Source organism: Bacillus sp. cl96 (assembly GCF_900100505.1).
Classification (GTDB): Bacteria; Bacillota; Bacilli; order Bacillales; family Bacillaceae_G; genus Bacillus_A; species Bacillus_A cereus.
Window position 1 is genome coordinate 1 of record NZ_FNDM01000018.1, and the last position, 57,671, is coordinate 57,671.

Here is a 57,671-nt window from a genome sequence, read left to right on the forward strand (position 1 = left end):
ATATCAACGATTTTTTCATTATATCGATCATTACCCGCAATATATCAACGATTTTTTCATTATATCGATCATTACCCGCAATATATCAACGATTTGACAAAGGATATCAATTTGCCGACAAATCACGACAATATCAGCGCCCCTCTCCCCTACTTTTATCAATATATTACAATCTCATCTATGTTAAAATATAGGAAACACCCTTTAGCTTTTCCAAATTCATCATTTACTACTTAAATGACGGGAGTGGTTCAGTTGAAAGACTACTTAATTAGAGCATTTTTTGCGTTAATAACAGTTGGGATTCTCTTACTTATAGCTAATATTTTCAATATACGTGTCGAGGTTAAGGACTATGCTTTCCTCGTTGTCGTAGCAATTGGTGGCGGCTGGGGTGGCTGGTACCTGTATAAAAAACAAAGCAATCAAAATGATAAAGGCATTCCAAAGTAATATGGAATGCCTCTTTTATTGCCTTCTGTAATAAATAATGAAATTCAGACCACTAATACAACCAATCGCAATAAACATACAAAACGATTGTGGATCTCCACCTAGATTATACTCATCAACGATAAATCCGGACATAAACAACGTTATCGCTGAAACACCGATACACAATACCGAGATAAACCAAAGCGAAAATTCATTAATCAACTCTTTCTTCTGTCTCAAAACAATTAGCATAACAAGAATAGACGCTGCTAAAATACTTTTAAAAACCGGACGTAAATATACGAACTCCTCCATCTAGCTCTCCTTTCCCCAAAACATTACATCTAAACATTAACATATTTAACCAAATTAAAAACACATGCCATCTTAAATTAAAACGACATGTGTTTCCGTATTTGCTATGATAGTTGCTTCCACTTCGTTCCCAAAACAGGACGCTCATAATTTTGGATTGCATGAATTAGTTTATCTGCTGTCTCAGCTGAAACGATCAATTCTTTATTTGATGAATTCATAAATCCTTCTTCTGCTGCACGTTCAACCATTTGCAAAATTGGTCCGTAAAAACCTTTTATGTTTAATAAACCAACCGGCTTATTATGTATACCAATTTGTGACCAACATACAACTTCAAATAGTTCTTCAAACGTTCCGTATCCGCCTGGAAGCGCGATAAAAGCATCCGCAAGCTCTGCCATTTTCGCTTTACGTTCATGCATCGTCTCTACTTCAATTAATTCTGTTAATCCTGTATGCACAATTTCTCCTCGAAATAGACCGCGCGGCATAACACCTGTTACACGTCCACCTAAACGAAGAACTTCGTTTGCTACTTCTCCCATTAATCCAACGCATGAACCACCGTATACAAGCTCATACTCGTTCTCAACAAACATTTTACCTAACTGAATTGCCTGCTCTTTGAATTCTGGTCTCTCTCCTAAATTAGAACCTGCAAACACACAAATCTTTCTCATTCCTACACCCCGAAACTATATATTGTTATGATACAATTGACATTGTACAACATATTGAGGAGATGAGGAAGAAATGGATATCGTTGCATTTCAAAGATGGGTTGAGGAATTTTACGAAAAACGAAGCTGGTCACAGTATAATGCCTTTATTCGCTTAAATTTCTTAACCGAGGAAGTTGGGGAAGTTTCACGAGTCGTTCGTGCTATTGAAATTGGCCGCGATCGCCCTGATGAAGATGCGAAAACAGAAGAAGAGCTAAAACAAGAACTAAAAGAAGAACTTGGCGATGTACTATCTAACCTTATTATTCTTTCGCAAAAATATGATTTAGACTTACAAGACATTATGGACGCACACGTCGCAAAGCTTTCAAAAAGGTTCGAAGTATCTAAATGAGAATATTATCAATTATGGTATAATATTCTTGTCACAATACTAAGGGGGATTTTATGTTATCAAAAAAATTGCACGACGCATTAAATGAACAAATGAACTTTGAATTTTACTCTGCCCATGCTTATATGGCAATGGCTGCTTACTGTACAGCTGAGAGCTATGATGGATTCGCTAACTTTTTCCTTGTACAAGCTGAAGAAGAACGTTTCCACGCAATGAAGCTTTACAACTATATTAATGACCGCGGAGAGCGCGCTATTATTACTGGATTTGATAATCCGAATAACGAATACGAATCTGTATTAAACGCTTTTGAAGTCGCACTTGAGCACGAGCGTGAAGTAACGAAACGTATTTACAACTTATCTGATATCGCTTGGGACGAGCGTGAACATGCAACAATTACATTCTTAAAATGGTTCGTTGACGAACAAGTTGAAGAAGAAGCTTCATTCGATAGCATCATCCAAAAACTAAAACGTATTACAAGCGATTCAAACGCACTGTTTATGCTAGATGCTGAATTAGAGAAACGTACATTTACGCCTCCAGCTGAGTAATATTTCAATCACCTTAATACATGTATTAAGGTGATTTTTTTGTTTGCTCTCTATCTTAAAATCACCTTAAATTTCCTCATATTTGACATAGTGCCAGATATAAAATGGTATTATTTTCAATATAAAAACGAATATACGAGGAGAGGAAAAATGAATCAACGTGTAGAAGCTGTTGATGCAATTCGTGGTTTCGCTTTGTTTGGCATTTTACTAGTCAATATGACATTAATTCAAGTTGGGTTCTTCACCAGTGAAAAACCAACTTATCTATTTGGCGATCTTGATAAAGGTGCTAATTGGTTTATTCAATTTTTCGGCACACATAACTTTATATCCCTATTTTCTTTTCTATTTGGGCTTAGCATTATTTTGTTACAAAAAAGTATTATCGCAAAAGGAAAAAAATTCTTCCCCACATACATAAGACGTATTATCATTCTTTTACTACTCGGCTACATTCACGGCACTTTTGTTTGGGAGGGAGATATTTTATTTGCATACGGAATAATCGGGATTTTTTTAATGATATTCATTAATCGAAAACCGAAAACTTTGCTTATTTGGGCGATTATTCTACTCGCACTTATTACACTTATGTCTTATCAAACTGATCCATCTACAAATATAAATGATTTCGCACCTTATACTGAAAAAGAACATAAAGTCCATCAAACTGGAAGCTATATGGATCACGTCAACTTTAGATTGACTGAAAATCCTTTTGATTACATGGGAATTGAAGGTGCATTCGGATTATTTTTCATATCAGTTTTCGCAATAATTTTTATGTCTCCACTGTTCCTACTCGGAATGTATGTAGGGAAAAAAGGCTGGCTATTTGAGGTCAGTAAACATATACCTGCTGTCAAAAAAATATGGTTTGCCACCGGTCTCTTCTCTTTTACAATTAAAATCTTAGCTATGTTCATAAAGCACCCGGTTTTAATTATGTTACAAGATGGCCTTACACCAGTAACTATGACCTTCTTTTACGGAAGCACAATCATCTTATTATTCCATTACAAAAAAGCAACCCGTCTACTAACATACATGGCGAACATGGGGAAAATGTCCGTTAGTAATTACTTAGCGCAATCTATTATCGCAACAACCATTTTTTACGCATATGGATTTGGCTTATACGGGAAAATCGGCTATTTCTTCGGTATTCTTTTAACCATCGGAATTTATACAATTCAATTATTCGTTAGCACCTATTGGCTCCAGAAATACCGAATGGGGCCAGTGGAATATGTGTGGAGACTGGGAACTTATTTAGAGAAACCACGTTTTAAAAGAGACTTGGATAAAGCAAGTTAAACAAAAAAAGCAATGAGCCTACGCTCATTGCTTTTCTTAATTTATTAAAGCATAACCCCAACGATAATCGCTGATAATATACTTACTAATGTTGCACCGTATACAAGTTTTAAACCGAATGATGATACAACGTTTGCTTGTTTGCCATCGATACTCTTCGTTGCACCTGCGATAATTCCGATAGATGAGAAGTTCGCAAATGATACAAGGAAGATAGATAAAATACCTACTGTACGAGCTGATAAATCACCAGCTACTTTACCAAGATCAAGCATTGCAACGAATTCGTTCGTTACTAATTTTGTTGCCATAATTTGTCCTGCTTGTAACATCTCTGATGTTGGAATACCCATTACGAATGCTAATGGTGAGAAGATGTATCCTAAAATGCTTTGGAATGTGATTCCGAAAATTGAATCGAATACACCATTAATTGCTGTAATTAATGCCACGAAACCGATTAACATCGCCGCTACTGTTACAGCGATTGAGAAACCAAGCATAATATATTCGCCTAACATTTCAAAGAATGTTTGTTTCTTGTCTTCTTGTAATTCTAAAATATCGTCTTCTTCTTTTACTTCATATGGATTAATGATATGAACGATAATGAATCCACTGAATAAGTTTAATACAAGTGCTGTTACTACATATTTTGGATCAATCATTTTCATATAAGAACCGACAATTGACATCGATACTGTAGACATTGAAGATGCACAAAGTGTGTATAAACGATTTTTCGGTAATTTGCTTAGTTGATCTTTTACTGTAATGAATACTTCCCCTTGACCAACGATTGCAGCTGCTACCGCATTATATGATTCTAGTTTTCCTAAACCGTTAACTTTACTTAATAGGAAACCGACTGCACGAATGATAATCGGTAAAACTTTAATATGTTGCAGAATCCCGATTAATACTGCTAAGAAAATAATCGGTAATAATACTGTTAAGAAGAATGGTGCTTGTCCATCGTTTGCTAGACCACCAAATACGAAATTAACCCCAGCTTCCGCAAATTTTAAAATAGCGCCAAATCCATCTGCGATCCCTTTTACTAATACAAATCCGACCTTTGTATTTAGTAAGAAATACGCAAGTACCAATTGAATGACAAGCATAAGTGCAATTGGTTTATATTTAATTTTCTTACGATCTGAACTAATAAGGAAACCTAGTACAAACACTACAAGTAAACCGACTAGAAACATTACGAACTTCATATGTGAATCCTCCACTTCTCCCACAAGTTATTGGTCGTATAACGTATAACGAATGACGTCTGACCATTGTTGTTAAAAAAATTTAAAACCCCTAAAACTATTCAACTGTCATCTAAAATCAGTAAGCGTTTACATAAATTGCAATTTATAAAAGGTAGCTTCTTCTCTCCTACCATACTTGAAAGTCTGAAATTGATACCACCTACAAATCAAATTGTAAGCGTTATCTAGACGAAATGCAATATAAATTTTAAAAGATTTTTATATGTTAATATATTCCTAATTAATTGGTTTTTTCATGTAAATTTACCATAAAAAAATAGCCCTAGCTATGAGCTAGAGCCATCCTTTTTTTATAACATAACACCAACGATAATCGCTGATAGAATACTTACTAACGTCGCACCGTACACAAGGCGTAGACCGAATGATGATACAACATTTGATTGATTTTCATCGATACCTTTTGTTGCACCTGCAATAATTCCGATAGATGAGAAGTTCGCAAATGATACAAGGAATACAGAAAGAATACCAACTGTACGAGCCGATAAATCACCAGCTACTTTTCCAAGATCAAGCATCGCAACAAACTCGTTTGATACTAATTTTGTTGCCATAATTTGTCCCGCTGTTACCATTTCTGCTTGCGGGATACCCATTACGAATGCTAATGGTGAGAAAATATATCCTAAAATAGCTTGGAATGTAATACCGAACATTGAGTCAAACAAGCTATTGATTGCTGTAATTAATGCTACGAAACCAAGTAACATAGCTGCTACTGTAATCGCAATCGTGAAACCAAGCATAATGTACTCGCTCAGCATTTCAAAAAATGATTGTTTTTTCTTATTTTCTAATTTCAGTGTATCTTCTTCTTCTGTAATATCGTACGGGTTAATAATATGAATGATAATGAAACCACTAAATAAATTTAATACAAGTGCTGTTACTACATATTTCGGTTCGATCATTTTCATATAAGAACCAACGATTGACATCGACACTGTCGACATAGAAGATGCACATAATGTATATAAACGATGTTTTGGGATTTTACTTAATTGATCTTTTACTGTAATAAATACTTCTGCTTGTCCAACAATGGCAGCTGCTACTGCGTTATATGATTCTAGTTTTCCTAGACCATTTACTTTACTTAACAACGTACCAATAGCACGAATAAATATCGGTAAAATTTTAAAGTGTTGCAGAATTCCGATTAAAACCGCAAAGAATACGATTGGTAATAACGCTGTTAAGAAGAATGAAACCTCTCCTTTATTAACAAGACCACCAAATACGAAAACGATTCCAGCTTCCGCATATCCAAGAAGTGCGCCAAATCCATCTGAAATTCCTTTTACTAAAATATAACCAACTTGCGTATTTAATAAGAAATAAGATAATGCTAGCTGAATAATAAGCATAATTGCGATTGGTTTATACTTAATCTTCTTTCGATCGGCACTTATAAGAAAACCGAGTACAAATACAACGAGTAATCCTACAAGGAACATAACAAACTTCATTAATAAAATCCTCCATTTAACTCTTCATTAACGTTGAACGTCTGACCATTCAAAACAAGAAATAATCCGAACTTTCCATTTCTCCTCCAAAATCTTCAATCGGATAGGAAAGATCATAAAACCTCTTATTTCAAAGGCATTTTCCATTCTAACACAAATCACAAATCATATCCGCACTTTTCTTTAAAAAATTACATTTTATTATAAAATGTCTATGAATGTTCGTCTTTTACTATCTGCAAATAGTTGAATAAAACAAAAAAAGAGCATCAAGTTTCACTTGATGCCCTTTTCATTATACCGCTTTTTCTTTATCAGCTACCGCTGACTCATCCCAACACTCTGTATTGTTCAAACCTGGAATAGACTCCGCATAAAAGACTGGATCTTTCCCTTGTTTCTTTTGCTTAATATAATCTGATAACGCTGCGAAAGCATACTTAGAAAGGAATACAATTGCTACTAAGTTAATAACAGCCATAATTCCCATAAATAAATCTGCTAAATCCCAAACGATTTGAATTGTCGCTACAGATCCTAGCATAACCATACCAAGTACAGCAATGCGGTATGCATTTAATAGCACTTTACTTCCATTTAAGAATTCAATATTTGTTTCACCATAGTAGTAGTTACCTACTAATGAACTGAACGCAAACAAGAAGATTGCCACTGCTACAAATATAGAAGCCCATGGACCGATATGTTGACTTAACGCCTGCTGCGTTAATTGAATTCCGTTTAAATCAGCTGCATTATGCACATCTGATAAAAGAATAATAAATGCTGTACAACTACAAATTAATAATGTATCAGTAAATACCCCTAAAGTTTGAATGAAACCTTGTTTAACTGGGTGCGTTACGTTTGCAGTCGCTGCTGCGTTCGGCGCACTACCCATACCTGCTTCATTTGAGAATAACCCACGTTTTACCCCTAATAAAATCGCAGCTCCTAATCCTCCGCCTACTACTTCTTTAATTCCGAAAGCATGTAAGAAAATTTCTTTAAATACATATGGAATTGCCGTAATGTTTGTTACAACAACGAATAATGCCACTGCTACATAAATAATTGCCATTACTGGAACAATCATTTCAACCGCGCGAGCAATTCGTTTTACTCCACCGAAAATAATAACTGCAAGTAAACCAGCCATAACAAGACCTACTAATCTACTATCTGTTTTGAACGCCCCATCAAAGGCAGCCGCTACAGTATTAGACTGTACAGCGTTAAAAATCAATCCGAAACTTACTGTTATTAGAACAGAGAACACAACACCTAACCAGCGTTTCTTTAAACCCTTTTCCATATAATACGCTGGGCCCCCACGGAATGCATTCCCATCTTTTACTTTATAAATTTGCGCTAATGTGCTCTCTACAAATGCAGAAGCACCCCCAATTACCGCGATTAACCACATCCAAAATACTGCTCCTGGACCACCTGCTGAGATCGCAATAGCTACACCAGCTAAGTTACCAGTACCTACACGAGAAGCTGTACTCATACAAAACGCTTGGAATGATGATACGCCGCTCTTCTCTTTTTGCGCTTTCCTCGTTTTCGAGCTTGCCCCATCCCCAAGCAAACGAATCATTTCACCGAAGTAACGAACTTGGACAAATTTCACACGAAATGAAAAATAGAGCCCTAACCCAATTAACATCGCAATAATGATATATGACCAAAGGATATTATTTATATCCCCAATTACCTTAGCTAAAAAATCCATAATTGCATTGCCCCCTCTTCCTAACAATAAGAAAATTATATTCTAAAAACTTTTAGTAATCAAGAACTTTATGTTAGGTTTTATAACATCAGTACGTTAATTCTTTTAACATACGTGTTTTTTTACATGAAAATATAGCCATTACATGCATTTATCCAATACTTAATAACTTATCCTATTCGACCAGCCATACTTTTAAAACAGTACGTTCCCCACAAATAACGAGAGAAACAAACAAAAAAGTTATATTAATAATTACCTCTCACCCTTTTCATCATTTACTACAACAAAAAAGGCGGGCATCGAATTTACCTCGATGCTCGCCTTTTCAATTACACTGCTTTTTCTTTATCTGTTACCACTGGCTTATCCCAGCACTCTGTATTCGTTAAACCAGGAATAGAATCTGCACTGAAGACTGGATCTTTCCCTTGTTTCTTTTGCCTTACATAGTCTGTTAATGCCGCGTACGCAAATCGGCCAAGAAGTGTAATCGCAATTAAGTTCGTGATTACCATTAGACCCATAAATAAGTCTGCCATATTCCATACAACTTGAAGCGTCGCAACAGAACCGAATAATACCATTCCAACTACCGCAATACGGTAAATTGTTAACCACGTTTTGCTTTGCTTAATAAATTCAATATTTGTTTCACCATAATAGTAGTTTCCTAAAAGAGAACTAAATGCAAATAAGAAAATAATAATCGCTAAGAAGCTACTTGCCCATGGGCCGATTTGTGAGCTTAATGCATTTTGCGTTAATTCAATACCTTCTAAATTTGTTGCTTTATATGCACCAGAACATAGTACGATAAATGCTGTTGATGTACATACTAAGAATGTATCTACTAAAACGCCGATCGTTTGAATAAAACCTTGTTTTGCTGGATGCGTTACATCAGCTGTTGCTGCCGCGTTCGGCGCACTACCCATACCTGCTTCGTTCGCAAATAATCCGCGCTGAATACCATATTTCATCGCAGCACCGATACCGCCACCTACAGCTGAATCTAAACCGAATGCACCTTTAAAGATTTCCGTAAACACATCTGGTATTAAATAGAAGTTTTTAATGACAACAAAAATAGCTACCGCAATATAAACAAGCGCCATTGGCGGAACAATCATTTCCGACATACGTGCAATACTTTTTACACCACCAAAAATAATAACCGCAACTAATGCAGCTAATACAATACCAACAATATAACGCTCTAAACCAAATGCATTTTCAAACGCTAATGTTACTGTATTCGCTTGTACTGAGTTAAAAATTAAACCGTAACTAACTGTAATAAGGATAGAAAACCAAATTCCCATCCAACGTTTATTTAAACCTTTTTCCATATAATAAGCAGGACCACCACGGAAGCCACTGCCATCTTTTACTTTATAAATTTGGGCAAGCGTACTTTCTACGAAACTTGAAGAAGCCCCGATAATCGCAATAACCCACATCCAAAATACAGCTCCAGGTCCTCCCATAGATATAGCTAATGCTACACCAGCTAAGTTACCGATACCAATACGAGCTGCTGAACTCATACAAAACGCTTGGAAAGAAGATACACTACCTTTTTTACGCGTCTTTCCAGTTAATCCATCACTCATTAGTCGAACCATTTCCCCTAAATGAGTAATTTGTACGAATTTCAATTTAATAGAAAAATAAAGACCTAAACCAATTAACATTGCAATAAGAATATATGACCAAAGAATTGTATTTGTTGATGAAATAAATTGCTCTAAAATATTCATACAATTAACCCCTCCTTTTCTCCATAAAACGAATTATATTTAAAAAACATTCAAAAATCAACATTTTTCGACAATTTGCAATTTCCAAATATTAGCCAGGTTCACAGTAACAATGTCCTTATGACTGACTACCCTCCCTCTAACTGTGCATACTAAAACAAAAAATAAATTCACAAACAACCCTATTGACAAAAATACCAACCTGTAACTATAATGATTACAACAGGTTGTAACAAACCTAATTACAACAAATTCATTTACTTTCAGATATACACTTTAACAAAACACTTTGGAGGGATTTATTATGAAAATCGGAATTATCGGAGCAACTGGTAAAGCAGGAAGTCGTATTTTAAAAGAAGCATTGGATCGCGGACATGAAGTAACTGCAATCGTAAGAAACGCTGCAAAAATTACAGAAGAAAACGTAAAAGTTTTAGAAAAAGACGTATTTTCTCTTACATCTAACGACTTGCAAGCATTCGATGTAGTTGTAAATGCATTCGGTGCTCCAGCAGGACAAGAACACCTTCACGTAGATGCAGGAAACGTACTAATTGAAGCGATGAAAGGTGCACCTAACACAAAATTACTTGTAGTTGGTGGCGCTGGAAGCTTATTTGTAGACGAAGAGAAAACAACACGTGTATTTGAGACACCAGGTTTCCCAGGCGAATACCTTGCAACAGCTCAAAACCAAGGTAAAAACTTAGAAATCTTACAACAAACAAATGATATCACTTGGACATTCATCAGCCCTTCTGCACTATTCGCATTAGGAAAACGCACTGGTTCTTATAAAGTTGGTAAAGACAACCTGCTTGTGAACACAAAAGGTGATAGCTACGTAAGTTATGAAGACTTCGCAGTTGCAGCACTTGATGAAATCGAAAATCCAAAACATGTAAACGAACGCTTCACAGTAGTTTCTGAAGCTGAATAATAAAAAAAGCTCGTAAAACATAATGTTTTACGAGCTTTTTCTTATTATTGCACTTGCTCTAATCCATTTTGAGTAATCTTAAAGGATATTTCTTGCCCCTTCATCGCATCCTCTTTTTTAACTAACTCATTCTTTTTGTACCAATTCAAACGACTCGGTTCCGCATGGTATACTTTCAGCACATCTCCATACTCAAATGCCGTTCCATTTACTTGCCCAGCAAAATTCTTTGAAGTCTCTTGTCCTTCTGCCGTTACATGCTTTTTCTTATTTCCATTTTGATCATAAATCGTAAGGCCTATATACTGCTCATTTACAAAGCGATAATGAATCTCCTCATTTGTAAATGTTGCATGTAATTTCTTTTCAGCGTGGTTTAACGTAACAATTGAACGTGTAACATCGGACACACCTTGATAGACTAGACTATCCCCATATGTCACTTCTACAGGAACTTCCGTCACCTTCTTATTTCCAAATCGATCTTTCGTTTCTACTTTCACTTTTTGCTGACCAATTTTTGTCGTATCTATTTCCCCTACAAAACCTACTACTTCTCCACCTTGTACTTCAACAAAGTTCTTCGCGTCTAGCGTTTCTCTATTTGTTCCGATTACTACTTGCTGCGGATTTGCTTTTACTGTTTGCTCACCGTCTAATCTTTCAAATCCATTTTCAGTTATTTTGAAGACTAATTCCTTTATCTCTTTACTTTTTCCTTCGCCCACATATACATCTTTTTGATACCAATGTAAACGAGAAGATTCCGCATGATATACTTTCACTACATCTCCATACTCAAATGCAATTCCATTTACTTCCTTAGCAAATTCTTGCGTATTCTCTAAACCTTTTACTGCTATATTTTTCTTCACTCTTCCTTCTTTATCGTACAATGTGAATTCAAAATACTTTTCATCTTTAAAGTAATCATGAATTAGATTCTTTGTATCTGTCGCACTCAGTTTTTTCGTATCATGATGCAAAGTTACAATTGATTTCAAGTCACCATCTCTATAGCTCAGCCCATATACAAGTAGGCTATCTCCATATGTTACTGTTAGAGGAACTTCTGTCACTTTCTTATTTCCAAATCGATCTTTCGTTTCTACTTTTACTTTTTGTTCACCGATTTTTGTTGTATTTGGTTTTTCTACAAATCCAACTACTTCTCCATCTTTTACTTCAACAAAGTTTTTTGCATTTATTTTCTCTACATCTGTTCCGATTACTACCTTCTGTGGTACTGCCTTTACCTCTTGTAAAGTTTCCATTCTTTCAAAGCCTTTTTCAGTTACCTTGAAGAATAATTCTTTTTCTACTTTCGCCTTACCTTGGCCAGCAAGGCTATTATTTTGATACCATTTCAAGCGGTCCGGTTCTGCATGGAATACTTTTACTACATCACCATATTCAAACTGCATTCCACTCACTTGCTCCGCAAATTTCTTTGAAGTTTCTTGTCCTTCCGCTGTTACACGCTTTTTTGTGTTCCCATTTTGATCATATAGCGTAATCCCCATATACTCTTCATTTACATAACGATAATGAACAGGATTACCTGTAAACGTTGCGTGCAGTTCCTTTTTATCATGTTGCAATGTTACAACCGAACGTATTGCATTATCATTAGCATGAAATACTAAACTATCTCCATAAATTACTTCAAGCGGCACTTCTGTTATCTTCTTATTTCCAAAAGCATCCTTCGTCTCTATTTTTACTTTTTGTTCTCCAATTTTTGATGTATTTGGTTTTTCTACAAAACCAACCACTTCTCCATCTTTTACTTGTACGAATTCTTTCGGATCTAGTTTGTCTACATCCATTCCGACTACTACTTTTTGCAGTTTCGCCGTCACTTCTTGTAAACTATCTTTTAATTCGAACCCTTGCTCAGTTATTTGGAATAATTTCTCTTTTTTATTTTTAACTTTTCCTTGATCTACAAGTTCGTTATTTTTAAACCACTTCAAACGGCTTGGTTCTGCGTGGAATACTTTTATTACATCACCATATTCAAAATCCAATTCATTTAGTTCCATCGCAAATCTTTTTCCCGTTTCTTGTCCTTCTGCTGATACACGTTTCTTTTCAATCCCATTTCGATCATATAGCGTTAAGCCCATATATTCTTCTTTTTCAAAACGGTAATGTATTTCATTATTAGTAAAGTTTACATTTAATTTCTTCTTATTGTGGTGAAGTGTCACTGTCGACATTACATCATCTGAAAGTCCTTGAAAAACTATACTGTCATCATAAAATCCGTTAACTTGGACAGGAATTGAATTTTTATTTCCTTTCTCATCCCCAATTTCTACTAACACTTCCTGTTTCCCATTCTCTAATTTAGGCCATACAATCTTTCCTGTTACTTTTACATTCTCACCTAAATTTCGAACAAGCTTACTTGCTTCATTCTCGTCAGAATCTGTACCAACTAAAAGATTTTGTACTTCATTAGCAGGTTCACCATACGGAACCTTATACAGTTCAACTTGCTTCTCACGAATATCATTACTATCTGTAGCTTTCCAGATTTCCTTTTCTAATTTAGGTAACTTTGATTTTTCTATTTTCTCTCTAATATCATCATTTGGTGTTAATCCCCACTCCTCAAAGAAAGGAATTAAATTTTGCCCTGCCACTTTTGATGTCATATAAATAAATAGCTGCTTTTTCTCTTCATCAGAATGAGGCATTTCACTCTGAGGTAACAAACGATAAGCTTGATGTAACCTAGGATAAAAATGTTCTCCATACACTACATTTAATTGCCAAAACATTGTAAGAGGATTAATGTCATCAATGAATCTTTCTGCTTTAGGCTTCTCTAAATACTCAAATGAGTTTTTATAGTGCTCATCCATTTCTAATTGATTCCCTAACGCCTTTTGAACAGCTAATGAGTAAATATTTACTGTTACTTCCCTTACTTTAGACCACTTCCACGGTTCTTGCTGATGTAAATGACCAACTTCATGCCACGGTCCCCATCCATCCTTCTCAAGTACCTCTATATCTAAAACTCTATTCATTGCAGTTGGAATATATCCTGTATGATAATGTTTCGCAAACATAAAGTCCCCTTTAGCAGGCTTCCGTTTTTCAACAAACTGAACATAATGAGTTGGAGATTTTGCAACCCCAACACTGTCCTCAGATAATCCTGCCACTGCGTTTTCTAAACGGATAATCTTATCATGCAATTTCATTAAATCTGTTGGATCCGTATTCTTCATATATTTCTGCACAGAATCGTAAGTAGTAGTAATTAAGCTTCTCTCACCTTTTAATTCAACTGCATAAGGATCCTTATATTTTTTTAACATTTCATCCCAATCTTTTTTCGTATGCTTACCTAAAATAAATAAAGGAAAGTGACTACCACCATTTGTAACGGAAGCTGTTACTTCTCCTTCGTTATTCATATTATAAAAATATAAAATACCGCCTCTTGAAGATGAAATAACATTTTTTCCTGGTTTTAAATCAAACTCCTCTGGGTCCTTTTCATCATAAGATCTCGTTCCAATAAAAGCTTGGATAGACTGCGTTCCTTTTATGTCAATTGTAATCTCTTCATTTGGCTCTGCATAAATTCCAGTCGGTTCATTAGCGGAAAGTTTCCAAGTAACTCTTAAACGATTATTTTCTTCTTCTACGCTACCTTTCCCCGGCAACTGGAATACTCTCTGCTCAAATTTATTCTCTTCCAACTGCCCGCCCTTATTCTCTTCCAAAGGCGCCGCATATCCTTTTGATGCTTCGAAAGCTACTGGTGATAATAATGTAGATATACATATACCAGCTACTAATACCCTACTCTTTTTTTGCTTTGACATAATCTGTGTCCCCTGTCCTTTTTTTAGGCAAACCACTCTATATATTCATCTAATCAAAAATCCTATTATTTTTATGAAAATATTTAATGAATAGACTAACACCTCGCGCACCTGTATCTATTACTACTGCATTTCCCCCCATGTATTCGCTTTCTTACATTGTAAAATTTTTATGTAATATGCCCTCCTCACTTCTCTCTATTTGTGATGAGTTCTCTTGCTACATAAAAAAGAGAATAGTAAAAGATATTTTTCAGTATTGTCATCTATACATCTAAAAATGTGAACAACAATAGAGTTTTACATTTTCTTCATATATGACCATCTATAGGTAGTTTTTCCAACTGAATTGTACACGCTTTACACTTTGTTTGATAGCCTCTCTAATTAGAATAATGTTACAATTTCGTGAATAAAATCCATTTATTGTAACGTTTAGATTTCTCCATATTTTATTATTTTTAAATACTTCTTCAAACGTTAAAATAGTGTTTCACTCGATTAATTATTATCTTGATATACCTTTAAAGAATTCATATGAAAAAGCATTGGCATACGCCAATGCTTTCTCATTATCTCTTTTGATTCGGTTTATGCGGTTCATTTGGAGTATATGGCTTATTTGGAGCCTCAGCCTTTTTCCAACTTACCGCTAACTCTGGACTTGTTTTTTCTTCACTACGCTCAAGTAATACTACTGCATTTTGAATAGTCGGTGTACCTTTATGCGCAATCCCTTGTAATTTCGTTAAATTTCCTGATACTTTAAAGCTAAATCCACCAGCTGGTGTTTGTTTCGGAATTAAAATGCGGAACTTTTCTCCTACATTAAATTCTGTTTTTGTTTCGCCTTTTTCATTTGCAAATTTCACGCCCGCTGGTGCACCTGTTGCTTGCACTTTATACGTTCCGCTTTTTGCATTTGTTTCTACTGTATATAAGCCTGTTTCAAAGAAATCATTTTTTAAGACTGCTTCTTGTTCTTCTGTAGGAGTTACACTCATCGTAATTTCTTGTAGTTCTTCACTAGCACTTGCTTTTGCAACGATATCTTTTGTTACTTTCTCTACATTTTTATTTCGGAAATCTAAATCATTAACATCAATTTGTTTTAACGCATTCCATACTGCAAGCTGCGTTGCGTAATGCGCCTCTCTCCAATCAGATACTCCTAATTCTTGTGGGCTCTTTTGTGGATATCCATTCAATAGTACACGGTACACATTAATATCCACTTTACCCATTTCTGGTAAATCTTGACCGCTCGGAGATTTTAAATCTACATTTAAGCAAAATGCAATTTTTCCATCTGCCGTTTTAATAAGTTCTGTTCGAATTGGTTTCTTCTTTGACTTACTATAACTCCAATTCATTTCATACTTTGTATGATCCATAACTTCTGCGAATGCTTTTTGAAGTGGGAATAATACAAATAAGACACTTAAAAACATAGCTAAAAGTTTGAACGATTGCTTTATATTCATGTTTACAGCCCCTTAATAACAAACTTAATACTAAGTAGTATTTATTTAGAAACTATTTTTATGCAAAAAAAAAGAGTGCTTTTAAGCACTCTTTTTTCTTACCTTAATCTTAGAAATCGAAGTTATCAGGATCTGGACCAACGCGATGATTTTGATTTAACGCATCGATTTTTTCCATATCTTCTTTCGTTAATTCAAAGTTAAATACATCTGCGTTTGCAATAATGCGGTGTTCTTTCGTTGATTTTGGAATTGTGATTACTCCATTTTGAAGATCCCAACGTAAAATAACTTGCGCTGTTGTTTTACCGTGTTTCTCAGCAATCTCTTGTAATGTTTCGTTATCTAATAATTGACCTTGCATTAGTGGTGACCATGCTTCCATTTGAATACCTTGTTCTTTACAGAAAGCTTGTAGTTCTTTTTGTGTTAAACGAGGGTGGTATTCTACTTGGTTAATCATTGGTTTAATTTCTGCATCTTTCATTACATCTTGTAAGTGATGGATTTGGAAGTTACTTACACCAATTGCACGTACGCGCTTTTCTTTATAAAGTGTTTCTAGCGCTCTCCATGTATCTTTATATTTTCCTTCTGAAGGCCAGTGAACAAGATATAAATCTAAATAATCTAGTCCTAATTTTTTTAGACTCTCTTCGTATGCAGCGATTGTTGTTTCATACCCTTGATCTGCGTTCCATACTTTTGAAGTAATAAATAATTCTTCTCTTGCAATACCAGTCGCTTCAATACCTGCACGAATTCCTTCACCTACAGCTTTTTCATTTCCGTAAATTGCAGCTGTATCGATGCTGCGGTATCCTGCTTTAATTGCTGATTTTACAGCTTCTACAAGTTCTGGTCCTTCTTCTACTTTAAATACACCTAAACCGAACCAAGGCATTTCTACACCGTTATTTAATACTGCTTTACTTTGTAAGTTTTTCATTTTATTTTCTCTCCTTTTATTTTACTTGATCTCTTTTTTCTAATGTCATGCTCCACGCTGTTAAAATAACAGCGGCTACTACCATAAGGCCACCTACCCAAGCAGTATGGATTAATCCTAATGAATTCGTTACAAGGCCACCTATATAAGAACCTAAAGCGATCCCTCCGTTAAATGCGGCAATATTAATTGCTGAAGCAACATCAACCGCACTCGGAACAAAGCGCTCTGCCAATATAACTACATATACTTGTAGCCCCGGAACATTCATAAATGCGAATAGTCCCATGAAAATAATTGTGATTAATCCAGCTACTTTAAATGGCGCTGTAAATGTTAAAACAAATAATATAATCGCTTGAATCAAGAACATGTAAAATAGCGCTCGAATCGGATTATGATTCGATAATTTTCCGCCGACCATATTCCCTATCGCAATTGCGATTCCATATACTAATAAAATGATAGTAACAGTACTTGCTTCAAATCCTGTTACTTCTTGTAATAACGGAGATAAATACGTAAATGTTACGAATGTACCGCCGTATCCAAGTGCAGTAATAATGAAAACAAGTAATAGTCTTCCATTTTTAATTAATTTAAATTGATCACGAAACGATACAGGTACACCATTTTTTAAATTAGATGGGACGAGTATACTGTTTGCGATGAAAGCAATAATTCCAATTACAACAATCGCCATAAATGACGCTCTCCAGCCAAATTGTTGACCGATAAATGTTCCAATTGGCACACCAGTAATAGTCGCAACTGTTAATCCAGTAAACATAATCGCAATTGCGCTAGCACGTTTATTCTCTGGTACGATTGCAGCTGCAATTGTAGATCCAATTGACATAAACACACCATGTGCAAACGCAGATACAATTCTTGCAATAATTAATACAGTGAAGCTTGTTGCTACCGCCGCAATGCCATTACCAATAATGAAAATAACCATAATCCACATTAATAATGTCTTTCGCGACATACTAGCCGTTAACGCTGTTAAAACAGGAGCTCCTACCGCTGCTCCTAACGCATATAAGGAAACCGTTAAACCGGCTGTTGTAACCGAAACATTTAAATCTTTTGAAATAGATGGTAGTAAACCGACACTAATAAACTCGGTCGTACCAATCCCAAACGCACTAATTGCTAGCGCTAATAAAGCAAACATACTTCTTCGGCTCGTCTGAGCTTCCGAAGATGGTACTGTATATGAACTCAATTGAATTCCTCCTTATTACAAGAAATCCAATCATAATAGTATGATAAAAAGGCCCTTTTATCTTCTAAAAAATATATTTCATACTTACAAATGCTATTATGAATGGTTTCATTCCTTTTTTGAAGAACGCACTTTAAAGTACGATAGGCACTAAAAAGTAACATAGTCACTTTTTGGTACCGTACTACTCATTTGCCTCTTACATGTGCTATTATGAAACATATTTAACATAATAAAAAGTACGTACTTTAAAGTGCTATAGGTACTAAAAAGTAACATTTGTATGATTTAACTTATTTTACTTACAAAGGGAGGATTTCATATGAAGAAATACAATATTCCTGTAGAGGCGACTTTAGAAGTTATCGGCGGAAAATGGAAGGTTGTTATCCTTTGTCACTTAACGAAAGGTACAAAGAGAACGAGTGAACTAAAACGTTCCATGCCTGGTATTACACAAAAAATGTTAACACAGCAATTACGTGAATTAGAAGACGACGGGGTCATTCAAAGAAAAGTATACAACCAAGTCCCACCGAAAGTAGAATATTCTCTTACCGACTACGGTTGGTCTTTAGAATCCATTCTTGATTCTCTTTGTTCTTGGGGCGAATGCCATCTTGAAAAAGAAGGTAACACATCGATGCTAATTGCAGAAGGTGAATAATAGGAAAAAGGAAAAAACGAACATGAATTGGTTCATTTTTTCCTTTTTTTCTTTATATATATGTACATTTCTAACTGGAACAAAATATTTTATACGCTTTCATACCTTGTCAGCACTACGTTATACACTCAATATCAAATAATTAGGAATCATTTTTATGTTAACATAGGTGTATATAGTATATAATATAGGATATATATTATATACACTTTCCGGTAACGGAGCTTTTCCATTATGCGGACAAGCCATGTATCGGACAGTTCATAAATAATAAGTAAGACGTTATGGTTTTAGATTTATGTCAGCTTACTTGCTGTCATAAATTTAAAGGCATTTTATTGTGTTTTGTGAAACTTTGTATAAAGTTTCGTAACCGTTTACTATCTTACTTATAAAAAATAAGAGTATTGCTATCGTAAAGGAGAATTGGAGATGCCAGAAACTATGACTCAAACAAAGCCAGAACAAGAAACTGTACAAATTTCTGCTAGCCAAGGACAACTTGATGTACTTGATCAGTTGTTAAAACCTGAGGTACAAGAATCATTAACAACACTAGTAGAACAGCTTCCAAAATTAACTGAGCTTGTTAACATTTTAACTAAGTCTTATGACTTCGCTCAAACTGTTGCTACTGATGAAGTATTAAAAAGCGACACTGTTGGTGCAATCACAGAGCTTGTAGAACCTGTAAAAGATACAGTGAAAAGCATGGCTGCTACTGCAATCGAAGCGAAAGATCGTGCTGACGAAAGCAACGAAGTTATCGGCCTGTTCGGTCTATTAAAATTATTAAAAGATCCACAAGCACAAAAAATGTTCCGCTTTGTGAACGCATATCTTCAAATTAGTGCAGAACGTAACAATAAATAAGTTAACTTATAACAACAATTAGTAAAGACGGGGGATATCATACTATGTCAAAACAAATTGTCATCTTAGGCGCTGGTTATGGCGGTCTTCTTGCCGCTTTAAACGTACGTAAATATTACAGTAAATCAGAAGCACAAGTTACAGTGATTAACCAATACCCAACGCACCAAATCATCACTGAACTACACCGCCTTGCAGCTGGTAACGTGTCTGAGCAAGCAGTTGCAATGCCACTTACAAAGCTTTTCAAAGGTAAAGATATCGATCTTAAAATCGCAACAGTTGAGTCATTCTCAGTTGATAGCAAAGAAATCAAACTAGCTGGCGGCACTACTTTATCTTACGATGCACTTGTAGTTGCTTTAGGAAGTAAAACTGCTTACTTCGGTATTCCAGGACTAGAAGAAAACAGCATGGTATTAAAATCTGCTGCTGATGCGAATAAAATCTACAAACACGTTGAAGACCGTATTCGTGAATACGCGAAAACGAAAAACGAAGCTGATGCTACAATCGTAATAGGTGGTGGCGGATTAACTGGCGTTGAGCTAGTTGGTGAGCTTGCTGACATTATGCCTAAACTTGCAAAAAGCCACGGCGTAAATCCAAAAGAAGTGAAACTTCTTCTTGTTGAAGCAGGTCCAAAAATCCTTCCAGTATTACCAGACCACTTAATCGAACGTGCAACTACTAGCCTAGAAGCGCGCGGCGTTACATTCTTAACTGGTCTTCCTGTAACAAACGTTGCTGGCAACGAAATCGACTTAAAAGACGGTCAAAAACTTGTTGCTAACACATTCGTTTGGACGGGCGGCGTACAAGGTAACCCATTAATCGGTGAATCAGGTCTTGAAGTTAACCGTGGACGTGCAACAGTTGATGCATACCTACAATCTACTTCTCACAAAGACGTATTCGTTGCTGGAGACAGCGCTGTTGTCTTCGCTCCAGACGGACGTCCATACCCACCAACTGCACAAATCGCTTGGCAAATGGGTGAGTTAATTGGATACAACTTATACGCAGCACTAGAAGGCAAAGCATTCGAAGAGTTCGCACCTGTAAACTCTGGAACACTTGCTAGTCTAGGACGTAAAGATGCGGTTGCTACAATTGGAGCAAGCAATACTCCACTTAAAGGCTTACCAGCATCATTAATGAAAGAAGCAAGTAACGTTCGTTACTTATCACACATTAAAGGTCTATTCAGCTTAGCTTACTAATCTGAATATAAGCCCGAATCATGCCCTGCATGGTTCGGGCTATTTTTATCCGTAATTTTCTCTAACTTATTTATTCGGCAGAAGAATCGTATAACCCTTTTAATTATCTAAATTTACTGATTATTTTATGTCCAAATTGTGTATACGAAAAGATGGAAGTATTCTTCCTACTCCCATCCTTTCACACAAACTATTCGCCTAACTTCACAAGGCTGTAATTCTTCTTCCCTTTACGGATAATAATAAATCGTCCATCAAATGAATTTTCTACAGTAACATCCGTACCCACATCTGTTACTTTCTCACCATTCATAGAAATCGCTCCGTTATTAATATCTTCACGCGCTTGTCGTCTAGATGGTTCAATTCCTAAATCAACTAGCCACTCTACGATGTTTTTCGTCTCTTTTGAAGACTGGAATGTTGGCATCTCTTTAAAACCTTGTTCAATTTCATCAGCTGTTAACGATTTAATATCTCCGCTAAATAACGCTGCTGTAATTTTCACAGCTTGCAGGAATGCTTCTTCTCCATGAACGAATTTCGTCATTTCTTCTGCTAGTACTTTTTGTGCTTCACGTTTATGAGGCTCTGTTTCCACCTTAACCGCTAATTCATCAATACGCTCTTTCGTTAAGAACGTAAAGTATTTCAAGTATTTAACGACGTCACGGTCATCTGTATTTACCCAGAACTGGTAAAATTCAAACGGTGTCGTTTTTTCAGGATCAAGCCAAACCGCACCACCCGCTGATTTACCAAACTTCGTACCGTCCGATTTTAATAATAACGGAATCGTTAATCCGAATACTTTCGCCTCATGACCTTCTAACTTACGAATTAAATCTAAACCACTCGTAATATTTCCCCATTGGTCACTACCACCAATTTGCAGTTGAACATCCTCTTTCGTGTATAAATGATGGAAGTCCATCGCTTGCAAAATTTGGTACGTGAATTCCGTGAAAGAAATACCTGTATCCAAACGGCTTGCTACAATATCCTTCGCTAACATGCTATTGATGCTAAAGTTTTTCCCGTAATCACGTAAAAACTCAATAATATTTATTTCATGTGTCCAATCATAGTTATTTACCATCTTCACTTCGCTATTTCCACCAAAATCAAATAGCTTTTTCATTTGTGCTGTTAACGCATCTACATTATGCTGAACCACTTCTAACGTTTGAAGTTGACGCTCTGATTGTCGTCCACTCGGATCACCAATTGTTCCTGTTGCCCCGCCAATTAAAATAACAGGATGATGGCCGGCTAATTGGAATCTCTTCATCATCATAAACGGAATCAAATGTCCGATATGCATACTATCACCGGTTGGATCAACTCCGCAGTATAGTGAAATCTTTTTCTCTTCTACTAGCTTACGTAAGCCTTCTTCGTCAGTCTGTTGATTAACGGCGCCGCGCCATTCTAACTCATCAATGATATTCATCTTTTGTCATCCCCTTTATTTTTTTAAAACAAAAAATCCCTATGTCTATGACATAGGGACGATTATTCACCGTGTTACCACCCAGTTTGTATAAATAGCATAGCTACTCATACCACTCTTAGCAATAATATCGATTGCCAGTCCGCTTAGCATTACCTAAGATACTCCAGAGTGTAATTCACAAGTTTGTTTGTGCTAGGTTCCAGCAACCCCTAGCTCTCTCGTTAACAGTGACAAACTGCTACTGGGCTCTTTCAACGTATGTTATTTGTTAAATTATTAGCCATTATATTGAATTGAAAACAAATTGTCAACAATACCCAAATATTATTTTAAAATAATTCATATCTTCATACGTATTTCTTTATTCCTTATCTTCTCCAATAATCCTTACTTCTCGCTCCAACTTCACGCCAAATTTCTCTTCAACTGTCTTTTGTACGAAGTGAATTAAATCGATGTAATCTTGTGCTGTTCCGTTATCAACATTCACCATAAACCCAGCGTGTTTTAAAGAAACTTCTACTCCACCAATTCGCTTACCTTGTAGTCCTGAGTCTTGAATTAACTTACCAGCAAAGTTATTTGGTGGGCGCTTAAATACGCTACCACATGAAGGATATTCTAGAGGCTGTTTTGACTCACGTTTAAACGTTAAATCATCCATTTTTGCTTTAATTTCTTCATGTACACCTTCTTCAAGTTCAAATCTCGCTTCAAGAATAATGTAATGGTTGTTCGCAAATACACTCTTACGATATCCAAATTCAAATGCTTCTTTCGTCAAAGTACGTAGCTCTCCATCACCTGTCATTACGACAGCTTCTGTTAATACAAACGAAATTTCACCGCCGTATGCACCAGCATTCATATATAATGCTCCGCCAACTGAACCTGGAATACCACAAGCAAACTCAAGACCCGTTAAGTTATGGTCTAAGGCAATACGTGATACGTCAATAATTGCTGCACCACACTGTGCTACAATCGTCGTTCCTGTTACAGTAACACCTGTAATATGAATTAAACTTACTGTAATCCCGCGAATTCCACCATCTTTAATAATGACATTCGATCCATTTCCTAAAAACGTAACTGGAATATTATATTCGTTCGCATATTTAATAACTTCTTGAATTTCATCATAATTTGTAGGCGCAACAAAAACATCTGCTTTTCCGCCAACTTTAATATGCGTATGATTCTTTAACATTTCATCTTGTTTAACATGTCCTTCAGGCAATACCGTACTTAAATATTTATAAACCTCTTGCATATTCATTTTACGATTCCTCTATTTCTATATTCATTTTATCCCGTTATACGGGCCCATAATATCCCCACGTACATGAAAGAACCTAAAGTGGTGGATACAGTGTACCCAAAATCAATTCGAGACACCTATAAACCTCTTAATTTATAAGAGGTGCCACTCATATTAAAATATATATTGCATAATAAAGCAACCCAAATGGACTACTAAACTTGACATGTCATCAGAAAGACAACAATTTGTAAAATATGTGACTTTTTCAAAACACTATCCCTCAGTATCTTACTATACCACACAAAAAGAAAGTGGTATTTTTTTGTACTTTTTACTTTATTTACATCAATAAAAAAAGAGCACATCCGACAGAATGTGCTCTTTCTATACTCTTTATATTACTTTTCGTTCTCTTCTTTTTCTTTATCAAACCATAACAGCTCATCGTTATCAACTTCACCATTATAATTGATTAAAATTTCTTCTCCTGCTTTTATATCCTTATAAGCATAGAAGTTAAACGTATGGTTCTCGAAGACAATATCATACGTTGCATTCGGTGTATATGAATGATTAAATAACATACCGTATCCTAAAAGGATTGCCGTATGATTGATTCCATACTCAAATGCGTAGTCAGCAAGTAATGTTTTCTCAATATGTTCATGCTGTTCATTCGGATAAGAGATAACTGGTGCTGCGTGTATCAACTCACCTTTTTTAATATCACGAGTTGCAAATACACCTCTATTAAATTCTCCATCACTAAGTTCAGAAGTCTTAACTTCGATCATATGCGTCACCTATTTAATTCTTTCTTTGAAGTATTTTAATTCCGCTATTAGCTGAATTTTATCTCCTTAAGCTTGGCAGAAAACGCGCAGAAAAGCAATTAAATTCCTATCAAGTATTCGTTTCAATGAAAAAAGAGCACATCATTCGTGCTCTTTCCAAGCAATATTACTTTTCTAAAATATCTTCTAACAACTTCACTTGCTCGCTAACAGTTTGTAACGTCTTCACTGACGTATCATTTCGATGTTTTTCTTCTTCCACACTCGCTAGCACTTCTTCTGTAGCTGTAGAAGTTTGCTGAATTACGTTAGAAGCATGCGTAACATCCTTTACGATATTCGTCGTTTTAACTTGGAAACTTTCTTGATGAACAACAACCTCTCGCATTACTTCATTAATCGCATCAATAAACTTCCCTAAATCAGTTACATTTGTTAAAACGCTTGCTAACATCTCGTTACATTCTTCTTGTACTCTTTCTGACTTTTCTACTTGCACTTCTACCTTACTTGCTTGATTACTAAACTCCTTCAAAATCCCTTGAATTCTTCCCGCAGAACGATTTGATTCTTCAGCAAGCTTTAACACTTCACTCGCTACAATAGCAAAACCTTTTCCATGCTCGCCTGCCCTCGCAGCTTCAATATTTGCATTTAAAGCTAGCAAACTCGTCTGACTTGAAATATTCGTTATTACATCTACAATTTCATTAATTTGTTTCGATTGCATCATTAAATCTCTAAATATAATTCCAGACTGTGAAACAACATCATTTAAACTTCTCATGTTAGTTTCAAAATTTCTTAGAGTATGTACACTACCTTTTGAAATTTCTAAGCTTTCATCCACACGAGCCGATGCAGTTCTTACTTGAGAGATGATTTGTTCAATATTTCCTTCCATATCATTCAATACTTCTACCGAACGATACATCATCTCTGATTGTGATTGCGTACCAACTGCCACCTCTTCAAAGGCAAAATTAATTTCACTCATCGATTCCATCGACGTGTTCATATTTTGTCTTAAATGATTGAAATTACTATCTAGTTTCACAACTGTTTCTTCAATAAGTCTTTGCGTCTCTTCTAACTCCTGAGCTTTTCTCATTACTTCTTGCTTCTCATCACTTAAACGAAGGAGCAGATTAGAACCGATTTTCGTGACGCCCCACATAGCGATTGTTACAATCGCTAACAAACTTGCGAAATTAGCAGCTTCAGACGAGGCTGTATAAGCAAAAAATTGCTCCGGCCAATAGCTACAAAGGATAAATGTGATCACAACAGCTACCCCGCCAAGAATTAAAATGAGGCGCTCACTTAAGTAAATAAGTGAAACAGCTAATGTAAAATAGACCATTTGAAATACAGCCGGGCTTTCATTAAAGGCTTGTACCATAATGTAAGACATTGTAAGCAACATAAATGTCATGATATATTTATACGCTGATTCCATACTTTTTATAAAAGTAAAAAGCGTTCCAAATGCAACGACAGAAATACCACAAATCCAAAACGCTATTGCTCTCTCTGTAAAAATATATCCATAATACCCAATTGCGATTATCCCAAGAAAGAAACTACAAATCGTTATAAACAGTAATAAATGATTTTTCTGTGATTCTTTCTCAAGGTTAGAAAAACAAGTCCTCTTTAACCACTCCATATGAAGCCCCACCTTCTACTTATACATATCAATTACTTCAGTTTAAATACCGCACTTACTGGGTTATGATCGCTATTTTCAAACTTTAAATCTTTCCCTTGTACATTTACAATCTCTACATTCGGTGAAACGATAAAGCCATCAATAATAGTGACGAAATTTTCACCTTCTACATATTTCTTTACATCATCTCTCACAGTCATAACAGACGGATCTACAGCCCACTTAAAGCCACCGTCTGTAAAGTCCTTCGGTAACTCTACTAACCACTCAGGGCGCTCTTTCACGAACTTCGGATCACTTAATTGAGCGTTTGAAACTAATTGATTCCAATCTCCGCCCATTATTACGTAATCACCATTTTCATAATGCTTGTTCATATATTCTTTTAAGTACTCTACTTGCTGTTTTCTAATTTTCCCGCCTTCATCATAAGCAGACAAATGTAAATTTACGAGTCTAACATGTTTCCCATTATTAACAGGAATTTTATATTCCACAATTGCTCGATCTAAATCAAACAAACGCTTTGGCCAAGGCTCCATTCCAGGAAGCTGGAACCTCTTCGCTTCTTGAACAGTGTATTTAGAAAACGTACTTAATCCAGCCTCCGCATATCCCATTGGATTTGTTATTGGCACTGGAACCCATTTCGTATCGTAGTTCTTGCCAAATGATGAAACATAATCAGGTAATCCTTTTTTCAAAAATTCATGTTCATTTACATCAAATGAACGAAGTGACTTTATATCAACTTCTTGTAATAGTGCAAAATCACTATTCTCATTTTGTAAAAACGAAAGCATATTCTTTAAATTAGTTTCCGTTTGCTCTTTACTACTTGAACCAGATCCCTTTCCACCATCCATAAAGAAATCTTGATCCTTATCTAACCCAGCATATCCAATATTAAATGTTGTAACTTTAAAATCATTTCCAGTCGCTAATACGCGCTCCTTATTATTCTCCACCTTCAAGCTTATAACATCAGCAGGCTGTTCTTTAGTAAGTGTCATATACGCTAGAAATCCTCCTACAATGCCCGCTACTACTAAAACACATGTAAATACGATTTTTAAAAATTTCTTCAAATAAATGACTCCTTTTCACGCGAATTTATTTTTCTTTATTTTCAGTCAAATAAAACAAAACGACACACATAAGAAACATTTTATCATAATTAAAACCGTATATCACTATATTTAGTTGATAAGTAATCGATCCCATTTTAATTACTTGAAAAACCTTCAGACATCAAAAAAGAAACGTTACACCCACCTCCTCACTGGAATTTAAACGGTATATTTAGTACACTATATGTAATAATCCTAGGCGATGGAGTTCGCCATAAACGCTGCTTAGCTAATGACTCCTACCAGTATACATACTGGTAGGAGTCTATTTTTTTGAGCAATCTATTTAAAGAGGTGAGAAAATTGATTTATATTATCGTCGGCATTGCCGGTATATTAGGAGCTCTTTCTCGTTATTATTTAGGTCTTAATATCACCACATTTTGGCATCATTCATTTCCATTAGCAACATTACTCATTAACTTAATCGGTTGCTTCTTCTTAGCGTGGCTAACTACTTATATCGCCCGGCTAAACATCTTACCTTCAGAGGTCATCACAGGCATCGGAACTGGATTCATCGGTTCCTTTACGACTTTTTCAACATTTAGTGTAGAAACTGTGCAATTGATCAATCATTCTGAGTGGAGCATAGCCTTCTTATATGTATCATGTAGCATACTTGGTGGCCTCATTATGTCTGGCCTTGGCTATACACTTGGAGATTTCTTAATTAAGAAATCTCTTACGGAAGGTGATTACTCATGATAGAAGCCTTATTAGTCGCAACAGGAGGATTTTTCGGTGCGATTACACGATTTGCAATTAGCAATTGGTTTAAGAAAAGAAATAAAACACAATTTCCACTTGCTACATTCCTTATTAATATAACAGGGGCGTTTTTACTTGGATATATAATCGGCAACGGAGTTACTACAGGCTGGCAACTATTATTAGGTACTGGATTTATGGGTGCATTCACTACATTTTCTACGTTTAAACTAGAAGCCGTTCAACTTCTCAATCGAAAAAATATTAGCACTTTCCTTTTATACTTAAGCGCTACGTACATAATTGGTATCCTCTTCGCATTCCTTGGAATGAAGCTAGGCGGAATATGAAAAAAAGCGACTCTATTGAGTCGCTTTCTTTCATAAGAAATATGTCCCGCCATATGGAATAGAAAATAAACCAGCTGGATGTACATCGTAATGTACAATTTGCATCGGAAGCTGTGAATACGGCATATACTGACTTTGCATCATTTGTGCAAAATATGCTTGTTGTTGCATTTGAATAGCTTGATTCATAGCATGAATTGTTCCCTGTGCCCCAGCCAGCGTAATAGCTGCTCCTACTTGTCTACTATTATAAAAATAATGATTCATTATTATTCAACTCACTTATGATTTTTCTTCCATATCGTATGTTTCTATTTCATGGTGAGTGTTTTATTTCAATTAACGGATTCCCTACTATATCTCTTCCAAACGGTTATTTTGTGCCAAAGTATGCCTTTTGGAACATACACATTCTTATCGCATTATGATAGTTACCATCAACGAAAAACTCGTCTAACAGTTCACCTTCCACCATAAATCCAACCTTTTTATAAACATGTACCGCTTTTTCATTTTCCTTATCCACAACTAAATATATTTTATGCATATTTAATACAGAAAAAGCGTAATCCATTGCTAAACGCGTCGCATCCACTGCATAACCATATCCTTGATAATTCGGATCAATAATAATTTGGAATTCTGTTCTACGGTGAATATAATCTATTTCTACTAACTCAACTAATCCAACCATTTCATTGTCTTTCTCAACGATAAATCGGCGTTCGCTTTGATCATGTATATGTTTATCGTATAAGTCTTGCAGCTCCACAAATGCCTCATACGGCTCTTCAAACCAATACGACATAATATGCGCATTATTATTCAGTTCGTGTACAAACTTTAAATCTTCTCGTTCTAATGGACGTAACTTCAATTCCTGATTCATTCCTATAACCTCCAAGTAAAAGAAACCTCTTCACTTAATTTCTCAATTTTTTTCGATTTCAAACGCCCTAATTTCATTGTAAACTTTCAAGCAACTTGAAAGTCAAGATGTAACAATATTATGCCGAAATGTATAACCAATTAATAAAGAATGTAGACATTTACAATAACTTAACGAAAAAAGAACAGTCTTTTGGCTTTCCAAAAATCTCAGTAAGATAAAATTATAAATATATCATCGTTAAAAATTAAGAAAGGGAGATGAACCTATGAGAATACAATATAGAAAGTATGCATTACCTTTAATCTCGTTAGTCTTATTTACTCTTATTGGTTGTACTAATAATGAGCAAAAAAACGATAAAAACGAGACATATACTTTTGAGGCTTCTAAAAAACGTGGTGATGTTATTGAAAAAAACGATAAAGTTTATAATATAGAGAAATTAGATACTTTCGTAAAAAACTATAATTCAAATAAAGACGATTCCGTTAGAATTACTAAATTTAATACCAAGGACGAGCCAGTTATTATTGATTTAACTGTAAAAAAAGAAAAGGAGTCTACCTCCGTCTATTATGATGTTGACTATACAAAAACAAATGAGAAACATAGTGAAAATCAAGAGATTCAATATTCGAACAATACATGCCAAAAAATCACAAAAGATATTGAAGACAACAAAGTAACTTATAAATTAGAATGTCCTGACACTATTCATTTGATTACAGCCCCCCAATTATAGGATGGATAATTGCAAATAAAAAAGTAGTGCAAACTTATGTCTGCACTACTACTCTTTTCTCAAATCTCTCATATTCGATATGTATAAAGCAATAACTAAAACAAGAATTGCTCCTGCGTATAATAACGTCTCCATCGGTTCCTCATGAGACACAATAATCAATCGAATCAAGGCCGTAATTCCGATATAAATAAAATAACGTAACGGGAAATGATAGTTCGATTTAAAATACTTAATAATTAATGCAATGAACTCGAAGTATAAGAAATAGACGATGATACTTTCAACCAATTTATAAGACGTATACTCTTTTGCCGAAAAAATATACTGCACAAACGTAATTGTCTCATTCACTAAGAAAATCGATAACACAATGGATAATATAATTAAAGCTATATTTAATATCCATTGCAAAACACTAGCTATAACATGATCGATATTAAATGACTTCATTTTCTCTTTAGACTCCCCTTCGTATAAGTACTTATTTATTATAGCAAAATTACGATTGGAAAGAAGTTAAATCATATATTCGTCCTTTGTTGTTGCCAGTGTAGGGGAGATTTAGTGTGTGGAGAATTCTGTTTACAACCATACCCGACGAAACATGGAGAAACTCTTTCAAATTACCGTTCGTACATGTCGTACTAATGAGCAATGCATAATCTCGTATAGCATCCTCATGTGCCACTTTTGAAAAATCTTTACAACTTGTACAACACCAACCCTTCTTCACTTTAACCATTGGAATAACTAAGCATTTCTCACATTGTACTCCATTTAACAACTCCTCTTTTTCTATTTTATATTGCTCAAGTATATTTTGTTGAAGTGGAGAATGCTCCGTTATTATTTGATGAATGAGCCTATCTACATTATCTATAACTTTTCTCTTATATTTACTTTCAAACCACTTTATTTTATGAGGTAAATTTGCACTATGAATAATTGTATGAAGAAGATTGTCATCTGAAGATTTTATAATGGTACGAGGCGAGCTAATAACAACGAGGGACTCGATTGGAAGACTAGAGGAAAATCCATGTAAGCTTAACCATTTCTTTAATTGTATTTCTTGCCTTTTTATTTGTAAAACCGGATCTGGAAATCCCTCTGAATTTCCTTCTGTTATTCGGATAAGTTGATTAAACTTTGCATCAAACATTAATGTACCTGCTATATTTTTTATCTCAAGAAAAAGAAGAAACTTTGTGGAAATGATAATAGTATCAATTTGAAAGTATTGATCATGATTAGATAAGCGAACATCATGTAAAACACTATACTCTTTCTCAGAAATAAAACTAAGTGGATAATCAATTGCTTGCTCCCCTTTATACCCCGCCATGTGTTTTGCCAAGTTTTCTCCAATTAAATTTCGTTTTGGATGATGTACAGGTAACCTTCTAAGCAGTGCTTCTAACTGTCTTATATAAATCGGCATTTTTCTTTCTTTCACAATCACCTCAAACACCCCTTTACAAATATATCAACGATTTTTTCAATATATCTATCATAACTCACAATATATCAACGATTTTTCCAATATATCTATCACAACTCACAATATATCAACGATTTTTCCAATATATCGATTGGTCGACAATATCTGACACTACCTCACTCCAATCACTCACAGCATATCCTAGAAAAACACCTTCAGCAAAAACTTAAAATCGTATTTCCTCATAAAAAAACCATAACCCGCTCCTCCAGCAAAGTTATGGTTTTTAACCCTGCAATGCCACTCTATCTATAACTTTGCCGTGAAGTCCACAAAATCCATTTGTACTTATAGCAACTTTCACTTTTTTCACACTGAAACTATATACCCCCAAATCGTTTCACAACGTTATTACTTCCGCATAGCTACAATTTATATAATAACGGTACAGTACAAATAACGTGCTGAATCACTAAGTATGGGGGCATAACGATGAACGAAGCGTTGCTATTAGTAGACATACAAAATGATTACTTTGAAGGTGACAATATGGAATTACATCAACCTGAAAAAGCCGCACAAAAAGCGAAAGAAGTTTTGAAAGCATTTCGTGAAAAACATAAAACAGTTATTCACGTACAACATATTGCGAACAATGAAGGGGCTACTTTCTTCTTACCCGATACAGTAGGTGTTCAAATTTATGATGATGTACAACCGATTGCTAACGAAAGAATCCTACAAAAACACCACTCCTACAGTTTTTCTCAAAAGTTTTGTACTACAATCGATTAGCTATATTAGCAATTACATTATTATTAGCGGCTTTCCTTCTTCTTTACAATGTATTTTTTGGATTACTCGTAGGCACTACAGTAATCTAGCGATTTTTTATAAATATGAACAAATTTTAGGAATTAGTTTATCTTTTTTTAATGTTTTATTTAGAGGCAGTTTATAGTCGGGGATTAACATAAGAAACGTAGCAACTAAGTTCATATATGACGCACTGCTACTATAATCGCTAACCGTACTACTTGAAATCATAAAATAAGGAGACGATAAAACATGAACAAAAAAGCAAAAGCACTTTCATCCGTACTGCTCGGATTCACATTAGCATTAACAGGGTGTGCTGGTACTAAAGCTGAAGAAAATCATGGGAAACAAAAACAAGAACAAGTTGCTAAAGAAACAAAAAAGGAAAATAAATTAACTAAAGGGCAAAAAATGGCTAATATTCTTAGCGAGACAAATTGGCAAGGTACACGAGTGTATGACAAAGATAAGAATGACTTAACAAAAGAGAATGCAAACTTCATTGGTCTTGCAAAATATGATGCGAAGTCCGGCAGATATGAATTTTTTGATGCTAAAACAGGTGCAAGTCGTGGTGATAAAGGAACTTTCTTTGTCACAAATGATGGGAAGAAGAGAATATTAATTTCAGAATCAATGAAGTATCAAGCTGTCGTTGACATGACAAAACTAAATAAAAATATATTTACTTATAAACGAATGGGGAAAGACGCTAACGGTAAAGATGTAGAAGTTTTCGTTGAACATGTTCCATATAAAGAAAAAGAACTTTCTTTCACTGACCCGGACAAGCAGTTGAACACGACTACAGGAGATATTGTTAAAAATGTTGATGGAGATAAAATTTTGGGCGGCACCCTTTGGCACGGAACAAAGGTATTAGACGAAGCTGGTAACGATGTAACACAGTTTAATTCGAATTTTATAAGTTTAGCAAAATTTGATGACAAATCTAATAAATATGAGTTTTTCAATAGCGAAACAGGTCAAAGCCGCGGTGATTATGGCTACTTCGATGTTGTACACGAAAATAAAATAAGAGCCCATGTTTCAATTGGAAATAACAAATACGGTGCTGCTCTTGAACTTACTGAACTAAATAAGAATAAATTTACGTATAAAAGAACTGGTAAAGACCAAGCTGGTAAGGATATAACTATATTCGTTGAACATGAACCTTATAAAGGTGATATGAAGCCACAATTTAGTTTTTAAATACGTTTGATTAAAGATCCTGTACTGAGTTGCAGGATCTTTCTTATTAAGCAAGAGAACGAAAAGACGAAAAACATATAGCTTTTCGTCTTCACAATATTCCCACCTTATAGTTGATGATTTACAAAACCTAAAAACATACCGATACAAAATAAAATAAATCCAATTAGAATTAAGGGAAGAGTGAAGCCACCCCAAGCTGGTTTATTAGCAAACGCCCTTATTTTAAAATTAATCCTCGCTAAAGACATGATAACGATACCCGCTATTGATAAAATTGTAGTTACATAAGTCATCTAGAATAATACTCCTCTTCTATATTGATTTTATATCTCTGCAAACCATCTACATAAGTGTTACAGTCCACTATTCATACATGTCATCCCAATTGTAGCAATCCAGCTTTGTGCCACATCATTTGTAAAATTCATTCTTCATTCCTAAAAAAAGACAGAACCAGACGGTTCGGTCTTTTTTGATTTATAATAATCTCTTTTATTTTTGCTACAATACCTTTTTCTTATAAATCTTACGCTAACACAGCTTTTGATTAACTTATCCTGAAATATTATGAATTTGCGTTCAACTTATCTAAAATACCTTTATCTATTTTTGCTTGATTCACTTTAGCTATTTTAGAAACAATCCCACGGCGATCTTCCCAATCAATCAAATAATATTGATTTTTTTCCAATTCATTTTGCAAGGAAATTTTCAGTTCTCTTTCTTCCCCTTTTTTATCGTACACCTTCTCATCGTAAACATGATACGTAAGAACTTCTCCATTACTCAATTTTTCGTTTTCTACTTTAGAATCAGTCGTTACTTTTACATAATATTGTTTAGTCAAATAATATCCATTCCCTGACTTCATATAGTAGAAAGCACCTCCTACTATAGCTAATAACACAAAAATTCTCATGATCCATTTCATATGATAATACCTAACCTTTCTATTCTACTTGTAAGATTTATACCCGTTAAAATATAAATCTTCCTTACCTTAAGTATGCTTTAACCATAAAGATGGTACAATCCAGTTTCCTTACACCCACATTACATTTTTGTAATCCTATCATTTTACAAAAGTTTCTTAAGTTGGCCCAAAACAAAGGAACATAAAGTTTTATTCCTCCAATTGCCACACTTTTAGCAACACTTGTCCAAGTAATAGGAATTTCATTTCAATCCATTTTACGTGAAGAAGTAAATCAACGCCGATTAACTATATTAGGAATTACATTATTAATCAGCCCTCATCAATCGGGCTGCCCGGCAAATAGAGGAATAAAATTTGTGACTAAGTAAAAAAGCGCCCTACTTATAGGGCGCTTTTTTTATACTTAATGACTAATACTAGCTGTTGGGTATAATGTTGTTCCTCCAATTGAAACTTTTATTTCATTTGTTAATGGAACGTTTTGTTCATTAATAATTGTTCTCCACCATTCCCATGCAAGACCTGTACATTCTCTTGCTACAATTTTTATATTTTTTGAATTCGGTGGAAGAGGGATAACTGTAGAGTAATGAGCCGTTTTGTCTTTTCCGCTACCATCCCATGTTTTATGTGTTAGTACTTCGTTACCCTTTTGGTCAAATGTGAATTCATCCCAAGATACATCAAATTGAGCAACGTAAGCACCGTAATGATCAAGTGTCATTTTAGCACTTGAATATTCTGTAGTTGTCGTCTCAATATAATCTGTATTGTTATGAACAGCAGCAGTTGCATTATCTTTTAAGAAAGTACTTGTATATGAAATTGGGTATGCTGGATTTTTAAGACTTAATTCAGCATTATCTTTAATAATATTTCGGATTTCATTGAAATCTTTAGTAACAACCTTGTTATGCTCTTTCGCATCTCCGCCTAATACTACAGCAGTAAAGGTACTTTCTTCAAAAATATCTTTATACTGTCCACTTGTTTCAACACTGTTATCCTTAAGTAAGGCTTTAAAAGCAGCTTGTACATCTTTGCTCTTAGATGTTGTTTCTAATTTTACATAAATCGTTCTACCATAAGCTACATTTGAAACCATAACAGGTGGAGCCGAATTACTTACGCCTTTTCGAGTTAACTCATCAAAAGTAACGCTATTATCAAAAAGGTCGGATGGATTGTTAGGTAGTTCAGCACTTACCGTATAAAATATTTGTTTATACGCCGCTACCATCACTTTTTTCTCTCCATTTGCAACCGCATTAAAATCAATGTTTAGACTGTTATCAAGATATTTAGCGTTAACATTAAGAGCGCTTGCGATTTGCGATTTACTATAAACCATGGATTCCGTATACTGCATTCTTGCAGGTAACGTATGTGTTGTAGAATACTTTTCATTCCAAGTAGATACTAAATCGTCTACTGCTCCAGCTACATTACCATATGTCGGATTTTGGACAGTGATTGTATTTTCTTTTCTCATGCCCGGTAAGTCTATACTAATATTCAAAGGCTTTCTCTTAGCCACTAATAAACTCGGTTGATTGTCTGCAAAAGCTTTATTTGCAAGTTGTACAGCTCCTGGATACGTGCGATTCACTACAGAATCAATAATTGAAATATCGACTGGTGACGTTGTAAGTGATTTTTTTTCGCGTTCTACTACTACAAATTTACCATTTGAATTGATACTTTCTTTCGGAACAAAACTCTCTACTTTATCACCATTTACAGCTAAAACCTCTTGATTATTATATTTAAGATTTGCTATACCAGTATCAATGCCACTAGCATTTTTGGTTACATCAGTTGCATTACTTGCTTGTGTTTCTGCGAAGGAAATAGATGAATAATTAATAGTGCATAGACTAACTAATAAACATGCAAGGAACTTTCTTCTTTTAGTGTTTTTCTTAATATTCAGAAAAATCACCCCGTTCTTTTTTTAGTAAATATGATAATGATTGATAAATGATTGCTAACTAATAAATTTACATAAATGCTTTTAAAAGTTCTTGAATTAACGGGATTACGCCACCTACAAATTTTAAAACTGCCATTGCGATTTCCATATTATTTCCTCCTTTTTATTGCTACGAAAATATGATTTATCTTTATGCCCTCATTATAGTGACCCCTTACACTTTTATCAATACACTCTGATATGCAATATTACATATAAAAAACCAAGCTGAATTCTTTTAAAAAGTTATACAGAGATATTTTTTTCGTTTGGTACATACTTGAAAAGGTGAAGCATTCTTTTGCATTTTATAAGTAATCACATAAAAAAAGCTGCTGCCTATAAAATACAGACAGCAACTTTAACTAGAGTGGCTTGCATAATCTGCGCAAGACATTTTATAACTAATAAACGGCGATCGGCCCATAAGGACCATTAATAATCTCTATTTTTGTTTCAAAAATATCTGTCAAAAGTGTTGAGTCCATAACCTCTTCTACTGTTCCAAAAGCAGCAATTTGTCCATCTTTCATAGCACAAATTTTATCCGAGTATTTAGCTGCAAAATTTATGTCATGCATAACCGTCAAAATTGTTCTTCCAAATTCATTAGCTGCACGTCTTAAATGCTCCATCATTTGAACAGAACGAGCAACATCAAGGTTGTTCAAAGGTTCGTCCAAAAGTACATATTCCGTCTCTTGGCACAGTACCATCGCTACATATGCCCTTTGTCTTTGACCACCAGAAAGCTCATCTAAATATCTATTCTCTAAACTAGTTAAATCTAAGAAATCGATATATTTAGAAATGATAACCTCATCTTCTTTAGTCAACCTTCCCTTTGAATAAGGAAAGCGCCCAAATCCAACTAATTGTCTAACTGTAAGCCTAGTTACAAAATGATTTTCTTGTCGCAATATAGTCAAAACTTTTGCTAAGTCTTTCGATTTAGATTCAGAAACATCCATATTTGCTACCTGAATTTGGCCTTCATCCATATCTAAAAGTCTGCCAATCATCAAAAGTGTCGTTGACTTTCCAGCACCATTTGGTCCAATTAAAGAAGTAAAGCCTGCTTTTGGTATTTCAATATCCAAAGGTCCTATTTTTACCTTATCAGTATAGAACTTTTTAACATTATCAATTTTTATCATAAAGCCCTCTTCCTTAAAACTATAGTTAAGAATATGATTCCACCAAATAATTCAATAATAACTGAAACTACACCTTGAGCATGGAATACATGATACATTAAAAAGTATGCGCTCGTCATTATTAAAAATCCTATAGCAAAAGCCATCGGAAAAATATATCTATGATCATAAGTTGACGCTGCCTGATAACTCAAAGTTGCCACTAAAAAGCCGTAGAAAGTAAGTGGCCCAATTAGAGCTGTTGAAATGGACATTAAAATAGCTACTAATACAAGCGTATAAATTACACTAGGTTGGTATTTAACTCCAAAAGAAGTAGCAACATCTTTTCCTAGTGATAAAACATTCAAATTCTTAGAATGAGCAAAAATTAATACCGCTACAATTATGATCATAGGAATTACAATAGGAAAATATGCAGGATCTGCATGATTAACAGAACCAAATAGTCTTGCTTGTAAAATATCAAATTCTGAAGGCGCAAGTAGTTTTCTCATGAAAGTTGACACAGAATTTAGCCCGGTACCAATAATAATTCCAACTAAAAGCATAAGTTGTAAATTCCCGTATTTACCGGAAAGTAACCATCCATAAAGTATCAAACTCATGAAGACCATAACAACAACTTGGAATAAAAATGATCCAATTCCATTAAAATTTATTAACGCACTAGCACCAAAGAAGAATACTGTACTCGTTTGAATTGCTGAATAAAGTGATTCGAAACCTAAAAGCGATGGAGTAATAATTTTATTATTCGTAATAGATTGGAAGGCAACTGTCGACAAGCTATGGCAAACCGCAGCAATAATCATTGCAACAATAGCTACTATCCTTCTCTTAACGACTGGGATAAAAGAAGGTGAATCTATCGGAACTGGATTGTTATAAACTAAAAGTCCATATGAAGAAAGAAGACCTAAAGCAATCAATGTTATCAGTAAAATCCAATAACGTCTTGCTTCCTTCTTAGACCGAAAAGCGCTAGCTGATCTACTTTCATTATGAAGGCTAGAATCGATTTCGACATTTTCTTTTTTTCTATATTCTAATGTGATCATCGTAGCCTCCTTGGTTTTCTTTGTCTCAATAAAATAGTAATAAACACGACTGCTCCCACTGTTGCAAGTATTAAAGAAACAGGTAATTCAAAAGGCTGTATAATTGTTCGAGAAATGATGTCACAGGCAGTTATTGATCCCATTCCGATCACACAAACCCAAGGTAAATTACTCCTAAGATCATCACCTCTAAACATTGAAACGATATTTGGCACAATTAATCCTAAGAAAGGTAAGTGTCCAATAACAGCTGCAACAATTCCAACTGCAACAGAGATAAGAGCAGTCCCAAAAAGAACAATTCTATTGTAATTAACTCCAAGACTTGTTGCGACATCTTCTCCTAGTCCAGCTAAAGTCAATCTATTAGCATACATAAAAATAAGAAAAGTAATGATAACAATCAGCCATAAATATTCATATCTTCCCACCTGAATGTTAGCAAATGAACCTACAAACCAAGTTTCAATACTTTGCGTCTTTTGAAAAAGGAGTCCTAAAAAAGTAGACACTGCAGAAATTACTGCTCCAAGCATCAATCCAATAATCGGAACAATTAAAGACGAACGAAGCTTAACTCTTCTTAAAAATAGAAAGAAAATCATAGTTCCTATAAAAGAAAAAATGATTGCACCAGTCATTCTTTGAACTAAAGTCGGGGCAGGAAATAATAAATACACAAAAAGCAGGCCTAAGCCTGACCATTCAATAGTCCCCGTTGTAGTAGGTTCAACAAAGCGATTCTGTGTAATGAGTTGCATGACGAGCCCTGCCATCGCCATCGCAGCTCCAGTAAGCATTAATGCAGCTGTTCTCGGAACACGAGTTATGAAAAACATCTCTGTCCCGTCCTCTTGTCCACGTATATCATAAACTCCAGTAAACAGTGATATAATCCCTAAAATTATAACAACTATAACTGCTATTATAAAAGGTTTTGTCCATATTTTATTTTGATTATAAAACTGGGGTTGAGAAATATTCTCAACCCTAGAAATCATATTTTTTGACACTGTTTCGTACCCCTTTACACTACTTAGCTAAAGTTTTTGCCATATTTCCAAATAACTCTATATAAGTTTGAATTGATTCATTCGTGTAAGTATCTTCTGGTGCATAAATAACTTGTTTTTTAGAAACAGCAGTTGTGTTTTGAAGAGCAGGTGATTTAGAAATAACATCCTTAGCAGGTGTTGACTTAGCTGCATCAGATGTTGCAGCATCACGATCTAATACGAAAATCCAATCAGGATTTGTTTGTGCAATAGCTTCAACAGAAACGTCATCACCTTTATGACCTGCAGTAGAATTTGAAACTTCTAACGCTGGAGTCCAACCGAAAATTTCATACATTGGTCCCCAAACACGACCAGAATGTGGAGCAGCAAAACCAATATTACCACCAGTAACGATAACACTCATAACTTTATCTTTTCCGTTATAAGCAGATTTTGCTTTTTCAATAGATTTATCAAAATCAGCTACTAATTGTTTAGCTTCTTTATCTTTATTAAAGATTTTTCCTAAAGTAATTGTAGAATCTTTAAGTCCTTTTACTAAGTTTTCGCCAGGCTTAGTAGCTTTCTCAGAAACATCAAAATTAAGATCAATAACTGCTGCATTTGGTACTAATTTTTTGATTTCTTCGTAATGGTCAGCAAATCTTTGACCAACAATTACAAGTTCAGGATTTGCTGCTGCAATAATTTCTAGATTTGGTTCACGGTGATTCCCAATATTTTGAACTTTTTCATCCTTTTTATATGCTGAATCAGCAGGCATGATATCCTTTGGAGCAGCCGCTAATTTAATTCCCCAATCAGATAAAGTTTCAAACGTTCTGTTATCTAAAGCAACTACATTCTTTGGATTTACAGGAACAGTAACCTTTCCATGTGCATCAGTGATTTCAACCGTTTTTGGCTTATCACTACCATTATCTTTAGTAGCCTTCGAAGTTTCTTTACCTGAATCTGAGCAAGCTACTAACATTAAAGTGAAAATTGCTAGAATACTCACTAATTTTAAAAGCATAGATTTTTTCATATGTATACTCCTTATAGTGTGATTTATTTCGAAAATGATGACATCCATAGATTGAATTAGAAAGTAATTTTCATTCAATTGAATCGCTATTGATAATCATTTTCATTTGGACATTCTGTTAATTAGTATAGTCATTAATTCTGTGAAAATCTTGTGAATGGTGTGAATTCATAAAATCAGGCATAGAAAGTAATATGTGAAGTCGGGTGTATTGATTAACCTTTATTCTTCAGAGCGTGTCGATTTTTTTCGAGTAGACACTTTCATTAGATCCGGTCTCAACTAATGCGCGCTAGAATCGTCCCCTACACAATACCCAAAAGATGAGCACCTTATAAACCATAATTTCCCCTGCAAAAAATGCTCATTAATAGCTAATGTTTTCATAATCCATTGCCTGATAGAAATATTCTTTTTACAGTTTTCATCTATTAATATTTCTCAGAAACTATTTGATTATCACATTTAACAAAAAAACGAGTAAAACTGAATGAAATAGTTTTACTCTTTTTCTATTACCTTATTTTATCATTCAATCATTGAATAGCCTCTGCCGTGTATCGTTTGAATATATCTCTCTTTCTTCTCGCACTTTAACTTTTTTCTTACATACCCAATATATAAGTCTACTACATTTGGATTTACTACTATATTATATCCCCATACTTGATTCAAAAGCATTTCACGGCTCAATATTGTGTTTTTATTCTTGATTAAAAATACAAGTAAATCGTACTCCCGCTTAGTAAGCGAGAGGTTTTTGCCACCTTTTTTCACAATATTGCTAGATGCATCAACAAAGAGATCTTTAAACTGAAAAAAGCTTATCTCCTTTTGCTGGTTACAATCACTTCTCCTTAAAATCGCTTGAATCCTTGCTACTAATTCTTCTTTCGCAAATGGTTTTCTTATATAATCATCTGCTCCTGCTTGTAACCCTGCTACGCAATCCTTACTAGAAATATTGTCAGTCACAATAATGATCGGTGTCGTTTTAACAAGTCGTATTTGTCTGCAAATTTCTGGTCCAGATATACTTAATGAATCCCAATCCAATATGATAATATCCCAATCTTGTTCATATATTATATTTAAACCTTCGTTTTCATTGTGAAGTTTTAAAATGAAGTAACCTTCTTGCGTTAAACCACTTACGATTTTCTTTGCTGAAGACCGTTCATTTTTAATCACCAACACCTGCTTCACCGATGGTTCACCTCTACTTCAATATAAATTATTTAGATAAAAAAATTATCCCGAAAAAATAATTTAAGATTTATAAATTTAAAACCCCTAAATAATCCATTAAAACAGTTTATTAGGAGAACTCTATATAATCTTACAATAGGTATGGATAAAAACTCAAAACATAATAACATTCGAATAAAGTAAAAAATAAATATTATTATTTTGGAATTTACTAGCATTCATATTATCTACTTGCTTATCATTAATAACTATTTCTTCATTTTCTGTTTCAGGAATACCGTGGCATGATAAAAAAACATAAGCAAAGCATTTATCTATAGATAAATGCTTTGCTTATGTTTTTGCAATCGTATGATATTGATTCCCTTTAGGAAAGTGTATTGTCACTTTTGTATATTCATTCTCTTTCGATTCGATAGAAATATCATGCCCTAATTTATGAGATAAACGTTTCGCTAAATATAATCCTAGTCCCGTTGATTTCGTATGAATTCGGCCATTCACTCCTGTAAATCCACGTTCAAATACTCGTCCAACGTCTTCAAGCTTAATACCAATTCCATTATCTTGAATAATGAGGCGCTTTTCCACTTTATCTTCTTCCCCGATAAACTTAATTTCTCCATGAGAATCAGTATACTTCAATGCATTTGCTACAATCTGATCGACAATAAAAGATAGCCATTTTGTATCACTCTCTACTAAAAGTTGTAAGTTTGTACGTTCAAATTGAATACGTTTTGAAATAAATGACTTAGCATATTTCTTCATACTAGCTCCCGTAATTGCCTCTAGAGAAACTTCTTGAATAAAATAATCTTTTGAGAAGGAATCAAGCCGTGAATAATACAAAGCTTGTTCAACGAAGTGATCTATTTTCCCTAACTCATCCTCTAATTTATCAATTAAAATATCCGCTGGTTTGTCGCTACGCATCAATAGTTGACTAGCAGCAATCGGTATCTTAACCTCATGAATCCACGACATAATAAAGTCGTGATATTCTTTCTTTTCCTCATGTAATACGTACATTTGCTCCTGTTGCTCTAAATACAGTTTTTTTAATATATCTGTATATAGTTCCTGTTCATATGTATGTGGGGCTGGGATTGCAATCACTGTATCCTGCTCTAAATGAAGAGCAATATGAAGTTCTTTATAAAATCTTTTATGATAAAAATACCCGATTATAAGATAGATAAGAATAAAAATTGCACTTACAACATTGATATATATAAGATTTGCTTTTGTATTACTTAATCCCTCACTTAAATAAATCATGGTAGAAATAAATAACATAATCAAAAAGTATAGAAGCATAAAATAACGGCGTTCTTTTATGTAACGAAAAATACTCATGTAATAATATAACCTTGCCCTTTCTTCGTATGAATAAACTCCTCTTTTCCAAGTTCAGCAAGCTTCTTCCTTACACGAGCGACGTTTACTGTTAATGTATTATCATCAACAAAACTTTCATTTTCCCAAAGTTTACGCATAATATTATCTCGACTTACAATCGATCCTATATTCTGCATTAATATCTGTAAAATTTTAAACTCATTTTTTGTTAATTCCAATATTTGATTATGATAGGTTACTTCCCCGCTCTGTAAATTTAATAAGACACCTTCATATTCAACAACATTAGTTTCAGTTTGTGTATAAGAATATGTACGTCTCATAAGAGCCTGAATTTTAGCAACTAAAACATCTGTATAAAATGGTTTCTGCATAAAATCATCTCCCCCCATATTCATAGCCATTACCATATCCATAGGATTATCACGAGATGACAAGAAAATAATTGGTACTTTCGATACTTCACGAATTTTTCTACACCAATAAAATCCATCAAAATAAGGAAGATTAATATCAAGTAAAACAAGTTGCGGAGATTGTGCCAAAAAATCATTTAAAATATGTTCAAAGTTTGTACTCGTCCATACTTTAAATCCCCATTTCTCTAACTCATCGGCAACCGTTTCACGAATGGTTGGTTCATCTTCAACTAATAAAACTTTCATAAAAAGTTTGCCTCCTAGCACTGTTTCAACCTTACAAGTTTGTAAGGTTTGAATTATAATTTGTAAGGTTGTCCTATGGTTTAGGGTATAAAATTACCATACAATAAGCTTATCATACAATAGAGGAGGATCCATATTGAACCCCGTATTACAGGCAAAACACGTAAGGAAGGTCTTTAGTAATAGAGGTAACATATTTACTGCCCTCCATGATATTGATCTAACAATTTTTGAAGGTGAATTCGTTGGCATAATGGGTCCATCTGGATCTGGAAAATCTACTTTATTAAATATATTATCGACAATTGATATACCAACCACAGGAGAAATTATTGTTAATGGAAAAAATATTATAAAAATGAAAGATGAGCAGCTTACTACATTCCGTCGTAATACATTAGGCTTTATTTTTCAGGACTACAATTTACTTGATACGTTAACGATAAAGGATAATATACTTTTACCACTTGCTTTAAGAAATATAAATGCACAAGAAATTGATGCACGCGTAGATGAAGTTGCAACAATGTTTGGCATTCAAGAACTGCTAAATAAATATCCGTATCAAATTTCTGGTGGACAACAGCAGCGTACTGTAGCAGCGAGAGCTATTATAGGAAAACCCAAATTAATTTTAGCTGATGAACCTACAGGTGCACTAGACTCTAAATCAGCAGCTGGTTTACTGCACAGCCTACAAGCGTTAAATAAAAAACAACTTGCCACCATTTTGATGGTTACGCATGATCCCTTTGTAGCAAGTTATTGCAAACGCATCCTCTTTATTAAAGATGGAAAACTCTTCACGGAACTTGTAAAGGGCGAGATGTCACAAGAGAAATTTCCCCAAAAACTATTACGTATTCTTTCTGCTCTTGGAGGTAGCGGGCATGACACCATTTAGTATCATCCAAAAAAACTTGCAAAGAAATCTTAAAAATTATGTACTATACTTTGCATCTATGATATTTAGTATTGTCATTTACTTTATTTTTGTATCCTTACAATATAACGATTATATCGTAGAACAAACAAATACAGCCAAAGGAATTGCAGATGTTTTTCAAGCTTCTTCTGTTATTCTAATCATTTTTGTAGCAATATTCATCTGGTATTCAAACTCATTTTTCACAAAGAAAAGAAAAAAGGAAATTGCACTATATTCCTTACTAGGTGTTCCAAAACGGCAAATTGGCACCATGTTATTTTATGAAAATCTCATCATAGGAATTATTGCACTCATTATAGGAATGAGCATCGGAGCTTTACTCTCAAAGGTGTTTTCAATGTTACTTTTAAAAGTAATGCAATTATCAACTACTATTTCATTTTCTTTTTCTTTAGAAGCAATAATACATACCACGCTTGTATTTACCATTATTATTTTAATAACATCTTTTCACGGTTATAGCATCATTTACAAGTTCAAATTGATTGAATTACTTCAGGCTGAAAGACAAAGTGAGCTCATTCCAAAAGGATCCATATGGACTGCTTTATTAGGAATTATTTTAGTTATTGCTTCTTACTGGTTCGCACTTCAACCTATTTTCTCTTCTACATGGCTGGACCACAAGATACGGAATATGTGTATTATTTTAGGTGGTTCTATAATCGGTACATATTTCATATTTCGTTCTTTTACTGTTTTTTTATTACTTGGCTTACAGAAGAATAAAACACGCTATTACCGCGGGATTAATGTGGTTAGTGTATCTCAACTATTAGCACGCATTCAAGCAAACGCAAAAACACTAACTACCATTGCACTATTAAGCGCAGTCACACTATGTGGAATCGGTGCTTCTTATAGTATGTATTATAAAAATAAAGTAATGATTGATAAAACAGAACCGTTTAGTTTTATATATGTAAAAACAGATTCACAAGTAGATCAACAAATTGAACATACAATAAAAAATTCTAATCATACAATAAAAGAGAAGATTACTATTCCTTTAATAAAAGTAAAAGCGGATTTACAGGTGAATGGTCTCATGCCAATTAATTTTGAAAGAAATCCTAATGAGTTAAATTTATTATCTGAGAGTACATTCAATATGCTAGCCGATAAGACTAATAAGGATATAAAAGTATCCCTTCAAAATACAGAAGTGGTTGCTCTCGATGCAAATAAGAGTAATACGTTTCAAACTGAATATAAAAACGGCAAAGTAGACCTACATCTTTCAAGTAGTGATTATTCATTGCAATTTGTAGGAAAGATTCAAGACAACATCCTAAATGATTCATTACACGAATTCACTATCGTCGTGCCTGACAAAATTTTTTATGATATGAGCAAACAACAAAAATCTTATATGCTACAAGCATATAAAGTATCCGATGACAAAAATACAGAGAAGTTAACAAAAGCAATTCAAATACTCCTTAAAGATATTCATTTAATATCCAAATACAGCGCTTATAAAAGTGTCGTGGAAGCATCAGGATTAGTCATCTTCGCTGGTGTATTTTTAGGACTCGTCTTTTTAGCTGCAACTGGAAGCATCATTTACTTTAAACAATTAACAGAAGCAACTATAGATCAAGACAAATATATCATTTTACGTAAACTGGGTGTAAGTAAGCAAACCATTTTTAAATCGATTGCAAAACAAATTGCCTTTATATTCATTTTGCCACTTACTATCGGTAGCTTGCATAGTATTATCGTTTTAAAGGCGCTTTCTAATACACTTGGCATAGATATTTTCATTCCAGTTTTAACTACCCTAGTTGCCTATACATTGATTTATTTTGCCTACTATATACTGACAGTAAAATCCTACAATAACATTGTGAATAAATAAAAAAGCATCTCAACAGATGCTTTTCTTGTTTTATTGAATCACTTTCAATGATAATTCTATTACCTCAAAGAATAACCATTTTAAAAATCCATTATATGCTTCCACCTTATTTCTACTAGCTGCAATTTGTTCTCTCAACTTCATATCTTGGATATGTCTAAGAGGATATATTGTTCGAATGAATCTACCCACTTCTCGGGACACTTGATATAACGTATTTTCTTTACTGATACTACTCAGCTTTCTGAGAAGTTTGGAAGGCAGTATCTTCCCAACTTTTATCGACAATACAACTCGAAATAAATCTCGGCAATGAGCCTCAATTAATTTCCAATCGACTACATCATTAAATAAAGGCATATTTTTGTTACAGTCATCGGCATGCTATAATAAAAAAATTGGAAATTAAGAGTAAACAACCACTCTAAAGTTTCATTTCTTTTTGTTTTAAATCGATTGTATAGCTAGGGGGTATATGAAAGAAGTTTTAAAAGTTGCTATAAAGTATCTGTATAATATCAAATTATTGAGGTGTTAAAAACTTATGTTTTACGCATTTATTCCAATCATTTTACTCATTCTTTTTCTAGGTTTTTATTTAACAGATCCTAGAAGAATAATAAACGGTTTTTTATTTAACTTATTTATACTTTCGATAATTATTGCAAGTGCGTACTTCTCTATGATTACAGGGAATCAGTATTTACTGTTCATCGCCCTAATCCCTGCTGCAGTCGTTTTCTTTATGTTAAGTTTCGGCTTAGTAGCCTTAATATTGGGGCTGTTTTTAAATGCTAAGATTCTTATGAGTAAAGAAAGCCGACGTTTTGCAAATAGTTTAACTTTCGTTCTTGGTATAGGTCTTTCAATCTTTTGGGTAATTTCTTTAATTGAACCCGTTAACTTCTTCCCCGAATCAATTCGAACACTTTACTGGGGAGCAGTTCTTATTTCTATATATTTATTTGTAGACTTATCTAATTTCTTAACAGCCTATTTTCTGTACCAATTCAATAGACCGAAATACAACCAAGATTTTATCATTGTTCTTGGGAGTGGTTTAATTAATGATAAGGTTCCACCACTTTTAGCTAGCCGAATTAACAGAGCTATTGAATTTTATCGGAAACAAGAAGCTGTCTCTTCACCACCTAAAATTATTTTTTCTGGTGGACAAGGACCAGATGAAAATATTTCGGAAGCAGAAGCTATGCAGGATTATGCTGTAAAAAATGGGATTCCTTTAGAACACACAATAAAAGAGAATCGTTCTACTACAACATATCAAAATATGCTGTATTCAAAGGAAATTATGGAATCATTAAAAGGCTTTCAGTATAACTGTATTTTCTCCACAAACAATTTCCATGTGTTTCGCGCAGGATTATACGCTAAAATAGTAGGGCTAAATAGCCAAGGAATTGGTTCAAAAACAGCCTTTTATTATTGGCCAAATGCGATGATTCGAGAGTATATTGCTATTTTCGTTATGAATCGTTTACGTCACAGTATTGTAATAGCAATTATTATGGGATTCTCTATCTTAGCAACCGGAATAAACTATTTGTTTTTTTGAGGATGCTGTACAATTTATAAATAAGAAAACTGTTTCATTTTATACGTTATAGTCGAAGAGAATATTAATAAATTGTATTTACTGTTTAACCAAGCCATTCATTAGTCAGGATTGATTTTTTTATTCGTCATATGCATTATCTCTATTTTAAAGAAATCAAGCCTTACAGTATAAAATGCTTTTATCCCTTCTTTTAAAAAATGCCCTGAACCATCAGGGCATTTTTATTTTTTTACTAAAAGGATTTCAGGTAAGTACCTTTTTAATTGTATTTCGGATGACAAATGGATTGTTATAGTTAATTTTCACACGTATCTCAGCTGAATCCTAAAACGCTCACAACCAAAATACAAATGAGTTTCCATGATTACATATTGTAATTTTGAAAAAACCTCTAAAGAATTACTACTAACCAGTAACTCTTTAGAGGTTTTTTCATGTAAATAAGAAGCAAACTGGTTCCTTACAAAAATGTAAGATTCCAGTTAGATACATCGATGTTTGCAACTTTTAATCACTTGTAAACTAACAATAGTTAATCAAGCAATACTACGACATAAATCTGTGTTCATCACAGGTTTAATACACGTACTAAAAATTATCATAGAAAGGATGTATGAATTATGAATGCAATAAAACAAAGCTTACCTCAAAAAAATCGAATTGTTGATTTAGACATCATACGAGGTTTTGCCTTAATTGGGATTTTCTTAGTCAATATAGCCGAATTTAGCCAGAGAGCAGGTGCTGGACAATTAAGCGATGTCAATTGGATTAACATTTTAGCGACAGGGAAGTTTTATGCTATCTTCTCTTTACTTTTTGGAGCAGGTTCAGCTCTTTTCTTAAGCCGTGCGAAAGCCAAAGGGCAACCTTATTCCTTGTATATACGTCGTATGATCATATTAGCTGTCATTGGGCTCTTACACGCTAGTATTTGGTCAGGAGATGTACTTGTTCCCTATGCAATTGTAGGATTAGTGCTACTATCACTTCATAAAATTCCTGGTAAATGGTTATTGGGTATTTCTCTAACCTTCCATGTAATCGGAATTATTGTGAGTATTATGTCTTATGATTATTTGTACGGAGGAAACTTGAAGGTACCTCCACTCTTGAATGCTCTTCAAGTCATTACTACGTTAACAGGATTTCTAATTTATTTTATTGAAGGCTTTTCACTCATGCAGATGGATATTTTCACAAAATTAAGGAAGAACCCAAAGCTTCATACAATACTTTTAATTGTAGTAGGCAGTATTTCAATCACTGGGGTAACTTTACAATTTCTCACAGAAAGCGCCAAACTGTCATTCATCGTATTGACCATTTTACAGCCTTTCCTAGCACTAACTTATATTTTAATTTTAATCGCTATGTTAAAAAGTAAACTAGGAAGCTTTGTACTCCATCCATTACAAGCCTATGGAAAAATGGCAATGACTAATTACTTGGGACAAACTTTTGTAGGAATTTTTATCTTACCATTATTCGTAAAAAGCATGGATCTCGCTTTCCTTATGATTAATGTCTGCCTATTAACATGGATTGTTCAGATTATACTGAGTAACGTTTGGTTAAAATATTTTAATTTTGGACCTATAGAATGGATTTGGCGCTGCTTAACTTATTGGAACTTAGTGCCTATCCGAAAAAATAATAGTAAGAACTAACATATAGGAGGATATAAAAATGCAAAGACCTGTTGTAGACGTAAAAAATGTTCAGAAAGTATATGGTAAAAAAGGTGAGAATCAATCCTATGCCTTAAAAGGTGTATCATTTTCAATCCGAGAAGGTGAATTTGTCGGTATCATGGGACCATCTGGATCTGGAAAAACAACATTACTAAATGTAATTTCTACATTAGATAATGCAACGGACGGAAAAGTTGAAATTGCTGGAACTGATATTACAAAAATGAAGCAAGGCGCACTCTCTGATTTCCGCTCCAAAAAATTAGGATTTATTTTTCAAGACTTTAACCTTTTAGAAAATTTATCGATCTATGAAAATATTGCATTGCCACTTTCCTTGCAAGGTGTTCCTTCTCGAAAGATTGGGCCAAAAGTAACGAAAGTAGCAGAGATGTTAGGAATCTCATCATTACTTCAAAAGTATCCTTCAGAAGTATCTGGTGGACAAAAGCAACGTTCTGCTGCTGCACGTGCACTCGTTCATGAACCAGCGATTATTTTAGGAGATGAACCAACAGGAGCACTTGATTCTAAAAATGCAACTAGCCTTTTAGATGCAATGAAAAGTCTTAATGAAGAGCAAAATGTTTCAATTATGATGGTTACCCACGATCCATTTAGTGCAAGTTACTGCCAGCGCATTTTATTCATTCAGGATGGAGAGCTGTATAAGGAACTACATCGTACAACAAACCGTGAAATGTTTTATAAAGAAATTTTAAATGTACTTGCTGATTTGGGTACACAAAAAGCATAAGAAAGGAATTTACAACATGTTACTCAAACTTTCCATGTCAGGACTAAAAAGTAAAATAAGAGACTACATTGTCTTATTAATTGGGCTTGTTATGTCCATTTCAATCTTTTATATGTTCCAAACACTAGCAATGAATGATTCGTTTATTAAAGCAAACTCAATGATTAGCTCTATTGGAATCATATTTCAAGTTGGTTCGTTTTTATTAGCGACTATCACGTTTTTCTATATCCTATATGCCAATTCATTTTTACTGTCATTAAGACAAAAAGAGTTCGGTATGTATATGATGTTAGGTGCGAAAAAATATAAAATTACACTACTCATGTTTATGGAAACTTTAGCTATCGGGATCACTTCACTTATTATTGGGATTGGAATCGGTATCGGCCTTTCTAAAGGAATTGGACAACTTCTCATGAAAGAATTAGAATTTGCTTCCGATGGATACCATGCTCTATACATTCCATCTATTCGTGTAACAGTAATATTTTTCTTCATTCTGTTTTTCTTAGCTGCCATTATGAATATAGCGAAACTATCTCGCATTACAATATTACAACTCGTTCATTCTGATATGAAAATAGACAAGCCTTCAGTAAAAGGGATTAAAACATTCTTTGTAGCAGTAATTGGTGCTGGTTCATTAGCAATTGGATATGCAGCATTAATAAATATAAAGGCTTTATCATTAGCTGGATTTCCTATCGCTACAGTAGCAACGACATTAGGAACATATCTTATTTTCATCTCTTTATTACCGCTAACTATTAAATTACTGAAAAAAATTAAACCATTAAATGAAAAAGGATTAAATTCATTTACTTTTTCTCAATTAAGCTTCCGCGTAAATGATTTAACAAAGGTATTAGCAACTGTAGCAATGTTAATTGCACTTGCAGTTGGAGCAATTGCTGGCGGAATGGCTTTTAAAAACAATATTAGCCTAACTACTGATATTGCTAGCCTATATGACGTATCCGTTCATAATCCAACAGCAGATGAGAAGAAAATATTAAACAAAATCAAATTTGAAGAACAAGCGAACTATCGCTACAAAGTAGATCAGCAATTTGTTTATTACTTGAATGAAGATTTGGAAAAGAACCGACCTCTCGTTCAAACTGGATTTGACCAAAAGAAAGTCGGGCAAGTAGAACGAACTACAAATGAACTTCCAGTCGGAGCAATTGTAAAGAAAGGTGCAAATGATACCATTGGTGGTCTTGCTCTTTCTGAGGAATGGAAAAATGCATTTAAAGAAATACAACCTGAATACTTATACAAACAACAACATATAAAAATTGTGGACCAAAAAATGTACAATCAAATAAAAACAAAAGAACAATATGTTGTAATTGGAAAAACAAATGATTTCGCAGCGTATAAGAAAGAATGGAAGGAACTTGATCAATTACAATTGGCAAAATATAAAGATGTAACTAAGGATCAGTTAAATAGTAAATTTAGCTTTTACGAAATTATGTACACTTTCACAAGTGGTACAGTCTTTATGGGCTTTTTCTTAGGAATTGCTTTCTTAGCTATGATGGCAAGTTGCTTAATGTTCAAAATCCTATCTGGCGCAACGAAAGATACAAAGCGCTATCAAATGTTACGTAAAATAGGAGTTCGTCGTGAGCTATTAGCGAGATCAATCTATAAAGAGTTATTGTTAGTATTCTTATTCCCAGCTACCATTGGTATCTCCCATGTAATTGTTGGTATGAATATGTTCTCTTTCATTTTGATTGACCCATACTTCCGTATTTGGGTTCCACTCGTAATTTTTGCGGTAATCTATACTATTTACTACTTAATTACAGTTCAATTGTACAAAGGTATTGTACTTCCGAAAGAAAGATAATAAAAAAGCTGATGACATGCTGTCATCAGCTTTTTCATATCCCATATCAGTGATTTATTTACTATACTAGTATATGTACTTGATTTTATTACTAATTTTCAACACCTTATATAAATGAAAGAAAGGAGCTATGTTATTGCAACATGTGAAACAACTACTGAGAAATTTTTTATATTTTTTCTTCAGTAAACAAATTGAAAAGTTTCTAACCTATAATTTAAGAAAAAAAACAAATACATTTATTCGTATCGCTATTTATATTTATTTGGGAACTAAAATTATTTCCGTACTCTTTAATCTTAAGACATCTTACGGAGTAGGGCTCTTTAATATTGGCTGGCTTATAAGCATGTCACTCTATCTATATTTCGCTAAAAATATTTACTTCGAAATGAAACAAGAGCATCAAAAAGTGAAAGAACTAACCTTCTTTTCTCTCTTTGACTCCAATAAAGATTTACCTTATCGAAGATATATTTACAAGTGTTATACAAAAATATTGTATAGCTTGCTTATCGCTGCATCAAGCTTCAATAGCTTATTACAAATTAATGCATCCATCTCACCGTCTATTTCAGACCTAGTCTCTAATGTGATGCATATGATTTTACTTTTAAGTGCGGTCACAGTAACCAGCCTTTATCTTGCACTACAATGGACAAATATATTAATGACCATACTATTAATACTCTCTTCAGTGATCACTGGAGGGATAATAAGTACTGGTTTATTATCAACAATAGGTAGTTTAACTCATTTTGATCTTTTAAATAACTTTTCCATCATCTTAACAATTTTCATTGGCATTATTGTTCAAATGGGAATTGTATGGATACGCCCTCCTTATCAGCTAAGTCGTACCGAAAATGCTTTTTTTATATCCAATTCAATGATTGCTACAACGTTATTATTACTAGTTATTTTTATTCAAGATATTTCTGTACTAACTGGCGGGGAAACGAATTTAGAAAAGAAAGCTCAATTAGCCTTATTACCTTATACAATTGGCGCAACGATTAATTTTATGTATATAAAGTTTAAATCTAATCGTATCGCCCAAAAAGCAGAAAAAAACATGCTAGAAGTTATTTATTTGTTAGAAGAAAATGATATCGATTGTCTTTCTCCTACACAAAAACAGACAATAGTTACTGAAATCAAGAAATGCGTTTATTACGGTGGAACATCATTCCGCTTACTTCTCCTTACAAATCCAGAAACGAAACAATTCATTAAAAAAATGAAGTTAGATGAAAGAACTTCCTAAAATCATCTACTTAAGACCCCGGCTATTCTTTCAATAGAATAGCCTTTTTTCATACTTCTGTAAGATTCCTTACAATACTGTAAGCCAATCGTTAGTTACTTCGATGTTTCCAATCTTACATTTTATATAAACTAAAAGTAGATAATCAATTAACAATAAAAACACTTTTAAAGGAGCGAATTCTCATGAAAGAAAACCAAGACTTATTATTCAACCAAATTGTTACTGTTTCTTGCTTAGGCGGTTCCATTTTACTAACTGGTGTTGCTGCAATTATTAAAATCACTCAACAACTTTTCATGTAATATATCTTCACTACTACTTTAAATTTAAAATCATTCAAGATGACTAAAAATCACTTTTTATATAGATAGATTTCAAAATAAGGGTTCCTTACAAAAATGTAAGTTTCCAGTTAGATACATCGATGTTTGCAAACATTTATTCCTTGTAAACTAATAACTAGTTAGTCCAATTTAAACACACAATAACTTATAGAGGAGTTTTCATATGAAAAAATTACTTGCTTCATGCGCTACTTTCGCCTTATTTGCTAGCTTTGCGGTGGGATGTGATTTATCTTCCCCAATCAAAATGGGTTCAAAGGAATACTACGTTCAAATCCAAGGCGAGGGTAAAATGGAAGATAATCAACGCCTTTATACTTTACCTACTTATGATGAAAACGGAAATGAAAAAACAGTTACATTTAGTAGTCAAAAGAGAGAAAATGATAAAAAACTTAAAGAAAATGCATTTTTACGTCTTTACATTAAACAAGAGGACGAAAAGAAAACAGATATACCAAACACAGAAGTTAAATCTTATGAAGAAGTACAACAAGCAGATTTACCTGCAAAAACGAAAGAAAAATTAGGTGTAAAATAAAAGATAATTATCAAAAATAAAAAAAGGAGTAGCTCTTATTTAATAAGAACTACTCCTTTTATTTTTTGGAACCATAACTTTGCCACAAACAAAAAGAACCATAAGCTTGCCGTTCCGGCAAACTTATGGTTCATATCATACAAAATTGTCACTTTACCTATAAGTTGGCCGCAGTTGGAAGCATAAGTTGGCCAGAAAACACTTATTTTTGTAGCTGATTTTCTATTTATTCAACAGAATGGGAAGCATATATTGGCCGTAAGTTAATTATTAACCCATAAGCTGACCATAAATTCTACAAACAGCAAATAAAAAATACCTCTTAGCAGCATGAGGTATTTTGCTCATTAGAACTTTTATACGATAAATTTAATAACTTTAGCAATGGCGTTTTAGTATATGCGCTTAATGATAATAGTGCTGGTAGTGATATCCTTTGTCTTCTAAGTATAATTGCATTTAGAGTCATATGATGTATTCCTACCTCTTTACAAAACAGATGAGGATCACTTTGAAAAAAAAACGTTACACACTGTTCAAGCATTAAAGAAATTTCTTCTATTGTCGGCGGAACAATATATGGGGCTACTTGTAACAATTCGCCTATACTTTTATTCATCCACTCATCCCGTTGAGTTATCTCATATTGCTTTTCCGAGGAATTATATTCTTTTTGCCCTAACCAATTATCACATGCATAACAATAACCTCGAGAATGTTTAATTGCCACTTGTTCCAATTTACATGCTGGGTTAGGACACAACACTTCTAATTTTCTTTTATGCTTCAAACATACAGTGGAACAATCTAAATACCAAATATATGGTTCATATATTTCTTCATCATCCTTCTTCCATTCATCCAAACATTGAGGACACCACTTCTTATAAGATTTATATAATCCTCTGGAATGTATAACTCCTTTCCAAGTCAGCATCGTCATATACTTAAAACCTTTTTGTAACGTTAATGGTTCCAAAGATTCGGCGATTATCGACGTATTTGGAGCCATACTATAATAAGTGTTTCCTGCCATACCATGATTCACAAATTTTGTCTGTGGAAATCCTTTAGAAGGTAAGCTGCACTTCTCTTTATGTAAAGAAATAATATGAGAAACAAGAGTTCTTAATCTAACATTATGTGCCTCCGCAAGTCTTTTAAGATAACTATTTAAACATTCAACCATTGGAGTACCAATATTTATAGGTTTTATAGAATAGAAATAACTAGCTGTTGGCTTTTTAGATATATCCATATTTTTATCCTTCCATGTAATCTTGTTTGCCTACAGGATCTCTTTTTGGATTACGTATTCCTACCTTACGTGCTCTAGTTGCAACTGTTTTTCTCACTTCCTTTTCCTCTCTCTCTTTTAATCCTATTTTATATAATAAATTTATCCTATGTTGTTCATTTTCAGCAAATAAAGCTTCACCTTGTTCAATTTCCCCATACAACATTTCTAAAGCCTGGATTGGCATAGCATATTTATGTAGTATTTCTTTTGTAATAGTGCTTTTTTGATTATGAAGAGCATCACCCAGACAACGGGTTAACCAATCCTTTAATATACCCACACACCCCAATGTACGCTCATAAATAAAATCTGCATGCTGTAGTAAATTAGGCTCTTCTTTTAAAGGCATGTTTTTTTGCAACATACGAATCACCGATAGAAATGTACGGTATTCATCTTCATTATTTGCCTTATATCTTGGGAAGTGTATACTAATTGTCCTCCGACTAAGTTGAGCACTTAAATTAAAAAATTCTTTTAATTCATATGTACCGACTAATATATGAGGTACTTTTGTTTGATTTGCCAAAGACTTAATAGTATCTAGTTGATTTTGTAAACTTTTAGAACCTGATACTTTTAACAAGTGTTGCGCTTCATCCAATATACAAGCTACAGGTCTTCGAAACTTAAATGCATTCTCAAGAGAGCTTCTTAACGCATACCAAGTAGATTTTCTATGATAGTTAACTGTAGGATTTTGCACCTTCTCCTTTTGATTTTCGATAATAACCTTATGATTTATAAGAGGTTCCTGTAATGCCTCTAAAGTTCGATAATAATAATCTTTCCAAGTAAATTTCCCAGAATCAAATCCAACAACTTCAGTTCTTACTATAGGGATTCTCCCTCCATCCTTTACTAATTCTTCCTTCATTTGTTCAATAAAATAGTCTTCTAACACTTGAGCTAAAGTTGTTTTTCCTACTCCACTTGGCCCAAGAACTAAAAAGATAAAGGTTCCTGCTGGATTAAGGATACAAGATATAAGCTGTTCTTTGACTTGTTTAATTATAGTATGTTCTACCACAAGACTTTCAAATTGCTTTAGCTTTTTATCTTGTTCAATCAATGAAGACTCTTTCCGATTATCTTCATATTTGTCCATCTTAATTTCACCCTCCTTTCTTATATATATCAAACTCTTGAAACTCCATATCTTCCAATAACTCTTTGGCTTTTGATGAAATAGAAGAAGGGGATTGTTCTTTAAATTCGTTCTGATCCCTCTTAGAAGACAATTCTCTCTTCATATTTTCTGCCATTAGTTTCTCTTTTTCCTCAATACTATTAATAAATTCAGCAATTTTTTTAGCTGTAACAGTATAGCCCTTTGCATGATTTTGCTTTCTTTTCTTAATCTCTTCCATAGCCAGTTTTAGCTCTCGCTCTGTTTTTCCTTTTAGCACATGGTA

Annotated in this window: 52 protein-coding genes, 2 pseudogenes, 1 riboswitch and 1 other annotated feature (1 of these 56 running past the window's edge); of the genes and pseudogenes, 21 read left to right on the forward strand and 33 right to left on the reverse strand. The window is 34.0% G+C overall.

What is annotated here, in order from left to right:
- The first annotated feature begins 255 nt into the window (after positions 1-255).
- Positions 256-453: a hypothetical protein gene (locus BLT20_RS26465; RefSeq protein ID WP_000656312.1), complete on the forward strand. Its 198-nt coding sequence runs from the start codon at positions 256-258 to the stop codon at positions 451-453.
- Positions 454-468: 15 nt separating this feature from the next.
- On the opposite strand, the gene BLT20_RS26470 is transcribed toward BLT20_RS26465, so the two are convergent.
- Positions 469-750 (reverse strand): hypothetical protein, encoded by a 282-nt coding sequence (locus tag BLT20_RS26470; protein WP_000390910.1) that lies wholly within the window; start codon positions 748-750, stop codon positions 469-471.
- Positions 751-854: 104 nt separating this feature from the next.
- Positions 855-1,418: an LOG family protein gene (locus BLT20_RS26475; protein WP_002026558.1), complete on the reverse strand. Its 564-nt coding sequence runs from the start codon at positions 1,416-1,418 to the stop codon at positions 855-857.
- 88 nt (positions 1,419-1,506) lie between these two features.
- On the opposite strand from BLT20_RS26475, the gene BLT20_RS26480 reads away from it, so the two are divergent.
- From BLT20_RS26480 to BLT20_RS26490, 3 genes are all read left to right on the forward strand, one after another.
- The gene (locus tag BLT20_RS26480) at positions 1,507-1,830 is read left to right on the forward strand and encodes a MazG nucleotide pyrophosphohydrolase domain-containing protein (RefSeq protein WP_000355744.1); all 324 of its coding nucleotides are present in this window, start codon (positions 1,507-1,509) and stop codon (positions 1,828-1,830) included.
- Positions 1,831-1,883: 53 nt separating this feature from the next.
- On the forward strand, positions 1,884-2,390 hold the full coding sequence (locus tag BLT20_RS26485; RefSeq protein ID WP_000949403.1) for a ferritin: 507 nt from the start codon (positions 1,884-1,886) through the stop codon (positions 2,388-2,390).
- Positions 2,391-2,540: 150 nt separating this feature from the next.
- Positions 2,541-3,710: a DUF418 domain-containing protein gene (locus tag BLT20_RS26490; protein ID WP_001076367.1), complete on the forward strand. Its 1,170-nt coding sequence runs from the start codon at positions 2,541-2,543 to the stop codon at positions 3,708-3,710.
- A 44-nt stretch (positions 3,711-3,754) separates the two neighbouring features.
- On the opposite strand, the gene BLT20_RS26495 is transcribed toward BLT20_RS26490, so the two are convergent.
- The 4 genes from BLT20_RS26495 to BLT20_RS26510 all read right to left on the reverse strand — a co-directional run bounded on the left by BLT20_RS26495 (position 3,755) and on the right by BLT20_RS26510 (position 9,972).
- Positions 3,755-4,936: a NupC/NupG family nucleoside CNT transporter gene (locus tag BLT20_RS26495; protein ID WP_000673874.1), complete on the reverse strand. Its 1,182-nt coding sequence runs from the start codon at positions 4,934-4,936 to the stop codon at positions 3,755-3,757.
- Between the two features lie 353 nt (positions 4,937-5,289).
- Positions 5,290-6,471 (reverse strand): NupC/NupG family nucleoside CNT transporter, encoded by a 1,182-nt coding sequence (locus tag BLT20_RS26500; RefSeq protein WP_000673839.1) that lies wholly within the window; start codon positions 6,469-6,471, stop codon positions 5,290-5,292.
- Positions 6,472-6,766: 295 nt separating this feature from the next.
- Positions 6,767-8,209 (reverse strand): alanine/glycine:cation symporter family protein, encoded by a 1,443-nt coding sequence (locus BLT20_RS26505; RefSeq protein WP_000346371.1) that lies wholly within the window; start codon positions 8,207-8,209, stop codon positions 6,767-6,769.
- Between the two features lie 332 nt (positions 8,210-8,541).
- Positions 8,542-9,972, reverse strand: a complete 1,431-nt coding sequence (locus BLT20_RS26510) for an alanine/glycine:cation symporter family protein (protein WP_001022930.1) — start codon at positions 9,970-9,972, stop codon at positions 8,542-8,544.
- Positions 9,973-10,276: 304 nt separating this feature from the next.
- Between BLT20_RS26510 and BLT20_RS26515 the strand changes: the two genes are divergently transcribed.
- Entirely contained in the window at positions 10,277-10,915 is a 639-nt protein-coding gene (locus BLT20_RS26515) for an NAD(P)-dependent oxidoreductase (RefSeq protein ID WP_000689905.1), read from the forward strand.
- Positions 10,916-10,959: 44 nt separating this feature from the next.
- Here BLT20_RS26515 and BLT20_RS26520 read toward each other — a convergent pair whose 3' ends face one another.
- The 4 genes from BLT20_RS26520 to BLT20_RS26540 all read right to left on the reverse strand — a co-directional run bounded on the left by BLT20_RS26520 (position 10,960) and on the right by BLT20_RS26540 (position 18,376).
- Entirely contained in the window at positions 10,960-14,763 is a 3,804-nt protein-coding gene (locus tag BLT20_RS26520) for a putative mucin/carbohydrate-binding domain-containing protein (RefSeq protein WP_000043241.1), read from the reverse strand.
- A gap of 572 nt (positions 14,764-15,335) precedes the next feature.
- The gene (locus BLT20_RS26530) at positions 15,336-16,247 is read right to left on the reverse strand and encodes a thioester domain-containing protein (protein ID WP_001022536.1); all 912 of its coding nucleotides are present in this window, start codon (positions 16,245-16,247) and stop codon (positions 15,336-15,338) included.
- A gap of 109 nt (positions 16,248-16,356) precedes the next feature.
- Positions 16,357-17,196 (reverse strand): aldo/keto reductase, encoded by an 840-nt coding sequence (locus tag BLT20_RS26535; RefSeq protein ID WP_000793532.1) that lies wholly within the window; start codon positions 17,194-17,196, stop codon positions 16,357-16,359.
- 16 nt (positions 17,197-17,212) lie between these two features.
- On the reverse strand, positions 17,213-18,376 hold the full coding sequence (locus BLT20_RS26540) for an MFS transporter (RefSeq protein WP_002026553.1): 1,164 nt from the start codon (positions 18,374-18,376) through the stop codon (positions 17,213-17,215).
- 373 nt (positions 18,377-18,749) lie between these two features.
- Here BLT20_RS26540 and BLT20_RS26545 point away from each other — a divergent pair, with 373 nt between their 5' ends.
- From BLT20_RS26545 to BLT20_RS26555, 3 genes are all read left to right on the forward strand, one after another.
- On the forward strand, positions 18,750-19,094 hold the full coding sequence (locus BLT20_RS26545) for a winged helix-turn-helix transcriptional regulator (protein ID WP_000760481.1): 345 nt from the start codon (positions 18,750-18,752) through the stop codon (positions 19,092-19,094).
- A 432-nt stretch (positions 19,095-19,526) separates the two neighbouring features.
- Positions 19,527-19,967, forward strand: coding sequence for a DUF1641 domain-containing protein (locus tag BLT20_RS26550; protein WP_001115309.1), 441 nt, complete (start codon positions 19,527-19,529; stop codon positions 19,965-19,967).
- Between the two features lie 44 nt (positions 19,968-20,011).
- Positions 20,012-21,190, forward strand: coding sequence for an NAD(P)/FAD-dependent oxidoreductase (locus BLT20_RS26555; RefSeq protein WP_000043202.1), 1,179 nt, complete (start codon positions 20,012-20,014; stop codon positions 21,188-21,190).
- 190 nt (positions 21,191-21,380) lie between these two features.
- Here the strand turns inward: BLT20_RS26555 and tyrS are convergent, their stop codons facing one another.
- The 5 genes from tyrS to BLT20_RS26580 all read right to left on the reverse strand — a co-directional run bounded on the left by tyrS (position 21,381) and on the right by BLT20_RS26580 (position 27,464).
- Positions 21,381-22,643: a tyrosine--tRNA ligase gene (tyrS, locus tag BLT20_RS26560; protein WP_001021108.1), complete on the reverse strand. Its 1,263-nt coding sequence runs from the start codon at positions 22,641-22,643 to the stop codon at positions 21,381-21,383.
- Between the two features lie 51 nt (positions 22,644-22,694).
- Positions 22,695-22,910: a binding site (T-box leader), on the reverse strand.
- A 97-nt stretch (positions 22,911-23,007) separates the two neighbouring features.
- On the reverse strand, positions 23,008-23,925 hold the full coding sequence (murB, locus tag BLT20_RS26565) for a UDP-N-acetylmuramate dehydrogenase (protein WP_001057102.1): 918 nt from the start codon (positions 23,923-23,925) through the stop codon (positions 23,008-23,010).
- A 383-nt stretch (positions 23,926-24,308) separates the two neighbouring features.
- Entirely contained in the window at positions 24,309-24,704 is a 396-nt protein-coding gene (locus BLT20_RS26570) for an SET domain-containing protein (RefSeq protein ID WP_000573649.1), read from the reverse strand.
- A gap of 166 nt (positions 24,705-24,870) precedes the next feature.
- Positions 24,871-26,373, reverse strand: coding sequence for a DUF4077 domain-containing protein (locus BLT20_RS26575; protein ID WP_000455083.1), 1,503 nt, complete (start codon positions 26,371-26,373; stop codon positions 24,871-24,873).
- 32 nt (positions 26,374-26,405) lie between these two features.
- A complete protein-coding gene (locus BLT20_RS26580; protein WP_000714048.1) occupies positions 26,406-27,464 on the reverse strand; it encodes an endonuclease/exonuclease/phosphatase family protein in 1,059 nt (352 codons plus the stop codon).
- Between the two features lie 231 nt (positions 27,465-27,695).
- Positions 27,696-27,755: riboswitch (Fluoride riboswitch) on the forward strand.
- 54 nt (positions 27,756-27,809) lie between these two features.
- Between BLT20_RS26580 and crcB (BLT20_RS26585) the strand changes: the two genes are divergently transcribed.
- Together crcB (BLT20_RS26585) and crcB (BLT20_RS26590) are read left to right on the forward strand one after the other, a co-directional pair.
- Positions 27,810-28,214 carry a fluoride efflux transporter CrcB gene (gene crcB / locus BLT20_RS26585; RefSeq protein WP_000639315.1) on the forward strand — a complete coding sequence of 135 codons (405 nt, stop codon included), beginning with the start codon at positions 27,810-27,812 and terminating at the stop codon, positions 28,212-28,214.
- Positions 28,211-28,567 carry a fluoride efflux transporter CrcB gene (crcB, locus tag BLT20_RS26590; RefSeq protein ID WP_000568587.1) on the forward strand — a complete coding sequence of 119 codons (357 nt, stop codon included), beginning with the start codon at positions 28,211-28,213 and terminating at the stop codon, positions 28,565-28,567. The genes crcB (BLT20_RS26585) and crcB (BLT20_RS26590) overlap by 4 nt, the downstream gene beginning before the upstream one ends.
- 30 nt (positions 28,568-28,597) lie before the next feature.
- Here the strand turns inward: crcB (BLT20_RS26590) and BLT20_RS26595 are convergent, their stop codons facing one another.
- Positions 28,598-28,837 (reverse strand): DUF3947 family protein, encoded by a 240-nt coding sequence (locus BLT20_RS26595; RefSeq protein ID WP_033684600.1) that lies wholly within the window; start codon positions 28,835-28,837, stop codon positions 28,598-28,600.
- Between the two features lie 103 nt (positions 28,838-28,940).
- Positions 28,941-29,456, reverse strand: coding sequence for a spermidine N1-acetyltransferase (gene speG / locus BLT20_RS26600; protein ID WP_001071093.1), 516 nt, complete (start codon positions 29,454-29,456; stop codon positions 28,941-28,943).
- 268 nt (positions 29,457-29,724) lie between these two features.
- Here speG and BLT20_RS26605 point away from each other — a divergent pair, with 268 nt between their 5' ends.
- The gene (locus BLT20_RS26605) at positions 29,725-30,201 is read left to right on the forward strand and encodes a DUF4362 domain-containing protein (protein ID WP_001222624.1); all 477 of its coding nucleotides are present in this window, start codon (positions 29,725-29,727) and stop codon (positions 30,199-30,201) included.
- A gap of 48 nt (positions 30,202-30,249) precedes the next feature.
- On the opposite strand, the gene psiE is transcribed toward BLT20_RS26605, so the two are convergent.
- Entirely contained in the window at positions 30,250-30,654 is a 405-nt protein-coding gene (psiE, locus tag BLT20_RS26610) for a phosphate-starvation-inducible protein PsiE (RefSeq protein ID WP_000834708.1), read from the reverse strand.
- Positions 30,655-30,703: 49 nt separating this feature from the next.
- On the reverse strand, positions 30,704-31,660 hold the full coding sequence (locus BLT20_RS26615; protein WP_061685265.1) for a nuclease-related domain-containing protein: 957 nt from the start codon (positions 31,658-31,660) through the stop codon (positions 30,704-30,706).
- 477 nt (positions 31,661-32,137) lie between these two features.
- Between BLT20_RS26615 and BLT20_RS31175 the strand changes: the two are divergent.
- Together BLT20_RS31175 and BLT20_RS26625 are read left to right on the forward strand one after the other, a co-directional pair.
- A pseudogene (locus BLT20_RS31175) lies at positions 32,138-32,410 on the forward strand (isochorismatase family protein); the annotation flags it as partial.
- Positions 32,411-32,713: 303 nt separating this feature from the next.
- Positions 32,714-33,679: a DUF4822 domain-containing protein gene (locus BLT20_RS26625; protein ID WP_001034140.1), complete on the forward strand. Its 966-nt coding sequence runs from the start codon at positions 32,714-32,716 to the stop codon at positions 33,677-33,679.
- Positions 33,680-33,786: 107 nt separating this feature from the next.
- Here BLT20_RS26625 and BLT20_RS26630 read toward each other — a convergent pair whose 3' ends face one another.
- The 10 genes from BLT20_RS26630 to BLT20_RS26680 all read right to left on the reverse strand — a co-directional run bounded on the left by BLT20_RS26630 (position 33,787) and on the right by BLT20_RS26680 (position 44,091).
- Positions 33,787-33,975 (reverse strand): hypothetical protein, encoded by a 189-nt coding sequence (locus BLT20_RS26630; protein WP_000222858.1) that lies wholly within the window; start codon positions 33,973-33,975, stop codon positions 33,787-33,789.
- A gap of 272 nt (positions 33,976-34,247) precedes the next feature.
- Positions 34,248-34,613 (reverse strand): YxeA family protein, encoded by a 366-nt coding sequence (locus BLT20_RS26635; protein ID WP_002164645.1) that lies wholly within the window; start codon positions 34,611-34,613, stop codon positions 34,248-34,250.
- A gap of 409 nt (positions 34,614-35,022) precedes the next feature.
- Entirely contained in the window at positions 35,023-36,561 is a 1,539-nt protein-coding gene (alo, locus tag BLT20_RS26645) for an anthrolysin O/cereolysin O family cholesterol-dependent cytolysin Alo (RefSeq protein WP_000576727.1), read from the reverse strand.
- Positions 36,562-36,995: 434 nt separating this feature from the next.
- Positions 36,996-37,748 carry an iron ABC transporter ATP-binding protein gene (locus tag BLT20_RS26650; protein ID WP_000590071.1) on the reverse strand — a complete coding sequence of 251 codons (753 nt, stop codon included), beginning with the start codon at positions 37,746-37,748 and terminating at the stop codon, positions 36,996-36,998.
- Positions 37,745-38,809, reverse strand: a complete 1,065-nt coding sequence (locus BLT20_RS26655) for an iron chelate uptake ABC transporter family permease subunit (RefSeq protein ID WP_000631245.1) — start codon at positions 38,807-38,809, stop codon at positions 37,745-37,747. The genes BLT20_RS26650 and BLT20_RS26655 overlap by 4 nt, the downstream gene beginning before the upstream one ends.
- Entirely contained in the window at positions 38,806-39,822 is a 1,017-nt protein-coding gene (locus BLT20_RS26660; protein ID WP_000042077.1) for an ABC transporter permease, read from the reverse strand. The genes BLT20_RS26655 and BLT20_RS26660 overlap by 4 nt, the downstream gene beginning before the upstream one ends.
- Before the next feature lie 19 nt (positions 39,823-39,841).
- Positions 39,842-40,855: a siderophore ABC transporter substrate-binding protein gene (locus BLT20_RS26665; protein ID WP_000749429.1), complete on the reverse strand. Its 1,014-nt coding sequence runs from the start codon at positions 40,853-40,855 to the stop codon at positions 39,842-39,844.
- A 528-nt stretch (positions 40,856-41,383) separates the two neighbouring features.
- Positions 41,384-42,061: a response regulator transcription factor gene (locus BLT20_RS26670; protein ID WP_000815814.1), complete on the reverse strand. Its 678-nt coding sequence runs from the start codon at positions 42,059-42,061 to the stop codon at positions 41,384-41,386.
- Positions 42,062-42,397: 336 nt separating this feature from the next.
- Positions 42,398-43,423, reverse strand: a complete 1,026-nt coding sequence (locus BLT20_RS26675; RefSeq protein ID WP_000021841.1) for a sensor histidine kinase — start codon at positions 43,421-43,423, stop codon at positions 42,398-42,400.
- On the reverse strand, positions 43,420-44,091 hold the full coding sequence (locus BLT20_RS26680; RefSeq protein ID WP_000866333.1) for a response regulator transcription factor: 672 nt from the start codon (positions 44,089-44,091) through the stop codon (positions 43,420-43,422). The genes BLT20_RS26675 and BLT20_RS26680 overlap by 4 nt, the downstream gene beginning before the upstream one ends.
- A gap of 136 nt (positions 44,092-44,227) precedes the next feature.
- Between BLT20_RS26680 and BLT20_RS26685 the strand changes: the two genes are divergently transcribed.
- Both BLT20_RS26685 and BLT20_RS26690 read left to right on the forward strand, forming a co-directional pair.
- Positions 44,228-44,995: an ABC transporter ATP-binding protein gene (locus BLT20_RS26685; RefSeq protein WP_083605812.1), complete on the forward strand. Its 768-nt coding sequence runs from the start codon at positions 44,228-44,230 to the stop codon at positions 44,993-44,995.
- Positions 44,982-46,904, forward strand: coding sequence for an FtsX-like permease family protein (locus tag BLT20_RS26690; protein ID WP_000187486.1), 1,923 nt, complete (start codon positions 44,982-44,984; stop codon positions 46,902-46,904). The genes BLT20_RS26685 and BLT20_RS26690 overlap by 14 nt, the downstream gene beginning before the upstream one ends.
- Positions 46,905-46,917: 13 nt before the next feature.
- On the opposite strand, the pseudogene BLT20_RS26695 reads toward BLT20_RS26690, so the two are convergent.
- A pseudogene (locus BLT20_RS26695) lies at positions 46,918-47,261 on the reverse strand (Tn3 family transposase); the annotation flags it as partial.
- 187 nt (positions 47,262-47,448) lie between these two features.
- Here BLT20_RS26695 and BLT20_RS26700 point away from each other — a divergent pair.
- The 6 genes from BLT20_RS26700 (at position 47,449) to BLT20_RS26725 (ending at position 54,956) form a co-directional block, all read left to right on the forward strand.
- The gene (locus BLT20_RS26700) at positions 47,449-48,480 is read left to right on the forward strand and encodes a YdcF family protein (RefSeq protein ID WP_000498960.1); all 1,032 of its coding nucleotides are present in this window, start codon (positions 47,449-47,451) and stop codon (positions 48,478-48,480) included.
- Positions 48,481-49,103: 623 nt separating this feature from the next.
- Positions 49,104-50,153 carry a DUF418 domain-containing protein gene (locus BLT20_RS26705; RefSeq protein ID WP_000991486.1) on the forward strand — a complete coding sequence of 350 codons (1,050 nt, stop codon included), beginning with the start codon at positions 49,104-49,106 and terminating at the stop codon, positions 50,151-50,153.
- A 19-nt stretch (positions 50,154-50,172) separates the two neighbouring features.
- Entirely contained in the window at positions 50,173-50,934 is a 762-nt protein-coding gene (locus BLT20_RS26710) for an ABC transporter ATP-binding protein (RefSeq protein WP_001189526.1), read from the forward strand.
- A gap of 16 nt (positions 50,935-50,950) precedes the next feature.
- Positions 50,951-52,801 (forward strand): FtsX-like permease family protein, encoded by a 1,851-nt coding sequence (locus BLT20_RS26715; RefSeq protein ID WP_000924820.1) that lies wholly within the window; start codon positions 50,951-50,953, stop codon positions 52,799-52,801.
- A 130-nt stretch (positions 52,802-52,931) separates the two neighbouring features.
- Positions 52,932-54,068, forward strand: coding sequence for a hypothetical protein (locus BLT20_RS26720; protein ID WP_002026541.1), 1,137 nt, complete (start codon positions 52,932-52,934; stop codon positions 54,066-54,068).
- 510 nt (positions 54,069-54,578) lie between these two features.
- Entirely contained in the window at positions 54,579-54,956 is a 378-nt protein-coding gene (locus BLT20_RS26725; RefSeq protein ID WP_000734549.1) for a YxeA family protein, read from the forward strand.
- 322 nt (positions 54,957-55,278) lie between these two features.
- On the opposite strand, the gene BLT20_RS26730 is transcribed toward BLT20_RS26725, so the two are convergent.
- The 3 genes in view from BLT20_RS26730 to BLT20_RS26740 are tightly spaced (at most 7 nt apart) and all read right to left on the reverse strand, a layout consistent with a single transcriptional unit that may run on beyond the window.
- Positions 55,279-56,214 (reverse strand): TniQ family protein, encoded by a 936-nt coding sequence (locus BLT20_RS26730; protein ID WP_073339234.1) that lies wholly within the window; start codon positions 56,212-56,214, stop codon positions 55,279-55,281.
- A gap of 4 nt (positions 56,215-56,218) precedes the next feature.
- The gene (locus BLT20_RS26735) at positions 56,219-57,364 is read right to left on the reverse strand and encodes an AAA family ATPase (RefSeq protein ID WP_073339237.1); all 1,146 of its coding nucleotides are present in this window, start codon (positions 57,362-57,364) and stop codon (positions 56,219-56,221) included.
- A gap of 7 nt (positions 57,365-57,371) precedes the next feature.
- On the reverse strand, positions 57,372-57,671 hold the 3' end of the coding sequence (locus BLT20_RS26740) for a TnsA endonuclease N-terminal domain-containing protein (RefSeq protein ID WP_073339239.1). The gene runs 2,364 nt beyond the window's last position; only the last 300 of its 2,664 coding nucleotides appear in the window; its start codon lies beyond the right edge, outside the window; it ends in the stop codon at positions 57,372-57,374.

Bases quoted from the DNA above. Each gene is read 5' to 3' on its own strand.
- BLT20_RS26575 (WP_000455083.1), bottom strand. From the start codon at position 26,373: ATGGAGTGGTTAAAGAGGACTTGTTTTTCTAACCTTGAGAAAGAATCA.
- BLT20_RS26630 (WP_000222858.1), bottom strand. From the start codon at position 33,975: ATGACTTATGTAACTACAATTTTATCAATAGCGGGTATCGTTATCATG.
- crcB (WP_000568587.1), top strand. From the start codon at position 28,211: ATGATAGAAGCCTTATTAGTCGCAACAGGAGGATTTTTCGGTGCGATT.
- BLT20_RS26665 (WP_000749429.1), bottom strand. From the start codon at position 40,855: ATGAAAAAATCTATGCTTTTAAAATTAGTGAGTATTCTAGCAATTTTC.
- BLT20_RS26545 (WP_000760481.1), top strand. From the start codon at position 18,750: ATGAAGAAATACAATATTCCTGTAGAGGCGACTTTAGAAGTTATCGGC.
- psiE (WP_000834708.1), bottom strand. From the start codon at position 30,654: ATGAAGTCATTTAATATCGATCATGTTATAGCTAGTGTTTTGCAATGG.
- BLT20_RS26505 (WP_000346371.1), bottom strand. From the start codon at position 8,209: ATGGATTTTTTAGCTAAGGTAATTGGGGATATAAATAATATCCTTTGG.
- BLT20_RS26535 (WP_000793532.1), bottom strand. From the start codon at position 17,196: ATGAAAAACTTACAAAGTAAAGCAGTATTAAATAACGGTGTAGAAATG.
- BLT20_RS26485 (WP_000949403.1), top strand. From the start codon at position 1,884: ATGTTATCAAAAAAATTGCACGACGCATTAAATGAACAAATGAACTTT.
- BLT20_RS26540 (WP_002026553.1), bottom strand. From the start codon at position 18,376: ATGTTTGCTTTATTAGCGCTAGCAATTAGTGCGTTTGGGATTGGTACG.
- BLT20_RS26605 (WP_001222624.1), top strand. From the start codon at position 29,725: ATGAGAATACAATATAGAAAGTATGCATTACCTTTAATCTCGTTAGTC.
- BLT20_RS26735 (WP_073339237.1), bottom strand. From the start codon at position 57,364: ATGGACAAATATGAAGATAATCGGAAAGAGTCTTCATTGATTGAACAA.
- BLT20_RS26720 (WP_002026541.1), top strand. From the start codon at position 52,932: ATGTTATTGCAACATGTGAAACAACTACTGAGAAATTTTTTATATTTT.
- BLT20_RS26655 (WP_000631245.1), bottom strand. From the start codon at position 38,809: ATGATCACATTAGAATATAGAAAAAAAGAAAATGTCGAAATCGATTCT.
- tyrS (WP_001021108.1), bottom strand. From the start codon at position 22,643: ATGAATATCATTGATGAGTTAGAATGGCGCGGCGCCGTTAATCAACAG.
- BLT20_RS26490 (WP_001076367.1), top strand. From the start codon at position 2,541: ATGAATCAACGTGTAGAAGCTGTTGATGCAATTCGTGGTTTCGCTTTG.
- BLT20_RS26510 (WP_001022930.1), bottom strand. From the start codon at position 9,972: ATGAATATTTTAGAGCAATTTATTTCATCAACAAATACAATTCTTTGG.
- BLT20_RS26715 (WP_000924820.1), top strand. From the start codon at position 50,951: ATGTTACTCAAACTTTCCATGTCAGGACTAAAAAGTAAAATAAGAGAC.
- BLT20_RS26650 (WP_000590071.1), bottom strand. From the start codon at position 37,748: ATGATAAAAATTGATAATGTTAAAAAGTTCTATACTGATAAGGTAAAA.
- BLT20_RS26520 (WP_000043241.1), bottom strand. From the start codon at position 14,763: ATGTCAAAGCAAAAAAAGAGTAGGGTATTAGTAGCTGGTATATGTATA.
- BLT20_RS26625 (WP_001034140.1), top strand. From the start codon at position 32,714: ATGAACAAAAAAGCAAAAGCACTTTCATCCGTACTGCTCGGATTCACA.
- BLT20_RS26550 (WP_001115309.1), top strand. From the start codon at position 19,527: ATGCCAGAAACTATGACTCAAACAAAGCCAGAACAAGAAACTGTACAA.
- BLT20_RS26570 (WP_000573649.1), bottom strand. From the start codon at position 24,704: ATGATCGAAGTTAAGACTTCTGAACTTAGTGATGGAGAATTTAATAGA.
- BLT20_RS26500 (WP_000673839.1), bottom strand. From the start codon at position 6,471: ATGAAGTTTGTTATGTTCCTTGTAGGATTACTCGTTGTATTTGTACTC.
- BLT20_RS26680 (WP_000866333.1), bottom strand. From the start codon at position 44,091: ATGAAAGTTTTATTAGTTGAAGATGAACCAACCATTCGTGAAACGGTT.
- BLT20_RS26725 (WP_000734549.1), top strand. From the start codon at position 54,579: ATGAAAAAATTACTTGCTTCATGCGCTACTTTCGCCTTATTTGCTAGC.
- BLT20_RS26710 (WP_001189526.1), top strand. From the start codon at position 50,173: ATGCAAAGACCTGTTGTAGACGTAAAAAATGTTCAGAAAGTATATGGT.
- speG (WP_001071093.1), bottom strand. From the start codon at position 29,456: ATGAATCAGGAATTGAAGTTACGTCCATTAGAACGAGAAGATTTAAAG.
- BLT20_RS26495 (WP_000673874.1), bottom strand. From the start codon at position 4,936: ATGAAGTTCGTAATGTTTCTAGTCGGTTTACTTGTAGTGTTTGTACTA.
- BLT20_RS26635 (WP_002164645.1), bottom strand. From the start codon at position 34,613: ATGAAATGGATCATGAGAATTTTTGTGTTATTAGCTATAGTAGGAGGT.
- BLT20_RS26515 (WP_000689905.1), top strand. From the start codon at position 10,277: ATGAAAATCGGAATTATCGGAGCAACTGGTAAAGCAGGAAGTCGTATT.
- BLT20_RS26690 (WP_000187486.1), top strand. From the start codon at position 44,982: ATGACACCATTTAGTATCATCCAAAAAAACTTGCAAAGAAATCTTAAA.
- BLT20_RS26470 (WP_000390910.1), bottom strand. From the start codon at position 750: ATGGAGGAGTTCGTATATTTACGTCCGGTTTTTAAAAGTATTTTAGCA.
- BLT20_RS26555 (WP_000043202.1), top strand. From the start codon at position 20,012: ATGTCAAAACAAATTGTCATCTTAGGCGCTGGTTATGGCGGTCTTCTT.
- murB (WP_001057102.1), bottom strand. From the start codon at position 23,925: ATGAATATGCAAGAGGTTTATAAATATTTAAGTACGGTATTGCCTGAA.
- BLT20_RS26700 (WP_000498960.1), top strand. From the start codon at position 47,449: ATGTTTTACGCATTTATTCCAATCATTTTACTCATTCTTTTTCTAGGT.
- BLT20_RS26730 (WP_073339234.1), bottom strand. From the start codon at position 56,214: ATGGATATATCTAAAAAGCCAACAGCTAGTTATTTCTATTCTATAAAA.
- BLT20_RS26480 (WP_000355744.1), top strand. From the start codon at position 1,507: ATGGATATCGTTGCATTTCAAAGATGGGTTGAGGAATTTTACGAAAAA.
- BLT20_RS26675 (WP_000021841.1), bottom strand. From the start codon at position 43,423: ATGAGTATTTTTCGTTACATAAAAGAACGCCGTTATTTTATGCTTCTA.
- BLT20_RS26705 (WP_000991486.1), top strand. From the start codon at position 49,104: ATGAATGCAATAAAACAAAGCTTACCTCAAAAAAATCGAATTGTTGAT.
- BLT20_RS26530 (WP_001022536.1), bottom strand. From the start codon at position 16,247: ATGAATATAAAGCAATCGTTCAAACTTTTAGCTATGTTTTTAAGTGTC.